This window comes from Vagococcus vulneris (genome assembly GCF_003950515.1).
Taxonomy (GTDB): domain Bacteria; phylum Bacillota; class Bacilli; order Lactobacillales; family Vagococcaceae; genus Vagococcus; species Vagococcus vulneris.
Genome location: NZ_NGJS01000002.1, coordinates 172831 through 230501, shown reverse-complemented (window position 1 = coordinate 230501; position 57671 = coordinate 172831). Strand labels below are relative to the sequence as shown.

General features: G+C 34.0%; 53 protein-coding genes, 2 tRNA genes and 2 pseudogenes. 48 read left to right on the top strand and 9 right to left on the bottom strand.

Translation table 11 applies throughout. From position 1 onward, the window contains the following. Positions 1–432: 432 nt before the first annotated feature. The 7 genes and pseudogenes from CBF37_RS02730 to CBF37_RS02700 all read left to right on the top strand — a co-directional run bounded on the left by CBF37_RS02730 (position 433) and on the right by CBF37_RS02700 (position 11272). Positions 433–3255, top strand: coding sequence for a DNA methyltransferase (locus CBF37_RS02730; protein WP_125983180.1), 2823 nt, complete (start codon positions 433–435; stop codon positions 3253–3255). Between the two features lie 205 nt (positions 3256–3460). Continuing rightward, positions 3461–3583: pseudogene (locus CBF37_RS02725) on the top strand (hypothetical protein); the annotation flags it as partial. Between the two features lie 291 nt (positions 3584–3874). After that, positions 3875–4528, top strand: coding sequence for an EcsC family protein (locus CBF37_RS02720; protein ID WP_125983179.1), 654 nt, complete (start codon positions 3875–3877; stop codon positions 4526–4528). Positions 4529–4977: 449 nt separating this feature from the next. Further along, complete coding sequence (locus tag CBF37_RS02715) at positions 4978–6705, top strand: ABC transporter ATP-binding protein (RefSeq protein ID WP_125983178.1); 1728 nt, start codon at positions 4978–4980, stop codon at positions 6703–6705. 1 nt (position 6706) lies between these two features. After that, the gene (locus tag CBF37_RS02710) at positions 6707–8458 is read left to right on the top strand and encodes an ABC transporter ATP-binding protein (protein ID WP_125983177.1); all 1752 of its coding nucleotides are present in this window, start codon (positions 6707–6709) and stop codon (positions 8456–8458) included. A gap of 137 nt (positions 8459–8595) precedes the next feature. Beyond that, the gene (locus CBF37_RS02705; protein ID WP_125983176.1) at positions 8596–9795 is read left to right on the top strand and encodes a serine hydrolase; all 1200 of its coding nucleotides are present in this window, start codon (positions 8596–8598) and stop codon (positions 9793–9795) included. A gap of 508 nt (positions 9796–10303) precedes the next feature. Continuing rightward, positions 10304–11272 (top strand): FUSC family protein, encoded by a 969-nt coding sequence (locus CBF37_RS02700; protein WP_125983175.1) that lies wholly within the window; start codon positions 10304–10306, stop codon positions 11270–11272. Between the two features lie 308 nt (positions 11273–11580). Here CBF37_RS02700 and CBF37_RS02695 read toward each other — a convergent pair whose 3' ends face one another. From CBF37_RS02695 to CBF37_RS02685, 3 genes are all read right to left on the bottom strand, one after another. Then, entirely contained in the window at positions 11581–12528 is a 948-nt protein-coding gene (locus CBF37_RS02695) for a TDT family transporter (protein ID WP_125983174.1), read from the bottom strand. Further along, positions 12528–13034: a C-GCAxxG-C-C family protein gene (locus CBF37_RS02690; RefSeq protein WP_240626643.1), complete on the bottom strand. Its 507-nt coding sequence runs from the start codon at positions 13032–13034 to the stop codon at positions 12528–12530. Before CBF37_RS02690 ends, CBF37_RS02695 begins: the two co-directional genes overlap by 1 nt. A gap of 100 nt (positions 13035–13134) precedes the next feature. Further along, positions 13135–13377: a hypothetical protein gene (locus CBF37_RS02685; protein ID WP_125983172.1), complete on the bottom strand. Its 243-nt coding sequence runs from the start codon at positions 13375–13377 to the stop codon at positions 13135–13137. Between the two features lie 163 nt (positions 13378–13540). On the opposite strand from CBF37_RS02685, the gene CBF37_RS02680 reads away from it, so the two are divergent. Both CBF37_RS02680 and CBF37_RS02675 read left to right on the top strand, forming a co-directional pair. Next, positions 13541–13867 carry a PadR family transcriptional regulator gene (locus CBF37_RS02680; RefSeq protein ID WP_125983171.1) on the top strand — a complete coding sequence of 109 codons (327 nt, stop codon included), beginning with the start codon at positions 13541–13543 and terminating at the stop codon, positions 13865–13867. 1 nt (position 13868) lies between these two features. Continuing rightward, the gene (locus CBF37_RS02675) at positions 13869–14828 is read left to right on the top strand and encodes a permease prefix domain 1-containing protein (RefSeq protein ID WP_125983170.1); all 960 of its coding nucleotides are present in this window, start codon (positions 13869–13871) and stop codon (positions 14826–14828) included. 15 nt (positions 14829–14843) lie between these two features. Here the strand turns inward: CBF37_RS02675 and CBF37_RS02670 are convergent, their stop codons facing one another. Next, a complete protein-coding gene (locus tag CBF37_RS02670) occupies positions 14844–15374 on the bottom strand; it encodes a Vpu (protein ID WP_125983169.1) in 531 nt (176 codons plus the stop codon). A 581-nt stretch (positions 15375–15955) separates the two neighbouring features. Here CBF37_RS02670 and CBF37_RS02665 point away from each other — a divergent pair. From CBF37_RS02665 to CBF37_RS02645, 5 genes are all read left to right on the top strand, one after another. Next, on the top strand, positions 15956–16993 hold the full coding sequence (locus tag CBF37_RS02665) for a LacI family DNA-binding transcriptional regulator (protein ID WP_125983168.1): 1038 nt from the start codon (positions 15956–15958) through the stop codon (positions 16991–16993). A gap of 112 nt (positions 16994–17105) precedes the next feature. Then, complete coding sequence (locus CBF37_RS02660; RefSeq protein WP_125983167.1) at positions 17106–18359, top strand: ABC transporter substrate-binding protein; 1254 nt, start codon at positions 17106–17108, stop codon at positions 18357–18359. Between the two features lie 11 nt (positions 18360–18370). After that, on the top strand, positions 18371–19243 hold the full coding sequence (locus CBF37_RS02655; protein ID WP_125983166.1) for a carbohydrate ABC transporter permease: 873 nt from the start codon (positions 18371–18373) through the stop codon (positions 19241–19243). Continuing rightward, positions 19240–20091, top strand: coding sequence for a carbohydrate ABC transporter permease (locus CBF37_RS02650; protein ID WP_125983165.1), 852 nt, complete (start codon positions 19240–19242; stop codon positions 20089–20091). Before CBF37_RS02655 ends, CBF37_RS02650 begins: the two co-directional genes overlap by 4 nt. A gap of 21 nt (positions 20092–20112) precedes the next feature. Further along, positions 20113–21738: a glycoside hydrolase family 13 protein gene (locus tag CBF37_RS02645; protein ID WP_125983164.1), complete on the top strand. Its 1626-nt coding sequence runs from the start codon at positions 20113–20115 to the stop codon at positions 21736–21738. A 15-nt stretch (positions 21739–21753) separates the two neighbouring features. Here the strand turns inward: CBF37_RS02645 and argH are convergent, their stop codons facing one another. Both argH and CBF37_RS02635 read right to left on the bottom strand, forming a co-directional pair. Further along, a complete protein-coding gene (gene argH / locus CBF37_RS02640) occupies positions 21754–23127 on the bottom strand; it encodes an argininosuccinate lyase (protein ID WP_125983163.1) in 1374 nt (457 codons plus the stop codon). 15 nt (positions 23128–23142) lie between these two features. Beyond that, on the bottom strand, positions 23143–24348 hold the full coding sequence (locus CBF37_RS02635) for an argininosuccinate synthase (RefSeq protein ID WP_125983162.1): 1206 nt from the start codon (positions 24346–24348) through the stop codon (positions 23143–23145). Positions 24349–24572: 224 nt separating this feature from the next. Between CBF37_RS02635 and CBF37_RS02630 the strand changes: the two genes are divergently transcribed. From CBF37_RS02630 to CBF37_RS02500, 27 genes are all read left to right on the top strand, one after another. After that, a complete protein-coding gene (locus tag CBF37_RS02630) occupies positions 24573–24752 on the top strand; it encodes a 2-hydroxymuconate tautomerase (RefSeq protein WP_125983161.1) in 180 nt (59 codons plus the stop codon). 123 nt (positions 24753–24875) lie between these two features. Next, complete coding sequence (secG, locus tag CBF37_RS02625; protein WP_125983160.1) at positions 24876–25112, top strand: preprotein translocase subunit SecG; 237 nt, start codon at positions 24876–24878, stop codon at positions 25110–25112. A gap of 82 nt (positions 25113–25194) precedes the next feature. Continuing rightward, on the top strand, positions 25195–25932 hold the full coding sequence (locus CBF37_RS02620; RefSeq protein WP_165866610.1) for an alpha/beta hydrolase: 738 nt from the start codon (positions 25195–25197) through the stop codon (positions 25930–25932). A gap of 14 nt (positions 25933–25946) precedes the next feature. Beyond that, positions 25947–28316, top strand: a complete 2370-nt coding sequence (rnr, locus tag CBF37_RS02615) for a ribonuclease R (RefSeq protein WP_125983158.1) — start codon at positions 25947–25949, stop codon at positions 28314–28316. Positions 28317–28325: 9 nt separating this feature from the next. Beyond that, a complete protein-coding gene (gene smpB / locus CBF37_RS02610; protein ID WP_125983157.1) occupies positions 28326–28784 on the top strand; it encodes an SsrA-binding protein SmpB in 459 nt (152 codons plus the stop codon). 328 nt (positions 28785–29112) lie between these two features. After that, positions 29113–29844, top strand: coding sequence for a F0F1 ATP synthase subunit A (atpB, locus tag CBF37_RS02605; protein ID WP_125983156.1), 732 nt, complete (start codon positions 29113–29115; stop codon positions 29842–29844). Between the two features lie 58 nt (positions 29845–29902). After that, the gene (atpE, locus tag CBF37_RS02600) at positions 29903–30115 is read left to right on the top strand and encodes an ATP synthase F0 subunit C (protein WP_125983155.1); all 213 of its coding nucleotides are present in this window, start codon (positions 29903–29905) and stop codon (positions 30113–30115) included. Positions 30116–30206: 91 nt separating this feature from the next. Beyond that, the gene (gene atpF / locus CBF37_RS02595; protein WP_165866609.1) at positions 30207–30728 is read left to right on the top strand and encodes a F0F1 ATP synthase subunit B; all 522 of its coding nucleotides are present in this window, start codon (positions 30207–30209) and stop codon (positions 30726–30728) included. Continuing rightward, entirely contained in the window at positions 30718–31260 is a 543-nt protein-coding gene (gene atpH, locus CBF37_RS02590; protein WP_125983153.1) for an ATP synthase F1 subunit delta, read from the top strand. Before atpF ends, atpH begins: the two co-directional genes overlap by 11 nt. A 30-nt stretch (positions 31261–31290) precedes the next feature. Beyond that, positions 31291–32823 carry a F0F1 ATP synthase subunit alpha gene (gene atpA, locus CBF37_RS02585; RefSeq protein ID WP_125983152.1) on the top strand — a complete coding sequence of 511 codons (1533 nt, stop codon included), beginning with the start codon at positions 31291–31293 and terminating at the stop codon, positions 32821–32823. Between the two features lie 23 nt (positions 32824–32846). Next, a complete protein-coding gene (locus tag CBF37_RS02580) occupies positions 32847–33767 on the top strand; it encodes a F0F1 ATP synthase subunit gamma (RefSeq protein WP_125983151.1) in 921 nt (306 codons plus the stop codon). An 18-nt stretch (positions 33768–33785) separates the two neighbouring features. After that, complete coding sequence (gene atpD, locus CBF37_RS02575) at positions 33786–35189, top strand: F0F1 ATP synthase subunit beta (RefSeq protein WP_125983150.1); 1404 nt, start codon at positions 33786–33788, stop codon at positions 35187–35189. A 15-nt stretch (positions 35190–35204) separates the two neighbouring features. Beyond that, positions 35205–35633 (top strand): F0F1 ATP synthase subunit epsilon, encoded by a 429-nt coding sequence (locus CBF37_RS02570; protein ID WP_125983149.1) that lies wholly within the window; start codon positions 35205–35207, stop codon positions 35631–35633. 70 nt (positions 35634–35703) lie between these two features. Beyond that, positions 35704–35943, top strand: coding sequence for a DUF1146 family protein (locus CBF37_RS02565; RefSeq protein WP_125983253.1), 240 nt, complete (start codon positions 35704–35706; stop codon positions 35941–35943). 93 nt (positions 35944–36036) lie between these two features. Next, positions 36037–37335 (top strand): UDP-N-acetylglucosamine 1-carboxyvinyltransferase, encoded by a 1299-nt coding sequence (gene murA, locus CBF37_RS02560; RefSeq protein ID WP_125983148.1) that lies wholly within the window; start codon positions 36037–36039, stop codon positions 37333–37335. A gap of 33 nt (positions 37336–37368) precedes the next feature. After that, positions 37369–37542, top strand: a complete 174-nt coding sequence (locus CBF37_RS02555) for a DNA-directed RNA polymerase subunit beta (protein ID WP_125983147.1) — start codon at positions 37369–37371, stop codon at positions 37540–37542. A 56-nt stretch (positions 37543–37598) separates the two neighbouring features. Beyond that, the gene (gene yidD, locus CBF37_RS02550) at positions 37599–37874 is read left to right on the top strand and encodes a membrane protein insertion efficiency factor YidD (protein ID WP_125983146.1); all 276 of its coding nucleotides are present in this window, start codon (positions 37599–37601) and stop codon (positions 37872–37874) included. 149 nt (positions 37875–38023) lie between these two features. Then, the gene (locus tag CBF37_RS02545; protein WP_125983145.1) at positions 38024–39211 is read left to right on the top strand and encodes an ABC transporter substrate-binding protein; all 1188 of its coding nucleotides are present in this window, start codon (positions 38024–38026) and stop codon (positions 39209–39211) included. Between the two features lie 66 nt (positions 39212–39277). Next, complete coding sequence (locus tag CBF37_RS02540) at positions 39278–40153, top strand: branched-chain amino acid ABC transporter permease (RefSeq protein WP_125983144.1); 876 nt, start codon at positions 39278–39280, stop codon at positions 40151–40153. Between the two features lie 9 nt (positions 40154–40162). Further along, positions 40163–41131, top strand: a complete 969-nt coding sequence (locus tag CBF37_RS02535; protein WP_125983143.1) for a branched-chain amino acid ABC transporter permease — start codon at positions 40163–40165, stop codon at positions 41129–41131. Then, entirely contained in the window at positions 41109–41885 is a 777-nt protein-coding gene (locus CBF37_RS02530; RefSeq protein WP_125983142.1) for an ABC transporter ATP-binding protein, read from the top strand. The genes CBF37_RS02535 and CBF37_RS02530 overlap by 23 nt, the downstream gene beginning before the upstream one ends. Next, on the top strand, positions 41885–42589 hold the full coding sequence (locus CBF37_RS02525) for an ABC transporter ATP-binding protein (RefSeq protein ID WP_125983141.1): 705 nt from the start codon (positions 41885–41887) through the stop codon (positions 42587–42589). The genes CBF37_RS02530 and CBF37_RS02525 overlap by 1 nt, the downstream gene beginning before the upstream one ends. A 4-nt stretch (positions 42590–42593) precedes the next feature. Then, the gene (locus CBF37_RS02520) at positions 42594–43244 is read left to right on the top strand and encodes a CBS and ACT domain-containing protein (protein ID WP_125983140.1); all 651 of its coding nucleotides are present in this window, start codon (positions 42594–42596) and stop codon (positions 43242–43244) included. A gap of 121 nt (positions 43245–43365) precedes the next feature. Next, positions 43366–43596, top strand: a complete 231-nt coding sequence (locus CBF37_RS02515) for a DUF2969 domain-containing protein (protein WP_165866608.1) — start codon at positions 43366–43368, stop codon at positions 43594–43596. A gap of 90 nt (positions 43597–43686) precedes the next feature. Then, positions 43687–43767, top strand: a tRNA-Tyr gene (locus tag CBF37_RS02510). A gap of 7 nt (positions 43768–43774) precedes the next feature. Next, positions 43775–43846, top strand: a tRNA-Gln gene (locus tag CBF37_RS02505). Positions 43847–43939: 93 nt separating this feature from the next. Further along, entirely contained in the window at positions 43940–44119 is a 180-nt protein-coding gene (locus CBF37_RS02500; protein WP_125983138.1) for a hypothetical protein, read from the top strand. Positions 44120–44151: 32 nt separating this feature from the next. On the opposite strand, the gene CBF37_RS02495 is transcribed toward CBF37_RS02500, so the two are convergent. After that, positions 44152–44757, bottom strand: a complete 606-nt coding sequence (locus tag CBF37_RS02495; RefSeq protein ID WP_125983137.1) for a TetR/AcrR family transcriptional regulator — start codon at positions 44755–44757, stop codon at positions 44152–44154. Between the two features lie 174 nt (positions 44758–44931). On the opposite strand from CBF37_RS02495, the gene CBF37_RS02490 reads away from it, so the two are divergent. Then, positions 44932–49182, top strand: coding sequence for a 2-hydroxyacyl-CoA dehydratase (locus CBF37_RS02490; protein WP_125983136.1), 4251 nt, complete (start codon positions 44932–44934; stop codon positions 49180–49182). 88 nt (positions 49183–49270) lie between these two features. Then, the gene (locus CBF37_RS02485) at positions 49271–49978 is read left to right on the top strand and encodes a GntR family transcriptional regulator (protein ID WP_125983135.1); all 708 of its coding nucleotides are present in this window, start codon (positions 49271–49273) and stop codon (positions 49976–49978) included. A 30-nt stretch (positions 49979–50008) separates the two neighbouring features. On the opposite strand, the gene CBF37_RS02480 is transcribed toward CBF37_RS02485, so the two are convergent. Continuing rightward, positions 50009–50647 (bottom strand): YigZ family protein, encoded by a 639-nt coding sequence (locus tag CBF37_RS02480; protein WP_125983134.1) that lies wholly within the window; start codon positions 50645–50647, stop codon positions 50009–50011. Between the two features lie 39 nt (positions 50648–50686). Here CBF37_RS02480 and CBF37_RS02475 point away from each other — a divergent pair, with 39 nt between their 5' ends. Next, entirely contained in the window at positions 50687–51238 is a 552-nt protein-coding gene (locus CBF37_RS02475) for a hypothetical protein (RefSeq protein ID WP_125983133.1), read from the top strand. A 49-nt stretch (positions 51239–51287) separates the two neighbouring features. On the opposite strand, the gene CBF37_RS02470 is transcribed toward CBF37_RS02475, so the two are convergent. Beyond that, complete coding sequence (locus CBF37_RS02470) at positions 51288–52217, bottom strand: alpha/beta fold hydrolase (protein WP_125983132.1); 930 nt, start codon at positions 52215–52217, stop codon at positions 51288–51290. Between the two features lie 213 nt (positions 52218–52430). On the opposite strand from CBF37_RS02470, the gene CBF37_RS02465 reads away from it, so the two are divergent. From CBF37_RS02465 to secA, 4 genes and pseudogenes are all read left to right on the top strand, one after another. Next, positions 52431–53657, top strand: coding sequence for an ATP-dependent helicase ComFA (locus CBF37_RS02465; RefSeq protein WP_125983131.1), 1227 nt, complete (start codon positions 52431–52433; stop codon positions 53655–53657). Further along, entirely contained in the window at positions 53657–54355 is a 699-nt protein-coding gene (locus tag CBF37_RS02460; RefSeq protein WP_125983130.1) for a ComF family protein, read from the top strand. The genes CBF37_RS02465 and CBF37_RS02460 overlap by 1 nt, the downstream gene beginning before the upstream one ends. Before the next feature lie 148 nt (positions 54356–54503). Then, complete coding sequence (gene hpf, locus CBF37_RS02455) at positions 54504–55055, top strand: ribosome hibernation-promoting factor, HPF/YfiA family (protein WP_125983129.1); 552 nt, start codon at positions 54504–54506, stop codon at positions 55053–55055. Positions 55056–55223: 168 nt separating this feature from the next. Further along, positions 55224–57599 (top strand): annotated as a pseudogene (gene secA, locus CBF37_RS02450) (preprotein translocase subunit SecA); the annotation flags it as partial. Between the last annotated feature and the right edge of the window lie 72 nt (positions 57600–57671).

Here is a 57671-nt window from a genome sequence, read left to right as displayed (position 1 = left end):
ATTTGTATGAGTTTTTGTTTATAGTTATATTTTAGGGTAAAAATAGAAGTAATTTTAAAAAATAAAACTTTTTCTAGGAATATATTCTTCGCATCCAATAAATTTTATTACTATCTTTTACATGTTTGTTTATACGTTTTACAAATTAAAACTTGTGGATGAGTAATCCAGTTTATAAGGGGACTACTCCCACTCTTAGAGAAGTGCCTAAAAAATTGCAGTAATGCTTGTGAATTTCAGTAGAATTCTTTTGAGAAATTCTACTTTTTTGTCTTGTAGTCACTATTTAGCTTATAAAAAGATATTTTAAATAGAGATAGCAATGCTTCGGATTTAGTAAGTTTTATAGCATATTTATCAGTAAAATAGAAAATGAGTCGTTTTAGGTTACAGCCAGTATGATATTATAAGTTAATAAAAGGAGCTGATAAAATGGAAAATCTAGAGATAACTAAATTAGATGAATTAGACGGCTTTTCAACGGTATTTTCCAGTTTTCAGAAAAAACAACTTCAAGATTATTATAAAAAACAGCTTAAATTGAATAAAAATAGTACTGAGTTATTAACAACTGAAATACAAGTTGAGTATGCTGATTTGACGAGAAGTTTACGCAAAGTTAGAAGTGCTATGTTTAAATATATAGAAATTGAATATGGAATATGTAACGATTTAAAACAGGATATTTATAGGGATAGAACAGAACATATTCAACGCTTAGATGAAATAATAGGCATGTCATTTGAAGATTTTTCGCATGATTTTATGGAAGAAATTGAATTAGAGTATATTTGGTATGATAGATGTAGCCAAAAAGATTTAAATAGTCAGCAAAAAAGAGAATACTTAGAAAATAAAAATGAATCTAAAAGGAAAAAAGAAATAAAAAGGTATGAAGCTGAAGGATTTTTAGAGACTGTGAAGTTATTTAATTTTGTTGGTAATAATAATTTTATTTTGCAAACCCTTATTAACTATTATGAACAAATATATAAGTTTATTTTTGAAACACGACCTTACTTATATCGGGACTATGATTATATGAAGTCTATTCCGTTTGATGAAGAAAGCGAAATTTTATGGTTTAATGGAAAAGGCTCATTAGAGGATATGCAACGGTACGAAGCTACCTTACCACTGGAGCTGGATACCTATTTGATGGAACATATACAAGAACAAAGTAGCTCGACAAAAAATATTCCTAATGTTGGGGAGCAAAATTTAATTGTTAATTGTGATTTCGAAACTTTGCACAAGAGTTTGCCAAATAATAGTATAGATATTGTTTTAACAGACCCACCTTATTTTATTAACTATGCGGGAAATAAGTGGGATGAAGGTATGAATGAAACTGATAGGCTACAATTTTTTGTCAATTATTTTAAAACATTAATACCTAAGCTTAAGCCGGAAGCTGTCTTGTTAATTTTTAACGATTTTTCTAACATTACTATAATTCAAGAAGCCTTGCAGATAGCTTATTCTGAAGTTTACTATGAGGATTTGAATAAAGAATTTCTAGAAGATAGCAAAGAGGACTGGTTGAAAACTTTACGAGAGGATAAGGAATTCACTATTTTACCATATCTGGAGTGGGTTAAAACGAACCCTCGACCCAGTGCTCATTATAACAAGCATAGTGAGTACATTGTAACAGCAATTAAAGGGTTTAAAAACTTTTTTAACGTTGATGGGCTGTATGAACACCAAGCAATGAAAAAATTTAAAAATAATAATGATTTTATAAAAAATTTAGATAAAAATAGCTTAGAATATGAAAATTTACTCGAACAATTGGACTTAGCGAATTTAGCGAATATTGAGAACAGTTTGGATGAATCATCTGAAATATATAATAATTTATTCTCTAATAATGCTTATTTTACAAAAGATATAATTCATGATACACCTAAGCCCGCTGTGATGTTAAATACGCTATTAAAGAGATTCTCTACACCGGGGATGACGGTATTAGATAGCTTTTCAGGAAGTGGAGCTATAACTATAGCAGCATATGAACTAGGATTAAATAGCTTCGCATGTGAACGTGATGATTATATGACCTTACTGTCAAAAAATAGATTTGCGGACTTCTCAAAATTTATTGGTAAAAAAACAATTAATTTAATGATAAAGAATCCAAAAGATTATTTGTTAAGTTACTATACTTATGAATTATTAAAAAAAGATATTGTAAATAATTTTTATATTCCGATGAATAGATTAAATAATAAGAAAGAACGTATGAAATTATTAGAAGTTAGATTAATTGAGATTAAAAGGAAAGCTTGGAAAAAGGGATTGGTCGGATTAATTGATAATAAACTAAATTATGAAGACCATTGTTTTCTATTAGGTTTTAATGAGCTCTATAATACATCGGATTTCTATACGTTTTTTGGAGAAAGCGGTAGGAATAAATCGTTGCTTTTTGAGGACAATGATGAAAAAAGACATTCAGTTAATTTGGCATGTAGATATTTTAATAAATTCAAACAAACACTATATGCTGGCGACTTTATTACTTATTTGTATGACTGTTCTTTTGCTTTTAAAAATTGGAAGAACTTAGGTAATGAAGAGAGACACATAAGACTAGAAAAATATGTTAGATATCTTTATCATTTGATTACTGATTTAATTTTATTAGATTCTACCATGCTTAAACAAATTGAAAGTATAAAAGTCATAAATAAAGATGATTCTTCGTATAAATGTGTTTACCATTATTACTTTACGTTGACTTTGGCTACTAGGTATTATTATCGATTAATTTTGGAACTAGAAAAAGATGAAAAAAATGGATTTAGTAGCGATGAAAAGTTTAAAAAGTATAGATTTACTTCAAATGAAATAAACGATTCTAGCCCTTTGATATCTATAAGTAGTATAGCTGAATTTAAAGAATATAATAATTATTTATATAAAGATTATGAGTATCAAAAAAATAGTAGTGATATTAAGATTAAACCTTCTTTGGATGCTATTGAATATTTTTTAGACAATATTAAAACTAAGCATATAAACGAGGAAAGATTAAATTCAATTTATGTTGCTAAGAATATTGGGTTAACCAAAGGTATTCTTAATCGAAAAAAAATAAAAAGCGATGGAAATCTTGAAGGAACAGGAAAAAATTTAATTAGTTTACAACCGTATATGTACATTAAAGACAATGATAGGAAAAAACTAATTAAAGAAATTAAGAAAGAAAAAGTCAAGGTTTATAAGAAGTATGAGGAAATACGTAAATAAAATTTATTCAAATATAAAACTACTGTTTAAAAGTTAGGTATTGCTAAATATAAAAAGCGTTCTAGTTAGTTATACTATACTTTTTAGTTATTGATTTGACTTTTATTTTATTTGAAGCTAAGATGCTGATTAAATAAAAGAAAAGTAAGTGTCTGTAACAAAAAAAGCTGGAAAATAAAAAAATAAACTCTCTTGAGAGTTTATGGGGTCTTGGAGCCGTACTGACCGTATTGCTAAATACAACCAATTATTACGTATCGAAGACCAATTAGGTGATGTAGCTGAATACAAAGGCTTAGCTTCATTCTACAACTTAAAAGATAAATAATCTTCGCTTAGTATAAAGCTTATTCCACGGGAATTAAAAATGTTCGGACGCAAAAGACTCTCTAGATTTTCTAGAGGGTCTTTTTTTGTGATAAGTGATATTAAAAAAATTTAAAGTGTATCATGAAAATATTCCGTTAGAACTAAAACGTTATTTAATCCTATTTACTACTAGTGTATACTGAATGAGAAGTAAAGAAATAAAAGTAAGCAATTTAAGATTGTTCAGTGATAAGAGTTTTAAATTTAATTGAATAGAAATAATAAGTCAACTGACCATGGAGAGTGTAAAATGGAAGAAACTGAAAAAAATAAAGGCATCATGATATTGGATTCACTATATGAGAGATGTTTAAATGGTGTACCAAAAATTTCTAAACCTGTTGAAGAATTAGCTAATGATTATATCAAAAAATATGGATATACAGATAAAGCAATTGATAAGTTAATTCAAACTCAGCTAAGTAAAAATACATTAAACGGCTTTGTTACAAGTTTTGGAGGTTTTATTACTATGCCGGTAACATTACCTGCCAATATTACCTCTGTTTTATACGTACAAATGAGAATGATAGCTGCTATTTCGATTATTAGAGGGTATGATTTAAATGATGATGAGGTTCAGACCTTTGTCTATGGCTGTATGGTGAAAAAAGCGATGACGGATGGGTTGAAACAAGCCGGTGTACAGACTGCCAATAAAGTGACACTGAACGCGATTAATAAGATTCCTGGTAAGGCTTTGACTGCTATTAATCAAAAGATCGGTTATCGATTTATAACTAGAGCTGGAACAAAAGGAACTATAAATTTAACAAAAGTTGTCCCTGTTGTTGGTGCAGGTGTCGGCGGGACCATTGATTTTATCACAACAAAATTTATTGCGAATCGAGCGAAAAAAGTCTTTGCGGGAAATAATGTAATTGATGTATCAGCGTTTGATTAATCTAAATTATTTGTTTAATTCTGGTTTCTGTTAGAGTTAGACAAGCATACGATTATAAAAATGATAAAACATTCTATATTTATTAATTTTTTATTAAAAAAATCTTTACATTTTAATCAAGTTATAGTAAATTATAGAAGTCTAGAGAAAAGCAAAAAATTATGGAAAGGAGCGAGACTCATGATGACAATTCAATTAATTAATGTAAACCAATTTAATCGAATAAAAATGAATCAGCCAACTCCTTATCCGAAGGTTATTATTTTTTAGCGAAATTTCTTTGTGTGTATCTGTTTAGTTTACAGTGAAAGATAGTTCTATATAAAATAAAAAAATTTAAACCGATAAAGTGCTGGGTAGTATGATTCTGCATTTTATGGGTTTTTTTGTGCGCTTTTTTTTGGGAGTAAGACGGAGTTAAATCTGTCAATGAAAGTGGGGAGAGAAATATGTTACACACGTTATGGTTGTATATCAAGAAACATCCTTTTGCATACGGCCTAGCAACAACGTTTGCTATTATTTCATCAGGATTGACGTTGGTTCCTAATGTTATTATCCAGAAGTTTATTGATTCGATTGTTGCCGATAGTTTCACGAAAAACAGTTTATGGCAATATTTAGCTGTATTTTTGATTAGTGTTCTGTTTATATATATAGTTGATGTCATTTGGGTGGTAACACTTTTTAGTCAATCATTTCGTTTTCAATCGGAACTGCGGAGTCAGAGTTATAAAAAATTACTCGGTTTGCGGACACCTTTTTATGAGCGTTTCCGATCAGGTGATTTGATGACGAGGATGACAAGTGATATTGATTATCTAGGGGATGCGATTGGTTATGGATTTATGCTGATTGTATCTAACGTCACCTGGGCTATTAGTATTTTGACAGCAATGATTATCACGACATCATGGAAAGCAGCATTGGTCAGTATTTTGCCGCTGATATTATTTGGAGTTATTGTCTCATTGTTATGGCGAAAAGTTGATATATTATATGAGGATAATCGTGATAATGTTGCAAAGCTGAGTAATGAAGTTTTAGAGATGGTGGACGGAGTACGTGTAATGCGTGCTTATGGCAAAAAGGATTTAGAGCAAGAGAGATTTCAAAAGAGGACATCCGAAGTATTGAAAAAAGCTAACAATTTAGTAGTTTACAATGGTGCAATCGGTCAGGTGGCTAAAGTATTGATTGGTTTAAGTACTGCTATCGGCCTAACTTACAGCGGATATTTGATTAATCAAGGACAAATGACTGTCGGACAATTAATCACCTTTCAAATATATTTAGGGATGTTGAGTGGTGCAGTCTGGGGACTTTCAGATATAGTCTTGGTTTATCAACAAGGCACGGTCTCTTTTAGAAAAATCAACGAGCTGTTAATGGCAGATAGTCAACTAGAAACTGTTGGAGAAAAAACAATCAATGTGATCGACAGTATTGAATTTAAACATTATGAATTCAGCTATCCGTCAAGTGAAACAACGACTTTAAATAAAATTAATTTGACACTAACTCGTGGTCAGACTTTAGGAATAGTCGGAAAAACTGGAAGCGGAAAAACGACGATTGTTCGACAATTATTGCGTCAATATCCTGTTAGTAAGACAGGAGCAATACGTGTCAATGGTCAAGCTATCCAAGATTATAGTATACATCAATTAGAAGGATTAATCGGTTATGTTCCCCAAGAGCATATTTTGTTTTCGAAAACAGTCGGACATAATATTCGTTTTGGAAATCAACAGGCAAACGAATCAGATGTAAGGCAAGCGATTGAGTTGGCCGACTTTACTAAAGATGTGACAAGAATGACAAAAGGTTTAAAAACCTTGATAGGAGAAAAAGGGGTATCGGTGTCCGGTGGACAAAAACAAAGAATCTCAATTGCCCGGGCATTAATCAGAGAGCCGGAGTTATTAATTTTAGATGATAGTTTATCCGCTGTCGATGCCAAAACAGAAAGTACAATTATTTCAAATATTCGAGAAATCAGACAGGATAAAACAAATATCATTGTTTCGCACCGTTTATCAGCAGTGTCCCAAGCTGACCAAGTACTTGTTATTGAAGAAGGACGAATAATTGAATCAGGCACACCGCAAGAATTATTAGATAATAAAGGCTGGTACTATGAACAGTATATGACACAACAAATGGAGGTGGAATAAGATGAAATTATTTAATCGCACACTGAGTTATTATAAATATGAGTGGCAATTTTATACATTTGGCATTTTTCTTTCTCTATTATCGGCAGGTACAGCAATTTATACGCCATTAATAGGGAAAAAGATAATTGATTATATTTCAAAACAGGTCAGTCAGCATCAAACTATTGAGTTCGGTTGGCTGATACAGCAATTTGGTTTTTTTATGTTTGTAACTCTCATCAGTGGTCTATTTGGCTATGCTAGTTATTTATTACTTGCCTATACGTCAAATAGAGTGAGTAAGAGATTACGAGATGAAGCATTCAATCATATGCAAAAATTACCTGTAGCCTATTTTGATGATAAACCGGCCGGAAAGATTTCCGCACGTATTGTAAATGACGTAGAATTACTTAGAACTAATTTTTATATAAATTTTAGTAATGCCGTTATTATTGATATTCTGACAGTAATTTCAATTTATGTGGCGTTGTTTTTTGTAAGTTCAGAAATTGGTATTGCACTCCTGTTGCTGCTTCCATTTTTTGCTGTATGGCAATGGGTTTATGTAAAATTAGCTGCACCGATTAATAAAAAATGGCGAGAAACTGTCAGTGAACTTAATAGTCATACTGCTGAAATAGTTCAAGGTGTGTCAATTGTTCAGTTGTACCATCAGCAGGATAATATGCAGCAGGAGTTTGAAAAGACAAACGAATCATGGTTAGACACCAGAATTAAATCAATTCGTTTGGATGGTATTTTATCTTGGGATTTTTCAACATTTATTAAAAATTTAGTTATGTTTGGCGTATTGTTATATATAGGTACGCAATTTGTCGATGGCATTCTTGGTTTTTCAATTGGTACAATTTATGTCATTATTAATTATATTTCACGGTTGTTTGACCCTATTTTAGAATTAGTCAGACTTATGTCTACACTTCAACAAGCACTATCCGGTGGTCGCCGTGTTTTTGAGTTATTAGATGAACCCACGGAACCAGATACAGCGGAACCACTTCAATTTATTGATGGTCATGTTTGTTTTAATCAAGTCACTTTTGGTTACAATCCTGAAAAACCAGTTTTAAAGGAAATCAATTTTTCAGCCGATAAAGGTGAAACAATTGGGTTAGTTGGACATACCGGTTCTGGAAAAAGTTCGATCATTAATCTGCTTTTTCGTTTTTATGATCCGCAAATCGGAGCTGTCTTGATAGACGGACAACCGTTAGTAGAAAAAAATAGAGAAAGTATTCGTTCGCATATGGGAATAGTTTTACAAGAACCATATCTCTTTAGCGGCACAGTAGCAACTAATATCAGTATGAATGATACTAAGATAACCGATGAAATGGTTATTGAGGCTTTAGAAAAAGTTGGTGGTAAAGAATTAATCAATAAACTTCCATTAGGTATTCATGAACCGGTTGTTGAAAAAGGACAAGCATTTTCTTCAGGTGAACGGCAGTTGATTGCTTTTGCTAGAACGTTAGCTAGTGACCCGAAAATTTTAATATTAGATGAAGCAACCTCTCACATCGACACTGAAACTGAAGAGATTATTCAACATGCAATGGATGTTGTTAAAGAAGGACGTACAACATTTATTGTTGCACACAGATTATCGACTATCCAAAATGCTGATCAAATATTGGTCTTAAATAATGGTGAAATTAAAGAACGCGGGACGCATGAAGAATTACTGAAACACAATAATTATTATGCTGATATGTATCGCTTACAAGCAAAAGGATCAGCAAGTTAAATAAAATAAGCGATTAACAGAGAATTTCAACTATCCTTTTAATTTTAATTTAAAAAACAAGATAGCTTTATAATCAATATGATATACTTGATATTTGAGAGATTAAAATAATAGCAGAAAGATGTGACTGATTTTAAATGTTAAAAAAGGGGATTTTTATCGGGATTATTGTCAGTGTTTTAGGAGTATTTTGCGGGGCAGGTCTTTTCTTCATATTTAGACCAACTGTAACAAAGCAAAAAATAACATCAACTGAACAAAAAATAATTAAAAATAATAGGGTTGATTCTAGTTCAGAAAAAGACATAAAAAAACAACAAGAAGAGATTTTTTCAGTGTTTAATGAACCTCAAGTAGTAAAGGAAGCCGTCTATCCGAAAATGACAGCAGATGGGTCAGAGTTAAGTGAGAATATTTTACCAGTCGGAGCTATTGTCAATGTAAAATCAATCGATGGAAATAGTGAGCAGGTTGAAATAATTAGTGATCCTGCTAAAGGATTTATTGATAAAAAAATTTTAGAACCGCGTCAGAAGCATGTGGCTGCTAGAGAGGCAAAACGTCAACCAAATCTAACTGTCAATGACGTACAAAAAAAATTGGATGATGAGATTGCAGCCTTTCTCGCAAATAAAGGCGGTGATGTCAGCGTCTTTATTGAAACTGTGGATAAGAGTTTTAGTTATAACTACAATGGTGACAAGATTAACCGAACAGCCAGCAGTATCAAGTTACCTTTTATAAGTTATCTAATGACACTAGCTGATCAAGGAAAAATAGATTTAGAAACTGAATTAACATTTTTGGAACATAATCGTATGGACGGTACTGGTATTATTCAGTTTGAGCCGGCAGGGAAGAGCTATACATTAGAACAATTGGCTGAATTAACAATTCGCTATAGTGATAACGTCGCGTACGTGATGTTGTTAAATCATCTAGGTGAATCAAATTTTATTCAGTTTTTATCAGAACTTGATTCGAATTCACCAAATAATCGTGTTTTTTCAACACCTCAAATATTAACGAAGGCTATGGCGTATGTACACAAAAAAAGTGAAAGTCAGCCAGAAACAAAAATGAGGTTATTATATGATTGGCTGCAGCAAAGTATATTTGATGACGGTGTAGCCATTGGATTACCTGGAGTTGATGTGTCACACAAAACTGGATGGATGCCTAAGTACATGGTGAGTAATGATATTGCATTAGTGCATGATAAAGAGCGGCCATATTATATCACTATTATGACGAACGGTTATGATGATACATATAGTGAGCAAGCTATTTCAGATTTAAGTCAGATACTGGATACTCAATTATTGCAGTTAAAATAGATTTAATTAAAACTATTTAAATCAGAATAATACAGAAAAGAGGTCCTGTCTAAAAACAAGGCACTAAGTCAGATGATGTGGATGAATAAAAGTAAGCTAAATTTAAGCAATGAAAGCCGACTGGCTTTTGTTGCTTATTTGTTTTATATGTTCTGAAAACCACCAGCTATACGGGTGGTTTTCAGAATATATAACAATAGATGTAGATGAATTTCTTCATCCACATCAAAAATTATACAGCCGTAGTACTTCAAGAAATTTTAGATGAGTTTTTATTGGATTATCATATAAGAAATTTTGTAAAAATAAATAATTAGAACATATGATTATCATTTTGTTGATTATATAGAATTAGAGTTTAATGAGTTAAATCTTTTTAAAATTAAAAGGTGTTACCAATTCAAATCAATGAATATACTAAAAAGAGTAATGTATTTGTATTTATGATTTGGTATGATGAATTTACAAAGAAAGTTTAATTGGAATTGTATTTATTAGGAGGTTTATAATGAATAAGATTTATCAATCTATCCATTCATACAAATTTTCAGGTGCATTACTTAATTTAATTCAGTGCTATTTATATTTACTGTTTACAAAAAACGTTGCTTATTTCTCGTTATCAATACTCGGTACGCTAGTTTTTTATTATTTTTCGTTAGTAGAAAAATATGTAGGTGTATTACAAGTTATAATAAGTTCATCATTAGCCTTATATAGTTTTTATTTTTTTAGTAAAAATAGTAATAACTTATACTTATCTATTTTCTATTTTTTTATGTTAGTATTTTTTTCAAAAATACTAACAAATAAATTTGTTAGTCAAAATGCAGGTCCTTTTTTTATCATTCTTATTAGTAGCATGGCTGCTACCAGTAAGAGTGGAATATCATTTGAGAGCATGCATGTGATGTCCATTGGAATAGGTATGTTGTTTGCGATTATAAGTAGTTTAATAATTACGTTATATTTTAATAATACTAGAAATGAATTAGTAAAAAAATGTCCTAATATTGATTTTTTTCAAGTTGGTTTATATAGTTTTATTTTAACTATTGCATTTACTGTTAATCTTATCTATCCATTACATCATTATAACTGGTTAATTGTATCCTGCTCAGCGGTAATGAATGGGGGGGATTCCATATTATTTAAACAAAGGATTCAAAATTATTCGATAGGAACAATTTTTGGTTTTTTGCTATCTATGTTTATTATTGACTTCCAACCTGACATAAAGATAGTCATTATAATTATTAGTATTTTATATATTTTAATTAGTATTTTCCTAAAATTTCGTTATTCTTATATGATTACTGTTTGTACAATATTAGCTATATTTTTAGTTTATTTGAGTGATAAAAGTTTAGGTTTAGATTTACCATTAATACGTATTCAATCAATATTAAGTGGGCTCTTCATTGGAACAATTGGACAAATCTTAATACTAAAATTTAAAAATAATGATATGTATTAATACTGATTATAATATCTTCTAAACTAATTTATAGGTTGTAATAAATGCGACCTGAATTAATTGAGTATAGTTTTGATATAAAATGGATAACATGTTTTCGTACAAAATTGATACAATCTTATTTTTATTTATTAATCATTTTATTTTTTGTTTTCTTTTAATGGAGATACAATTTGAGCGTGTTACAATGATTTTGTTTAATCATTTAACTCAACTTTACAATTGGCATAAAGAAAGAATGAAATAAAATACGATTACTGATTTCCAATTGACTATCGGATAAAAGTAATCGTATTTGAAAATATTTTTTATTTTGTTTCTGTATAATGTTTGTTGGACTTAGTGTTATTTTTTTTGATGGTAATTATATAGTTATAAAGAACCCAGAGAACAATACATGCAGCGAATAATATCATAATAAATGAAATAAATGAAAATAGTAATGACAGGGTCGGATGCTGTAATCCTAAAAAGATACCTGTCTTTTTAACAGCTGTTGCTGAAATAACCATTGGGAAGGTAAGGCCTGATTTAGCAGGAGAAAAAGGTAATTTTATTAAATACCACATTTTCGATAAAACAACTAGATAAAGTATCACAACGATAAGCAACTGACAAATAACAGCAATTAAAGAATAGGGTTTAAAATTAGCATAATAACCAACAAAGTTTAGTGATGCCGGTGCAGCCATAATAGCGAATGTGCACTGCAGATCTTTAGGTATCGGATAAGAACGTAAACGTTGAAAAATTAAAATTATTAGAATAATAAAAGAGATGATACCAAAAACTGTAATTATTTTGCCGATACGATCAAAACCAAATTGTGGTGCTGTGATACCAGAAGCAACAATACCAACGTATACAATAAACCATGACGGCAAAATCTTAGATAAATTACTCTTTTTACCATATCGGTAAGAAAAATAAATGATAAAAACAGCATGACATATAACGGCAAACAGCCAGATAAAACGAGCTAAAAGGTAATTTATATTTATGATATAAACAGATAAAAAGGATAACCCCATAAACAGCGTGGGGAAAGTTGCGGCAATCGGTAATTTCTGCATCTGCTGTTTAAAATTATTTATGTTAAATAAAATTTTAAGCAGTGTACCGCATAAAATTAATGATCCTAATATTAAAAATAAATAATGAATTATTTTCAGCGGCTGTGTTAATGTCGCTAGTCCAATACAACTTAGACCAACCGCAGAAATTGGTAGTGGAGTTTTCGCCAGGATAGTTTTCATTAGCCAACTTCCTGCGTTGTAGATACACTGATTCTTGGTGCTGTTTTTGGATCAATTTTACCTCGATTAATTAATTCATTCACAACCCAGACGGCAACTTTTCCTGTGATGGTAATACAGTGTTGACGTCTTCCTTCTGATTTAAAGTCGTCTCCTTTCCATTGTCGGGTGATTACTTTACAACAGCAAGCACGATACTCATCTTTAATGTAATCATGCAATCCCTTTGAAATTTCAAACATTTCAGGGTCCATTGGTTCACCCTTTTTTCTTCCATAAACCATGCCAAGTGCAATTTGACCTCCAGACACTGCGCCGCATAGACATTGCGCTTTACCCATACCTATGGGAAATCCAGACGCTAAACGAACAACATCATCGTCATAGGGCTTGCCTAGAACATCATTCATCGTTTCTACGACAGCTTCTGAACAATAATAAGTCCCTGAACGAAAATATTCCTCTGCAACCGCTCTCACTAGTTCCAAGTATTCTTCTTTTTCCACGATAAATATCCTCCAATCAATTTTAAGTTCAGTATATCACAATTGGTTGGAAGATAGATAAAAAATAATTAAAATAAAAATGTTAATTTTTTAATGAAAGTTATTTGTTAAAAAAACCTTTGATCGTTTCAAATAAACCTGATCCATTCTCATTAGAAGATAATAACTCTTTTGCTTGATCTAGTAAGTCGTTTACACCTTCATTATTTGTTAATAAATCATTAGCTTTTTCAAAATAACTGCCTAACGCTTCTTTATTAGAGGAAACAAACTCAGTTGCTGCATCGATGTTGCCCTTATCGATAAGTTCTTGGACTTTTGCTAAAAGTTCTTCTTGGTTCAAATAAATACCTCCTTCATAATTGTATCTATTATATAGAATTATGATAGCAATTCCTATAAATTTACCTCTACTTAATAATTACTTGATTAGTCGTAGTAAAAATGATAAACTTATTTTACTCCAACAGGCGTAGTACGTTTGTCGTAGTAAAGGAGAGATGAAAATGATTAGTAGCGATGTCATCAGAGGATATAATGATCCGATTATTCTAGCTGTTTTATCGAAGGGAGATTCATATGGATATGAAATTTCAAAAAAAATTCGAGAGTTATCAAATGAAAAATACATTATTAAAGAGACTACGTTGTATACAGCTTTTACTAGATTACAAAAAAACGGTTTAATTATTTCTTATCCAGGCAATGAAACATTCGGTAAGAAAAGGACATATTACAAAATTACTGATTCGGGATTAAATTTTTTAAATGAAAAACGGAGTGAATGGCAAATAACAAAAGAAGTAGTCAATTTATTTTTAGGAGGTTGTTAATATGGATACGATTAAAAGTTATGTAAATACAATGTTTTTGAATTTACCTGTTACGGATGAATTAATTCAGATAAAAGCAGATATGCTCGAAAATATGGAGGACAAGTATTTGGAGTTAAAAGAAAAAGGCTTATCTGATAATGCAGCTATTGGTCAAGTTATTTCTGAATTTGGTAATATTGATGAAATTATTGAAGAACTAGATATTTATTCCAGTGAACAAAAAAGTGATAAAAGTCATACATATACGGAAGAAGTAGCAGAATTGCCAGTTGTAACTATTAATGATGTCGAAAGTATTGTTAAAGAAAAACGTAGAATAGGTTTTTATGTAGGATTAGGTGTTGTTCTCTGCGCATTAGGTGTCGGTGGTCTGCTGACAGCTGTATCGATAAATACTTTAGTGATTGGTATAGTCTGGTTTACACTGTTTGTTGCAATTGGGGTTATACTGTTTATCAGTGCAGGATTTAAAAACAGTCCGTTTGAATATTTGAATAAGAAATTTGTTATAAGTAAAGACACAAAGAAACACGTGGAAGAACGAAAGGCAGATTTTCAAAGATCCTTCATGATCAGTATTTGCTTGGGTGTTTTTTTATGTATTATTTCCGTTATACCATTAATAGTTACAGTTTTTATTCAGGATCGTGACACACCTGCTCTCTTGGTAATGACAGCATTATTGTTAATAGTTGCTTCATTTGGAGTACTGTTATTTACGTATTCAGGCGTCATAGAAGGTACGTATACACAATTGCTATCGTCAAACTTAGCTTATCAACCTAATGAAGATGAATTGAAAAAAATGAATCGAAGTTATAAAATTGATGCTATCTTTTGGCCACTGTTGACGGTATTATTTTTTATTTGGGGATTTTTCTTACCAGGCGGTTTTGGCGTATCTTGGCTCGTTTTTGTTATTGGTGGAATTATCAGTCAAATTTGGGATGTATACTAAATAAAAAAGGACACGTCATTGAGACGGTCCTTTTTTTGTGTTTAATATTTGATAGAAAATAGTGATTAATTTATCAAGTTTATTGATGATATCTACCCGTTCTTCTGAATTTTGAGTTAGCGGTTGGTATAACAACTGGTGAGAGTATTTTCCTTCATTAATACCCGATGTGTAAAAAACTAAATCTAAATGATCAGCCTGTTTAACAGAGTCTAAAGCATCAAATAAGATTTCCGTTTGTTGACTTTGATAATTATTTAAATTTATGGGTTTATTGTTAAGCTGTACGTCAAAATTTAAAAGTTCATTAAATTCAAATAACTCGAATTGACCTTTAAAATGAAAGAGTTGATTAATCGTATCTAATTCAAGTCCATCCACTTCATTGATAGGTGAGAAAAGTTCACGACGCTCTTTATTTCGCTGTTTTAATTGATTAATATTATCATTAATTTTCTTATTCTCGGTAAATATGGTATATATTTTCCAAATAATATAAATAATAATGAGTAAAACAACAAATGTAATCATAATCTGTGGTGTCATAAATATACCTCCTATTTAGTTCCTTTGTTATTGTATCACTAAAACATACAATAACCCAAAATATAGAAATTAATATTTTAAAAAGAAGATAAGATAATAGTAATATAAGTATAAATACTAATTTTATACATACGTTTCAATCAAAAACTATCTTATTCTTTTTTTAATAAATACTACATAACGATACGTAAAAAAAGTTGAAATCATGCGTTAATAAACATTATATTTAATAGGCATATCATTTTAAGTAAAGGAGAAAATAAATGAAATTTATAAACCAAGTAAATAAAATTGTTTCCCTTGAGGATATAATTAAACATAAAAAAGAATGTATCAAAGTCTTAAAAGTGGATGCTTCAGCATCAGGTGATAAAAAGTATTGTTGAATGAAGAATTTAGTATAGTGTCGAAAAAGTTACACTAGTTGATACAGTCACTATAGGTAAATGAAAATACAGAAACTGTTGAGGTAGCATCAGAAAGAAATGATGGTCAAATTAGTCGATAACATTCTTTATTGTGGCAAGTTATGAAAACTGTTACAATAATGCTGTTATTATAATATTTGGAGGTGATAAAAAATGGTGACGATCAAAGATATAGCAAAACATACAAACGTCAGTCCTACGACAGTCTCTAATGTAATTCATGGCCGCTTAGAAAAAGTTTCACCTGAAACGAGAATAAAAGTTGAACGGGCATTACATGAATTAAATTATACATCGAACATGGCAGGTCGTTTGTTAGCTAATCATGGTTCTAAAATTATTGGTGTTATCATACAGGATTCAGATGCTTTGAATGAACGCTATTATGAGAATCCGTATCATGGTGAATTAATTCAGGCATTAGAGGGCCACATCCGTGAAGCAGGTTATTTTATGATGTTTCATCGAGTTCCTAATGTTGAAGAAGGTGTTAAACTAGTTAATATGTGGAATATCGAAGGAGTCATTATATCGGGTGCAACAAATAGTGATGTTGCAGATTGGCAATGCAGTATCGATGCACCAATGGTATTTTTAGATACGTATGAAAATGATCAAACTTGTGCCAAATTAAATGTTGGTGTGAATGATTATCAAGGTTCATTCGATATGGTTTCATACTTGGCTGAAAATCAACATCATACAATTATTTTTGTGGCAAAGGGAACGACACCTGATGAATGGCGAGGCGTTGATGCTATGCGAGCTAAGGGAGCTGCAGATGCCGCAGAAAAATTTGGTCTTGACTTTATTCCGATTGCTGTACCTTCAACATATCGAAATTATCAACAGACAGTTGACCAGTTAATTGCTAAAATCAAAGGGCAGGATGTGACTTTCTTTTTTGCTTCTGATTTGCTGGCAGTTCAAGCACTATCAGAATTTTTTAAACATGCTGTGCAAGTTCCTAGAGATGTTTCTGTTGTCAGTTTTGACGGCACACCTTATGCATCATATGCCACTCCAGCACTAACAACGGTCTATCAAGATGTAAACTTGAAGGCAATACATGCAATAAATTTATTAATTAAAACAATTAGGCAAGAGCCCTGTGAAGAACAGCATATTCAAATTAATCCTGTAATAATTAAAGGACAATCGATTAAAATAGATAACGGTTTCAAAAAATGATTGACGAATATAATCATTGATGATATATTTTAAGCAAAGGTGTGACGTAACACCTTTGCTTTTAAATTGTACGTGTTACGTCACACTATACTTGGTAAGGGGGATAAAAGGAATGAAGTACAGAAAAGTTCTGGTTATTATGATGGTTGTATTGGGATTGGGCGTAATGGCTGGTTGTAAAAACAATGATAATAGTCAGAAAAAAACAATAGAGGTGTTTAGTAATAAACCCGAGAATCAGGTTGTTTTCAAGGAATTTGTTAAAGAATTTGAAAATGAAAACCCTGACATTAAAGTTGTTTTCAGTTCTCCACCTGATGCAGGTACTGTTTTAAGAACACGTTTAGTTAAAAATAGCATTCCTAACGTCATCGCGTACGGTGGAGATAATACATACACTGAATTAGCAAATGTAGGTATGCTGGAAGATTTATCTAAAACTGGTTTGGCAGATAATACGGTCCCTGCATATAAAAAAATGATACAGGCTTTACAAAAGGATCAGGATAAATTATATGGAATACCATATGCGACAAATGCATCAGGTGTCATTTATAATGTTGATTTATTTAAGGAGCATGGTCAAAAGGTACCTAAGACTTGGGATGAATTCATCAATGTCAGTAATTATTTTAAAGATCAAGGCATTACACCGGTTGAAGGGACTTTTAAGGATCCATGGACTTTAATTTCTATTTTTAATCCATTATCAGGTATCCTTAATGAAAAAGACTTCATGCAAAAAAGAAGACAAAACCAAGTTAATTTTGAAACAGGTTGGCAGCAGCCAATGAAGCAATTGACAGATATAATGAATTTAACTCAAAAAGATGCGATGGGAACGAGCTATGCTGATGGTACTCAGAATTTCGCTAAAGGTAAAGCCGCAATGATTATCAACGGAACTTGGGCGATACCTGAAGTAATGAAAGCCAATAAAAATGTTCACGTTAATATTTTTCCGTTACCTGCCAGTAATGATGTGTCAAAGAATTTTGTTACGAGTGGTGTCGATGTAATGTTTATGATTGGTAAAGGAACCAAAAATCAGTCAGAATCTCAAAAATTTATTAAATTTATGATGAATAAAAAAAGAGCAGAACGTTATATTAATGATCAATTTGCCTTTTCTGCTATTCAAGGAGTTAAACAGTCAGAACCTAGCTTAAGTGGGGTTAGTCCGATGATTGAAGCTGGACAGGTTAATGATTTTATCGACCATTTTATACCTAATGGTTATGACTTGGCATCGTTACTTTCAGAGTATGCTTTAGATCAAACAGCACATCCGAAAGATATGCAAAGCAATATTAATCATTCACTGAAAAACATGGATAAAGCATACGATACGGCGAATTTTGAATAGGAGGAATTAAAATGAGAAAGTCTAAAAAAATACATCCAGCATTTTACGCAATGGTTGTCCCAATTGCTATATTATTTTTTGTTTTCCACACCATACCATTTTTAGAAGGAATCTTTTATAGTTTTACTAATTGGCGTGGATATGGAGATTGGGAATTTGTTGGTTTAAAAAATTATATGCATATGTTTGTTGATAAAGACATTGCTCAAAGCTATTTGTTTACTTTTAAATTTGCAATTGTCTCAACCGTGCTTGTGAATATTATCGGGCTGCTAATTGCATTAGGCTTAAATGCTAAAATAAAGTTTCAGCGCTTTTTAAAGGCCGTTTATTTTTTACCTTATATGTTGGGAACATTAATTATCGGTTATATTTTTAATTTTATTTTTGCAAATCTGCTACCACAATTCGGGATTGCTGCTGGGATTGAAGCGTTGAGTGTGAACATCTTAGGAACTGAGCACGCATGGATTGGTATTGTAGTGGTGACAGTTTGGCAATCACTCGCTTTTACCACATTAATTTACTTGTCTGGTCTGCAAACAGTTGATCAAAGTATTTATGAAGCAGCTGAAATAGATGGTGCTAGTGGCTGGCGTTTATTTAAAGACGTAACATTTCCTTTATTGGCTCCGTTCTTCACTATTAATATGGTTTTATCAGCTAAAGGATTTTTAATGGCATTTGATCAAATTATGGCAATGACAAACGGCGGTCCAGGAATGTCGACAACGTCAATTTCTTTATTAATTTATAAAAAAGGGTTCACTGGTGGGCAATTTGCTTATCAATCAGCCAATTCAGTCGTTTTATTCTTAGTCGTTGTTATTATTTCTATTGTCCAACTTAGAATTCTTGAGAAAAGAGAGGCGAATATGCAATGAGCCGTGTAAAGGGAATGTTTATAAAAAATAATGGTCAAGTGAATTGGCCTTTAACAATTTTAATGTTTTTATTAGCAATAATAACTATTTTTGGTCCATTGTATATGACGTTGATGATTGCTGTTAAAGATTCTAGCCAAATGGATAATATTTTGCAATGGCCGGCAGCATTTCATTGGGAGAATTTTAAACACGCCTGGGAATTAACAGATTATCCTCAAAAATTTAAAAATACATTTATTATCACAGCAATTAATTTAGTATTTACTGTTTTTACAAATAGTTTAGCTGCTTATGCAATCACACGAAAAAGGTCAGCTTCTAAATTCTTTAATGCATTGTATTATTATTTTATTAGTGCGATGTTTATTCCTTTTAATGTCATTATGTTGCCACTAGTAAAACAAGCGTCTTTATTTAACTTAGATAATTTAAGCGGAATTATTTTTATCTATATCATTTTCGGATTACCGATGAATACGTTTCTGTATACTGGCTTTATTAAAAAGATTCCGATTGCATTAGATGAAGCAGCAGAAATAGATGGGGCTACTCCGTTACAAACTTTCTGGTATGTTGTCTTTCCGATGCTGAAACCAGTTCATGCGACGGTTGCAATCTTAAGTTTTATGTGGACATGGAATGATTTCTTAATGCCGTTAATTTTATTAAGTAAGCCTGAACAGCAAACTTTGCAATTATCGCAATATATTTTTCAAGGTCAATTTTCAACACAGTATAATTTAGCTTTTGCATCATATTTATTAGTAATATTACCTGTTCTGTTAATTTATATTTTCTTCCAAAAATGGATCATCGCAGGTGTTACAGATGGAGCAGTTAAATAAAAACATTAGGAGTGTACAGCAATGACAGTTAAAGAAACTAAATGGTGGCAATCAGCCGTACTTTATCAAATATACCCACGTAGTTTTCAAGATACAGATGGTGATGGAATCGGAGATTTGAATGGAATTATTGAACGATTAGACTATCTGCAAAAATTGGGAATTACTGCAATTTGGCTTAGTCCTGTGTATAAATCACCTAATGATGATAACGGATACGATATCAGTGATTATGAAGACATTATGGATGAGTTTGGAACTATGGACGATATGGATAAATTAATTGAAGAGGCTCGGTCGAGAGATATCAGAATTATTATGGATTTAGTCGTTAATCATACCTCCGATGAGCATCCATGGTTTATTGAAGCAAAAAAAGGTAAGGATAATAAATATCGTGATTACTATATTTGGCGTGAGCCTGTTGATGGTGATGTACCTAATGATTTAGACTCAACATTTAGTGGGAGTGCTTGGGAATACGACGAAATGAGCGGTCAATATTATTTACATTTATTTAGTAAGAAGCAGCCAGATTTAAATTGGGAAAACGAACAGGTTAGACAATCTGTAAATGATATGATGAACTTCTGGTTAGACAAAGGCGTTGGCGGATTCCGGATGGACGTCATTGATTTAATCGGAAAACAGCCTGATGAAAAAATTACTGGGAATGGTCCTAAACTGCATGAGTATCTGCATGATATGAATCGGGCAAGCTTTGGTAATTATGATGTAATGACGGTTGGTGAAACATGGGGTGCGACACCTGAAATTGCCAAACTATATTCAAACCCAACAAGGGAAGAATTATCAATGGTGTTTCAATTTGAACATATCAGTCTTGATCAACAAAAAGATAAAGATAAATGGGATCTTAAACCATTAGAAATACGTGAGTTAAAAACAGTATTATCTAAATGGCAAACTTCTTTAGGTCATGAAGGATGGAATAGCTTATTTTGGAATAATCATGATTTGCCTAGAATCGTTTCACGATGGGGTAATGATCAAGAATACCGTGATCGTTCTGCAAAAGCATTTGCAATTTTACTTCATCTCATGAAGGGTACGCCCTATATATATCAGGGTGAGGAAATCGGTATGACAAATTGTCCGGTGTCATCGATTGATGAGGTTGAGGATATTGAAAGTGTCAATATGTATCATGATCGATTGAGTAAAGGTTTTACTCAAGAAGAAATTATTGAATCTATCAATGTTAAAGGTCGTGACAATGCAAGAACTCCAATGCAGTGGGATGATACAGTTAATGCAGGTTTTACAACTGGTACACCATGGCTACATGTAAATCCGAATTATAAAGAGATTAATGTAAAAGCAGCATTGTCTGATCAACAGTCAATCTTTTATACATATCAAAGATTGATTTCTTTACGCAAACAGCATCCGCTAATTGTTTGGGGAGAGTATGAGCTGCTGGAAGATACGGCTGACAAAGTCTTTGCATATAAGCGTTCTTATCAAGGACAGACTATTTTAGTAGTGGTTAATCTATCGGATGAACCGCAATTATTTAATTGTGATACTCAAATAAAAGCAACATGGATATCAAATACAACGGAAAAAATATCGTTAAAAGATATGGTTCTCCAGCCTTGGGAAGCATTTGCAGTGGAAATCTAAAAAACATCTCCTAGATTAATCTAGGAGATGTTTATTTTTTTTAATCATTTTTTTTATTTCTGTTCGACTAGTACCACCGTATGAGGTTCTCCTGTTCATCGCAACGCGTGAATCCAATGCCGTATAGATATCATCTGTAATAGTTGGATTAATTTTTTGATAGTCGCTCAAAGGAATGTCTTGTAAGTAGATACCTTGCTGAATACAAGAAAGAACTAATTCACCGACAATTTCATGTGCTTGTCTAAAAGGTACACCATTTGACGCTAAGTAATCTGCCAATTCAGTAGCATTGGAAAAATCTTTATTTGTACTTTCTTCCATAATATTTTTATTAACTGTCATTGTATCAATCATCCCAGCAAGGGAACGAAGTGATAGTGTTAAGGTTGTAACTGTATCAAACATACCTTCTTTATCTTCTTGCAGGTCTTTGTTATATGCCAGAGGCAATCCTTTTAAAGTAGTCAGTAGCCCTAATAAATGACCATAAACTCGACCAGTTTTTCCACGGATTAATTCAGCGTAATCAGAATTTTTCTTCTGCGGCATAATTGAGCTACCAGTGGCATACGCATCCGCTAATTCAATAAATTGAAATTCAAATGATGTCCATAGAATTAATTCTTCACAAAAACGTGAGAGATGCATCATCAAAATAGATGCATTACTTAAAAATTCTAAAATAAAATCACGGTCACTTACGCCGTCAAGACTGTTATCATATACGGCTGAGAAGCCTAATTCTTCAGCTGTTTGGAATCGATCAATCGGGAAAGTTGTTCCTGCTAAGGCCGCACATCCTAGTGGTGAGATATCGATTCGTTTCAAACTGTCTTCCAGTCTAGCTTTATCACGTTGCAACATTTGAAAATAAGCTAAAAGATGATGTGCAAATGAAATAGGTTGGGCATGCTGCAAGTGTGTATATCCTGGTATTAGTGTATCAATGTTTTGTTCAGCTTGAGAGAGAATACTTCTTTGTACAACAGTAACCAGTTCTATCAAAAGGGATACTTGTTTTTTTAGGTAAAGGTGCATATCAGTTGCGACTTGATCGTTTCGGCTGCGAGCAGTATGCAATTTTCCGGCGACACTGCCGATTCTTTCGTGCAGTGCTTGCTCAATGTTGAGATGTATGTCTTCATTGGCTAAAGAAAAATTAAACTGATTTTCTTCAATATCGGCAAGAATGGATAATAGTCCAGCCTTGATTTGATCTTTTTCTGCTGGACTAATGATACTAGCTGCCGCAAGCATATTGACGTGGGCAATACTTCCCTGAATATCTTCAGCAGCTAATTGGTAATCAAATGATATTGAAGAGCCGAATTTATTTAACCAGTCTGCACTTTGTTCTTGGAATCGTCCGCCCCATAATTTTTTCATATTTTGACCTGCCTTTTATAATGTGTCATCAAATTGATGATTAGCTTCTGAATAAACTTTTGATGGTAATCCCCAAAGTTGAATAAAACCAACTGCAGCCTCTTGATTAAATTCGTCGGCTGAAGTATAAGTTGCTAACTGTTCACTGTAAAGACTGTTCGCAGATTTTCTTCCTTCAACTATGACATGTCCCTTAAATAATTTTACCCGAACCAAGCCGTTAACACATGTTTGAGTTGATCGGATAAACGCTTTTAACGCATCTGTCAAAGGATTAAACCAAAGGCCGTCGTAAATCATCTGTGCTAATTGCTGTTCAATCAAAGGTTTAAAATGAGCTGTTTCTTTAATCAATGTTAAATCTTCTAGTTCTTTGTGTGCTGTTAATATTACTTCAGCACCCGGACATTCATAAACCTCACGTGATTTAATTCCGATGAGACGATTTTCAATATGATCAATTCGTCCAATACCATGTTTGCCTGCCATTTTGTTTAACTTTAAAATTAAGTCTGCTAGTGGCAGCTGTTCATCGTCCAGTTTAATAGGTATGCCTTGCTTAAAGGTTAACTCAATAATTTCTGGTGTATCGGGAGTATCTTGAAGAGCAGCTGTCAAATCGTAGGCATCTTCTGGTGGTGTAATCCAAGGATCTTCTAAGACACCGCACTCGTTTGCGCGTCCCCATAGGTTTTGATCAATAGAATAGGGACTGTCGAGGTTGATTGGTACAGGGATATTTTTTTCTTTTGCGTAAGCTATTTCTTCTTCACGAGACCATTTCCATTCTCTTACAGGAGCAATAACTTGAATAGTCGGATCAAGTGTTGCTATAGCAACTTCAAAACGTACTTGATCGTTTCCTTTACCTGTGCAGCCGTGTGCAATAGCATCAGCTTGAGTATCATGTGCTAATTCAACAAGTTTTTTTGCAATGAGCGGTCGAGATAGAGCGGAGACCAAAGGATATTTTCCTTCATACATTGTATTTGCCTGAATGGCAACAGCAACATAGTCTTGCGCGAATTCTTCTTTAACGTCTATTGTAAATGAATCACTCGCACCTACTTCTAATGCTTTTTGTCGAATACTGTCTAGGTCTTTACCTTCACCAACGTCTAAACAACAAGCAATAACATCGTAGCCTAAATTTAATAACCATTGAATAGAAACGGAAGTATCTAAACCTCCAGAATATGCAAGAATAACCTTTTTATCCATAATTATATTCCTCCTGTACAAATCTCTTGATTTTATGTTATTACTATATCAATATTTATTCATTTTATCAAGTTTTTAACGAATATTTATTTATAAAAAACAGTATAATTAATTTTTTATTCAAAAAAATGAATATTAAGTGATGTAAACAGTTTCAATGAACTGGTTGCGAAGTTATGATAATATGCTAAAATAAAATTATCTTATATAAGGGAGTTGTTGTTATGCCAATCGTTCATATTGAATTACTGGAAGGTCGTACGCAAGATCAAAAAGATGCAATGGTAAAAGACGTTACAGAGGCTATTGTAAAAAATACTGGTGCACAAACTGAAAATGTTCATATCATTGTATCTGATATGAAAAAAGGAAATTATGCAGTAGGCGGTATTACTAAAAAATAATCAAAAACAGCGACTCTCCAATAATTATCTAAATATCTGACCTTTTATCTAGAAATTTACTATTGAATATGCTAGAATTATAAAGATGTCAAGAGAACTAGAAGAGATATGGAGGGTACATCTGTGTATAAACTCTTATTAGCTATCATGTTAATTTTATCAGTTTTAATTATTATTGCTGTAATGATGCAACCTAGTAAACAAAATAATGCAGCCAGCGCTTTTTCAGGTGGTGCCGGAGAGCTTTTTGGCAAAACAAAAGCTAGAGGTTTTGAAGCATTTATGAAGCGTGCGACAACCGTTATGGGAGTGACTTGGATGGTTATTGCAGTTGCTTTAGCATATTTATCATCAAAATAATTAAAAATGAGTCTCCTGTTTCTGACAGGAGCTTTTTTTATTGTTACAATTAAGCTAAAATTTAGAGATGTAGGTGATTGGTTTGGAAAATAAACAAATTTATTTTACAGGTGGTACACAAGCTGTGTTATTGCTACATGCTTATACTGGCAGTCCTAATGATGTGAGAATGCTTGCTAGACGAATGGAACGAGAAGGCTACACAGTATTAGCGCCACTTTTTTCAGGACACGGGACGCAAGATCCTATGTATATTTTACATCAGCATCCGAATATTTGGTGGCAAGATGCTATCGAAGCTAAAGATTTTTTGAAATCAGAAGGTTATGAAAAAATAATCGTATTTGGTTTAAGTTTAGGAGGAATTTATGCAATTCGATTAATTGAGGAATTTACAGAAGATGTGTTAGGTGGAGGATCTTTTAGTTCTCCATTGATTGCTGAGCGCAATCATGACATATTTCCCAATTTCTTGAAGTATTGCGAGTTAGTTTATCAAAAAAATGGTTTATCAGCAGTTGAAATTGCTGAAAAGTTAAAAGCAATAGATAGTCCGCTGCGTAACCAGTTACACGAAATCGCTATAATGACACAGCGTGTAACTGATCAATTATCTACTATTAAATATCCAATATTTTTAGCACAATCTGGCCAAGATGAAATGGTTGATGCTAAGTCTGTTTATGACGCAGCATCATACTTAACGAATATCAACCATGAAGTACACTGGTATGCTGACAGTACGCATGTCTTGACAGTTAGCCGTAACCGTAAAGAATTTGAAAATGATGTCATTCATTTTATAGAAAAAATAGTTTAAAGAGGAGGGGCAAGATGACTAAAAAAGTAAAAGATTTAGTTTTGACTTATTTACGGAATAGTAAGAAACAAACCTTTTCGATAGAACAATTGGCAGAAAGTTTGAATTTTCAAAAAAGTTTTGACTTTAAAATGCTGGTACAAACAATTGCACAAATGGAGCGTGAAGGAACTATTGTGTTCAGTAAAAAGGGTAAAGTCAAATTATCTAAAAAAAATAATATACTGACAGGAACGTTTAGAGCAAATGAGCGTGGCTTCGGATTTGTTTCAATTGACGATGAAGAAGATGATGTCTTTATTCCAAAAGGAATGACAAACTTTGCGCTTGAAGGTGATACTGTCAATATTGATATATTGAAATCTGGAAATCCAATCGAAGGTCAAGCAGCAGAAGGAAAAGTAATAAACATACAAAAACGAGGTTACACACAATTAGTTGGGATATTCACAAAATATTCAGAGAAAGAACGTAATGAATCTGGTTTGTATGGAGTTGTGATTCCAAAGGATAAAAAAATTTCGATGTATAAAGTATTTATTGCGGCGGAGGGTATCGAACCAGAAGATGGAAGTGTCGTGCTTGTTGAAATCACTCATTATCCCGAGGTAGATTATACAGCCAGTTTTGAAGGTTTAGTGAAAAACGTTATTGGTCATAAAAATGATCCTGGTATGGACATTTTATCAATCGTCTTACAATTAGGAATACCAATCGATTTTGAGTCAGAGACGTTAGCTGAAGCTGAACAATTGGCAGACAGTGTGTCTCCGGAAGAAATTGAGGGACGACGAGATTTAAGAGATAAAGATATTGTGACGATCGATGGAGCTGAGGCTAAAGATTTAGATGATGCCGTTCGAGTTGAAAAACAAGAAAATGGTAATTATCTTCTAGGAGTTTATATTGCGGACGTTTCTCACTATGTGACAGAGACGAGTGCACTAGACCTGGAGGCAGAGGATCGAGCAACATCCGTTTATTTAACAGATCGAGTTATTCCAATGCTGCCTAGAAAACTGTCAAACGGTATTTGTTCATTGAATCCAAAGGTTGACCGATTAGTGATGTCATGTGAAATGGAAATTACTCCTGATGGTGAAGTCATCCATTACGATATTTTTGAAGGCGTCATTCATTCAAAAGCAAGAATGACTTATCAGGCAGTGAATGAAATTCTAGAGAAGTCAAACCCCGAGACGTTACAAGAATATGCGGATTTCGTTAGTTTATTTGAAACAATGGCAGAATTACACCATATTCTAGAAGAAAAACGAATGAGTAGGGGAGCCATTTCTTTTGATAGTCGTGAAGCTCAAATAGTCGTTGATACTGAAGGGCATCCACAAGATATTATTTTAAGGACTCGAGGAACTGCGGAGCGATTAATTGAGTCATTTATGTTGGCTGCAAATGAAACAGTTGCGAGACATTACTATCGACAAGATTTACCATTTATTTATCGAATTCATGAACAACCTAAAGAAGAAAAAGTACAGAGATTTTTTGAATTTATTACAAATTTCGGTATTATCGTAAAAGGTGAGAAAGATAGCGTTGAACCAAAAGAATTGCAGAGTGTACTCGATAAGGCGGCTGGACTACCAGAAGAACCGGTTATAAATATGATGTTATTGCGTAGTATGCAGCAGGCAAAATATTCAGAGAATCCTGTGGGACATTATGGATTAGCAGCTGACGATTATACACACTTTACCTCACCTATTCGACGATATCCAGATTTATTGGTACATCGCTTGATTAAAACTTACAATAAACAGCCTGTATCTCAAAAAACAAAAAATAAATGGGAAGGTCTAATACCAGATATCGCTGACCATAGTTCAAAGATGGAGCGTCGGGCTGTTGAGGCCGAACGTGAAACCGATAAAATGAAAAAAGCTGAGTTCATGCAAGGTAAAATTGGTGAAGAATATGATGGTGTTATCACTTCGATTACTAAGTTTGGTATGTTTATTGAGTTAGATAATACAGTGGAAGGCTTGATTCATGTCAATCAGTTGAAAGATGATTACTATCATTTTATTGAAAGTCATTTAGCCCTGGTTGGGGAACGAACAGGAACTGTATACAAAATTGGTCAGAGTGTCACTGTCAAAGTTGCAAAGGCTGATGCTGAGACACGTGAAATTGATTTTGAATTACTCTGTGCTGAAACGATAAAGGATGCGCAGCTTTTGCTTAGAAAACCGAAAAAAGATAGTCGCAATCATAAAAATAGTCGTTCAAAAGAAATTTCTAGCAGACATCAAAATAGTAGTAATAGAAAAAATAAAAAGAATAAATCAAAAGGAAAAAATGGAAAACAGCCTTTTTATAAAAAAGTTGCCAAAAAATCTAAAGGAAAAAAGAAGAAAAAATGAGGTGAGTAGATGCCAAAAGGTGATGGAAATTTAATAGCTCAGAATCGTAAAGCGCGACATGATTACACGGTTATTGAAACAGTTGAAGCCGGAATTGTATTGCAAGGAACGGAAATTAAGGCGATACGGCAACGTCGTGTTAACTTAAAGGATGGCTTTGCCCGAGTGATGAATGGAGAATTATTTTTAATGAATGTTCATATCAGTCCATATGAACATGGAAATATCTTTAATCATGACCCGCTGCGAACAAGGAAACTTTTAGTTCATAAGAAACAAATCCGTAAATTAGTTGATGAAACAAAAAATAAAGGAATAACGTTGATTCCTTTAAAATTATACATTAAAGATGGTTTTGCAAAAGTATTAATAGGTGTTGCAAAGGGTAAAAAACAATATGATAAGCGAGAAGACATTAAGCGTCGTGATATGAATCGGGAAATAGACCGTTCATTAAAAATAAGATAATTAAAAATTAGTGAAAACTCATGCCATTTTAATAATAAAATAGCGTGAGTTTTTTATATAGTTAGTCTGTTCACAATGGTAGCGCATTGATTTTCATATCATAAAAAATCCTTGCTGTGAAAGGGATTGATTCCTTTTTTTTATGAGAAAATCACGAATTTACTTTGTGTTATTGCGAATTTGGTGGTATCATAATTCTAGTTGGTTTTCATAATATAGAGAGCTGACGTCTAGTTGGTGATGGGCATTTTTTATGAGACATCATCTTTAACATGAGTAGTAAAACTCCTTGTAAGGAGTGATTTCTAAAGGAAAAGGGGTGAAGTCTGTGGCAGAGAAATCCTGGATAGTGGAAATTGGAGGAATTTATTTTGATTTAACGGTATGCTTGATGATTGTACTGACATGCTTGATTGTTTTTGGGATTGTCTATTTTTGCAGTCGAAATCTACAAATGAAACCCAAAGGAAAGCAAAATGTATTGGAGTTTTTAATTGACTTTGTGCGAAATATTGTTTCTGACAATGTACCAAGCAAGGAAGTTAACACTTATCATTTGTTAGGTTTCACATTCTTTATGTTTGTATTAGTATCAAACATTTTAGGATTAATAACAAAAGTTGTTCTTTTCCGAGGTTCGGAAGAAATTTCAGTGTGGAAGAGTCCAACAGCTGATCCATTGGTTACTTTAACTTTAGCATTTATGGTAATTATTTTAAGTAACTATTTCGGTGTGGAAAAACAAGGTGTAAAAAACTATTTTATTAATAGTTTTGCTAAACCGACAGCTATTTTATTACCAATCAAATTGGTTGAAGAATTTACTAACGTATTGACGTTGGGTCTTCGTCTTTATGGTAATATTTTTGCTGGTGAGGTGTTATTATCTTTGATTGCTAATTTAGGAGCAAGTAGTCCTGCCAAGTTTGTTTTGGCCTTGCCGCTTGAAGTTATCTGGCAAGGGTTCTCACTATTTATCGGCGGGGTTCAAGCATTCATCTTTGTAACTTTGATGATGGTTTATGTGTCTCATAAAGTCGAAGTAGAAGAAGAAATGTAAATATCGAAAGTATCACAGTATTAAAATTATTAAACACAATATTAGGAGGAGATCAGCAATGCAATATATCGCAGCAGCTATCGCAGTATTAGGAGCAGCTATTGGAGCAGCTTATGGTAATGGACAAGTAATATCTAAAACAATCGAGTCAATGACTCGTCAACCTGAAATGTCTGGACAATTAAGAGGGACTATGTTTGTCGGCGTTGCGTTAATTGAAGCCGTTCCTATTTTAGGTGTGGTTATCGCGTTAATCTTGGTCTTCAAGTAGTATCTACAACAATGATATAGAGACATCACAGTTATGATAAGCCTATTTATAATAGGTTTTTTGATGTCATGGAAGGATGTGTAGTAGTAAAATGAACAACTCGTTAGTCGTAGCTAGCTCAGGGCAAACTACGCTTAGTACAATCCTTTTTGTCATAGTTTCATTTATCATTTTATTATTGGCTTTAAAGAAGTTCGCATGGGGACCAGTTGTCAACATGATGCAAGAGCGTCAAGACAAGATTGCAAACGACATTGATAATGCCGAAAAATCTAGAAATGAAGCTAGTTCTTTATTGCAACAACGGGAAGACGAATTAAGGAAAGCACGTACTGAAGCACAAAAAATTATTGCTCAAGCTAAGGAAACTGCCGACAATAGCGCACATGCTATCTTAATCGAAGCAGACAAACATTCTAAACAAATGAAAAAACAAGCTGAAGACGACATTAATAATGAACGTAATCGCATGTTAGAAGACGCAAAAAATGAAATTGCAGATTTATCTATTGAAATTGCTTCAAAAATCTTGAAAAAAGAATTGTCGCCTGCAACTCATCAAGAGTTAATTCAATCAAGTATTGAAAAACTTGGAGTTGCCGATGATGAATAGACAATATGCAGTAGCTAGAACTTACGGTAAAGCATTATTCACAGAGGCTATTGAATTAAAAGAACTTGCTGAAGTTTATCAAGAAGTCCTTCAATTACGTGAAGTTTATCATCGTGTTCCGGATTTAGGCGAGATTCTAAGCGATGATCGTTTATCTGGCTATGAAAAAGTCAATATTGTCAAAGATTTGGAAAATAGTTTTGGGAATACAGTTTCTAAATTTATTCATGCCGTTTATGATTATGGACGAATGGCTGATATGCCTGAAATTATTGATGAGTTTGAAAAACTTTATTATGAACATTTTGGGATCATGGTCGTTGATGTAACTACAGCTGTGGCATTAACGATGGATCAACGTCATGAACTAGAAGATAGGCTAGCGAAGCGTCTAAACGCAAATAAAGTTGTTTTGCGTCCAAGGTTAGACCCAAAAATTATGGGTGGAATTATTATAGAAGCTGAGCATCGCATAATTGATCAAAGTGTGAGATCTCAATTAGAGAGAGTTCATGCTGACTTATTAAGCTGATGCTTGTTGACAAGGTGAGAGGTGAAATACATGAGTATTAGAGCGGAAGAAATCAGTTCGCATATAAAACAGCAACTTGCTAAATACGAAGAGTCTCTAACTGTCGATGAAGTTGGTACAGTATCATATGTTGGGGACGGTATTGCACGTGCTTACGGTTTAGAAAATGCTATGTCTGGTGAATTATTGGAATTTGACAATGGTGTCATGGGTATGGCGCAGAATTTAGAGTCTGAAAGTGTTGGTATCATAATATTAGGTGATTTTGGTCATATACGTGAAGGCGATAAAGTTAAACGTACTGGTAAAATCATGGAGGTTCCTGTTGGGGACGCTTTAATTGGGCGTGTCGTTAATCCTTTAGGTCAGCCTATTGATGGGCTAGGACCGATTGATACAAGAAAAACACGGCCAATTGAAGCTGCAGCTCCGGGTGTTATGGCACGTAAATCTGTTGATGAGCCATTGCAAACTGGTATTAAAGCTATTGATGCGTTAGTTCCAATTGGACGTGGACAACGTGAGTTAATCATTGGTGACCGTAAAACAGGTAAAACGTCAATAGCTATTGACACAATAATTAATCAACACGATCAGGATATGATTTGTATTTATGTAGCAATCGGGCAAAAAGAATCGACCGTCCGAAGTCAAGTAGAGATATTAAAAAAATATGGTGCAATGGATTATACCATTGTCGTATCTGCTAGTGCATCACAACCTGCGCCATTGCTTTATTTAGCACCATATGCCGGTGCAGCGATGGGTGAAGAGTTTATGTACAATGGTAAACACGTATTAGTTGTTTATGATGATTTATCAAAACAAGCAGCAGCGTATCGTGAAATTTCACTACTATTGAGACGTCCACCAGGTCGTGAAGCATTTCCAGGGGATGTATTCTATTTACACTCACGTTTATTAGAACGTGCAGCTAAATTAAATGATTCTTTAGGCGGTGGCTCTATGACAGCATTGCCGTTTGTTGAAACTCAAGCGGGAGATATTTCTGCTTATATTCCAACAAATGTGATTTCTATCACTGATGGACAAATATTCTTAGAAAGTGATTTGTTTTATTCAGGAGTTCGTCCGGCTATTGATGCAGGTCTTTCTGTGTCACGTGTGGGTGGTTCTGCACAAATCAAGGCAATGAAAAAAGTTGCTGGTACATTACGTATTGATTTAGCTAGTTACCGTGAATTAGAAGCATTTACACAATTTGGCTCAGATTTAGATGCAGCAACACAAGCGAAATTAAATCGTGGTAAACGAACTGTAGAAGTTTTAAAACAAAATGTTCATGAACCAATTTCAGTAGAGAAACAAGTATTGATTCTTTATGCATTAACAAATGGTTTCTTAGATACTATACCTGTTAATGATATTGCCAGATTTGAAAAAGAAGTTTGCGAATATGTTGAAAATAACTACCCAGCAATTTTTGATACAATTAAAAATTCTAAGAATTTACCAGATCCTGATGATATCAATAAAGCAATTGATGAATTTAAAGGAATCTTTTCATCAAGTAAATTCTCAGTAGCTGATGAATTGAAATAATCTTAGGAAAGTGGTGATTGAAAATGGGCGGTTCACTTATCGATATTAAGAAGAGAATAGCTTCGACAAAAAAGACGAGTCAAATTACCAGTGCCATGCAGATGGTTGCTGCTTCAAAATTGACGAAATCCGAACAATCATCCCGACGTTTTCAAGAGTATGCCTCAAAGGTGAGATCCATAACAACTCACTTAGCATCTTCTCAATTGAAAGACATTGAAAGTGCTGATTCATCAGATTTTGATAATAATAAGATGAAGATGTACAATAAATTGTTAATTGAGAGACCAGTTAAAAAGACTGGCTATATCGTTATCACATCTGATAAAGGACTAGCAGGCGGTTATAATAGTTCAATTATTAAAAAAACACTTGAAATATTAAACCAAGACCACAAGAGTGCTGAAGAATTTGTCCTAATGGCAATCGGTTCTAACGGCTCAGATTTCTTTAAACACCGTGATATGCCTGTTGCTTATGAACTTAGAGGACTAAGCGATTACCCAAATTATGATGAAGTACGAAAAATTGTGAATTCAGCGATTCAAATGTATAATAATGAAGTTTTTGATGAGTTGTACGTATGTTATAACCATCACGTTAACACATTATCATCAGCGTTTCGTGCTGAAAAAATGTTGCCGATTACCGACTTAGATGCAAATGAAGCCACTGAATATGAACAAGAGTATATTTTAGAACCTAGTGAAGAAGCTATTCTAAACACACTGTTACCGTTATATGCTGAAAGCTTAATATATGGAGCAGTTCTAGATTCTAAAACAGCTGAACATGCAGCTCGTATGACAGCGATGAAGAGTGCCACTGAAAACGCAAGTAGTATTATTGATGATTTGACCATCAAATTCAACCGTGCACGCCAAGCCGCAATCACTGAAGAAATTACAGAAATTGTCGGCGGGGCAGCCGCACTAGAAGAATAACGGGGAGGAAGACGATTAATGAAAGTAGGAAAAATAGTCCAAGTAATTGGTCCCGTTGTTGACGTAGCATTTCCGTTAGATCAATCGTTGCCTGATATAAATGATGCTTTGGTTGTTTATAAATCAGAAAGCAAACAAAAAGTTGTTCTTGAAGTTACGTTAGAACTAGGTGATGGAGTTGTTCGTACCATTGCCATGGAATCAACAGATGGACTGCAACGCGGTATGGAAGTTTTAGCGACTGGTTCTGCAATCAGCGTTCCGGTAGGTGATATTACTTTGGGACGCGTATTCAACGTGTTAGGAGAGCCTATCGATTTAGATGGTCCTCTTAGTGAAGATGTTGAGCGTCACGGCATCCATACAAAAGCTCCAGTATATGAAAATTTGAGTACAAACACTGAAGTTCTTGAAACAGGGATTAAAGTTATTGATTTATTAGCACCTTACTTGAAAGGTGGTAAAGTTGGTTTGTTCGGTGGTGCCGGTGTTGGTAAAACCGTACTGATTCAAGAATTAATTCATAATATTGCACAAGAACATGGTGGTATTTCTGTTTTTGCCGGTGTTGGTGAAAGAACACGTGAAGGTAATGACTTGTATTTTGAAATGAAAGATTCAGGTGTTATTACGAAAACAGCCATGGTATTTGGCCAAATGAATGAACCACCTGGTGCCAGAATGCGTGTTGCGTTAACTGGATTGACAATGGCTGAGTATTTCCGTGACCAAGAAAAGCAAGATGTTTTATTATTTATTGATAACATCTTCCGTTTTACACAAGCTGGTTCAGAAGTTTCTGCCTTGTTAGGACGTATGCCTTCTGCTGTTGGTTACCAACCAACGTTAGCAACAGAGATGGGACAATTACAAGAACGTATTACATCTACTAAAGATGGTTCGATTACATCGATTCAAGCCATCTATGTACCTGCCGATGACTATACGGATCCAGCTCCTGCAACTGCGTTTGCACATTTGGATTCTACTACTAACTTGGAACGTCATTTAGCTGAGCAAGGTATATATCCAGCAGTTGACCCGTTGGCTTCTTCTTCTAGTGCCTTGGAACCAGGAATTGTCGGTGAAGAACACTATAAAGTAGCAACAGAAGTTCAACACTTGTTACAACGCTATAAGGAATTGCAAGATATTATTGCCATTTTAGGAATGGACGAATTATCTGACGATGAAAAGATTATTGTTGGTCGTGCTCGTCGAGCTCAATTCTTCTTGTCACAAAACTTTAACGTTGCTGAACAATTCACTGGACAACCAGGAAGTTATGTTCCTTTAAGAGAAACAGTTAAAGGCTTTAGAGAAATTTTAGATGGTAAACATGATGATTTGCCTGAAGATGCTTTTAGAAACGTTGGACGAATCGAAGAAGTTATCGAGAAAGCTAATAAAACTGGATATTAATAAGGAGAGATGATAATGAGTTCTTTCGTAGTTAATATCGTTACGCCGAGTGGAATTATTTATGACCATGAAGCGAAATTTCTTGTTGCAAATACAACAAACGGTTCATTGGGGGTTTTACCAAACCATGCTCCGCTAATTGCGCCATTACAAATTGATGCAGTTAGAATCGATTTAAATAATAATGATCATGACCAGTCAGAATGGATTGCTGTAAATGGTGGTATTATTGAAATACGAGATAATGTTGTTACGATTTTAGCAAACAGCGCAGAAACTGAAGGCAATATTGATATAGCTCGTGCTGAAATGGCTAAACAACGTGCAAAAGAAAAAATTGCAATGGCAAAAGAACATAAAGACGAATCCATTGACATGGATCGTGCAGAAGTTGCTTTGCACCGCGCAATCAATCGATTAAATGTTGCAAATAAACATAAATAGTTAAAAAGGTAAAGGATAGCAGAAAATCCTTTACCTTTTTTATTGAAGAAGAGAGAGTGAGAAGATGGGCATACAAGTATATGGTGTTGATACGTTAGTAAGATTTTTTAGTCACCTGGCTTTTATTTATTTGGCATTTTGGAGTTTACAATCACTCCGACTGGACCTTCTATTTAAGAAGGGACAACAATTTGAAAGGCAGATAAAAATATTCTATGTGTTTTTATCAATTGTGTTAGGGTATGGCTCAAGTTCATTCTTTTTGGAGGTCATGTACTTAGTGAGAAATCTATTTTCGAGCTTTTCTTAAATGAGAAATTTCTTCATCAGATATCATTTATTATAAAGTCATGGTATAATATTATCGATTTACTTTATTCCTTATATTCTTGGAGGGAGACAAATGGATTATATCGTTGTTCGTGAGACAAAATCATTAAACGGACAAGTGAAAATTGAAGGAGCTAAAAATGCAGTATTGCCTATATTGGCAGGAGCACTATTAGCTGAAACTGGTGATGTAAAAATTAAAAATGCACCAATACTATCTGATGTATTTACTATGAACAATGTAATAAAATACTTAAACACGGATATCAATTTTGATGAGTCGACAAATACTATTGTAATTAACGCAACAAAACAGTTAAACATCGAAGCACCATTTGAGTATGTATCTCAAATGAGAGCATCGATTGTCGTTATGGGGCCTTTGCTAGCTCGTAATGGCCATGCTAAAGTAGCAATGCCTGGGGGCTGTGCAATTGGAAAGCGTCCAATTGATTTACATCTGAAAGGTTTCCAAGCTTTGGGTGCTGAGATTACGCAAGAGAGTGGTTATATCGAAGCACGTGCGGATAAACTAAAGGGAGCGCGTATTTATTTAGATTTTCCAAGTGTCGGTGCAACCCAAAATATTATGATGGCTGCTGTGAAGGCTGAAGGTGAAACAGTCATTGAAAATGTGGCACGTGAACCTGAAATCGTTGACTTAGCTATCTTTCTAAATAAGATGGGAGCTAAAATTACTGGTGCAGGAACTGAAACTATCAGAATCGAAGGCGTGGAAGCACTCCACGGTGCTGAACATTCAGTTGTACAAGATCGTATCGAAGCCGGTACATTCATGGTGGCAGCAGCCTTGACAAAAGGTAATGTTCTGATTAAGGATGGTATTGTGGAACATAATAAGCCGTTGATTTCTAAATTAGTTGAAATGGGTGTTCAAGTTACTGAAGAAAACGAGGGTATTCGCGTAATTGGTCCGGATAAGTTAAAGGCAACAGATATTAAAACATTGCCGCATCCTGGATTTCCAACTGATATGCAAGCGCAGATGAGCGTTTTGATGACTTTATCTGAAGGTGCTAGCATCTTAACAGAAACCGTTTTTGAAAATCGTTTCCAACATTTAGAAGAAATGAAACGGATGGGTGCAGAGTTCATGGTTTCTGGTAATGTTGCTCGTATAGAGGGTGTCGAAAGCTTTCAAGGTGCCGAAGTATCAGCAACAGATTTAAGGGCAGCTGCTGCACTTATATTAGCGGGACTTCGCGCTGCAGGTATGACGAAAGTCACACATCTAGAATATCTAGACCGTGGTTATTATGATTTTCATAATAAGCTAGCAAAATTAGGTGCTAACATCGAACGTATCTCTGATACAACTGATGAACCTGTGGCAGTATTAGCGGGTAATTAGTAGCATTATTTGGGAGGTGGTCCGTATACTCTTATGGCTAAAAAAAGAATTATTATTCATGTGTCATTAGTGCTTTTAGCTATCTTGGCATTAATTATCTTATTTTTAATTGGTGTCTTTGCAGGTTTTGTGGTTTTAGGCAAGGGGTCATCTGCGGATGCTTTTAACACAACAAATTGGCAGCAAGTATTAAATATTTTAAAATAGTTTGAAAGCTATTAATCTAATCAGGTTAATGGCTTTTTTGAGAAGGTGTTAATGTAGTGAAACGAATTATAATTTGGCCTGTCCGTTTTTATCAAAAGTTTATTTCTCCCTTATTACCAAAAAGTTGTCGATACTACCCTACTTGTTCACAATACATGATTGATGCTGTTAGTTATCATGGTGTAATAAAGGGTACGGCAATGGGTACGGCGCGAATTTTACGTTGTCATCCATTTGTAAAAGGTGGTATTGATTATGTACCAAAAAAATTTACTCTTAAAAAAAATTTAGACGATACTTATCCTGGACCATATAAACGTTTAAAAAAGTAACACCCGCTAAATAATTTAAATGAATTATTTTAGCGGGTGTTTATTTTTTTTGTGTATTGCAAAAATTTTCTGACAATTCATTGACATTAGTGTTTGATTAGATTATATTAATAAACAACTAATCAATCTAAAAAGTGGAGGAAAATAATATGAAAAAATTAACAGGTCTACTATTTGCGAGTATGCTGCTATTGACTGCATGTGGTGGTGCTCCTGGTGGTGGCGGATCAGTAGGTGGAAATTCAGCTGTAATAGGGAATAAAGTGGATGGTGATAAAATAAAAATTGGATTAAATCTTGAATTATCAGGTCCTGTAGCTGGTTATGGTAATCAGGAAAAAGAAGGCGCAGAGTTAGCTGTTAAAGAAATTAATGCGGATGGCGGGATTAAGGGAAAACAGATTGAACTAGTATCAAAAGATAATAAATCTGATACAGCTGAAGCTGCCACGGTTACTGCTAATTTAACGACTAAAGATAAAGTTGTTGCAATTGTTGGTCCGGCTACATCAGGAGATACAAAAGCTATAATTCCTAACACGACTAAGGCAAAAGTCCCTACTATTACACCATCAGCAACTGACGATTCAATTACTGTTATTAATGATAAAGTTCAAGAATACGTTTTCAGAACTGGTTTCCAAGATTCGTTTCAAGGTGTTATTTTAGCAAACTATGCACAAAATAATTTGAAAGCAAAAAATGCTATTATTATTGGTGATGTTTCTAGTGATTATGCTAAAGGATTAACTAAATCTTTTAAAGAGACTTATAAAGGTGAGATTGTAGCTGATGAAAAATTTAATCAAAAAGATAAAGACTTTAAGGCAGTCTTAACTAAAATTAAAGACCAAGATTTTGATGTTCTCTATATTCCTGGTTATTATGAAGAGGCTGGTTTGATTATCAAACAAGCACGTGAAATGGGGATTAAACAACCGATTCTTGGAGCAGATGGGTTCTCAGATGAAAAATTGATTGATGTTGCGGATGCGAAGAATATGAATGATATTTATTACACAGCTCATTTTTCCGAATTGGCTCCTAGTTCTGATCGCGTAAAAGCCTTCATCGAAAATTATACAAAGGACTATAAAAAAGCTCCAAGTTCATTTAGTGCTTTGGCATACGACTCAGTATATATGATCAAAGATTCTCTTGAAAAAGCAAAAGATTTGGATAGTCAGTCTTTAACTGATGAGCTTACTAAGTTAAAAGATTTTGATGGTGTGACAGGTAAAATGTCAATGGATAAAAATCATAATCCTGAGAAAGCGGTAGTAGTTGTTAAGGTTGAAAATGGTAAGCAAGTTTCAGCAGATGTAGTTCAACCATAATTCAAAAATGAAATAAGTTTAGATAGTCTTATCTAAACTTATTTCTAGTTAGAGAGGATGTATGATATGGATATTTTTCAACAAATAGTTAATGGCTTATCATTAGGCAGTATCTATGCGCTTTTAGCTTTAGGTTATACCATGGTTTATGGAATTATTAAATTAATAAATTTTGCACACGGTGAAATTTATATGATAGGTGCTTTCACGGGGTATTACACAATAACTAAGCTGGGATTGGGCTTAATTCCAACACTTTTAATCACGATGGCGGTGTGTGCAGCCTTAGGCGTGATTATTGAATTTTTAGCTTATCGTCCGCTTAGAAATTCAACTCGAATTGCGGCGTTAATTACTGCGATTGGGGTATCATTTTTATTACAATCTGTAATGATTTATTTTTTTAGTGCAGACACTAAGCCGTTTCCGCAAATCGTTGAGAATACAAATTATAATTTAGGAATTTTTACAATTAATAAAATTCAAATAATTATTCTGGTGACAACAGTATTATTGATGATTCTTCTTCAATTAATTGTTAAAAAAACAAAAATGGGTAAAGCTATGCGAGCAGTAAGTGTTGATGCAGACGCTGCTCAGTTGATGGGGATTAACGTCAATCATACGATTTCATTTACCTTTGCAATTGGTTCGGCATTGGCAGGTGCTGCTGGTGTTTTAATTGGTTTATACTATAACAGTATTGATCCGATGATGGGAGTTGCGCCAGGTCTAAAGGCGTTTATTGCAGCTGTTTTCGGAGGTATTGGGATTATACCGGGTGCAGCGTTAGGCGGTTTAGCGATTGGTCTGATTGAAACATTTGTCAGTGCTATCGGGTTAACAGCTTATCGAGACGCCGTCGTGTATGTCATTCTAATTATTGTATTATTGGTTAGACCAGCTGGCTTGTTAGGAAAAAATGTCAAAGAAAAAGTGTAGGTGATAGATATGAGAAAAAATTTAAAAGCTAATATGTCATGGGCTGGTTTGATGGTTCTAGGATTTGTTCTGCTGAATGTTTTATATGCTGGCGGATTAATGCCGCCTGTTATAGAAACAACGCTCGTTTTGATTGGTATAAATATAATTTTAGCAGTAGGTTTAAATTTAGTTATTGGTTTTGCAGGTCAGTTTTCGTTGGGTCATGCGGGATTCATGGCAATCGGAGCTTATGCAACGGCCATTCTTTCTTTGAAGACACCGACTATTGGCGGTTTTTATACGGGTCTGCTGATTGGTGTAATTATTTCTGGATTAGTTGCTCTAATTGTTGGTATTCCGACATTAAGGTTGTCTGGCGACTATCTAGCAATTGCAACTTTGGGTGTTGCTGAAATTATTCGAATTTTGATTATCAATTTAGACGGTGTGACGAATGGAGCGGCAGGTCTTTTTGGAATTACCCCATTCGTTACGTGGTCGATGGTATATATCTTTGTTTGTGTGACGACATTAATTACGACGAACTTCATTTATAGTGCCTCAGGTCGTGCAATGTTATCAGTTCGTGAAAATGAGATTGCGGCTGAAGCAATGGGCGTTAACACAACAAAGTATAAAGTGACGGCATTTGTTATTGGAGCAATGACTGCTGCACTGGCAGGTGGACTTTATGCCAGCTATTTCCAAACGGTTATGCCGGCTAATTTTACTTTTATGAAATCAATCGATATCTTAATTATTGTCGTATTTGGCGGTGTCGGAAGTATTACGGGTACGTTTGTAGCAGCTATTGTTTTAGGATTTTTAAATATGTTTTTACAAGATGCCGGTACAATTCGAATGATCATATATGCTTTGGCTTTGATTATAATCATGATTTTTAAACCAAGCGGACTTTTAGGTAAATACGAATTGTCTTTCAAAAAGATTTTTAGAAAAGGAGGTCATCAAAATGTCCCTACTGACAGTAAATAATCTAACTAAAAATTTTGGTGGCTTAACGGCAGTATCAAATGTCAATTTAAAACTAGATACGAATGAATTAGTCGGTTTGATTGGGCCAAATGGTGCTGGTAAAACGACGTTGTTCAATCTATTGACTGGAGTTTATGTTCCGTCAGAAGGGGATGTATTATTTAACAATGACATTCAAGAAATTCGTCTTAACGGTAAAAAACCTTTTAAGATTGCAAATTTAGGCTTAAGCCGTACGTTTCAAAATATCCGTTTGTTTAAAGACTTGACGGTATTAGATAATGTCTTAATCGCATTAAATACAAAACAACATGAAGGGACACTAACAGGTATCCTGCGCTTACCTAAGTTCTTTAAAGATGAAGATTTGATGGAGCAAAAGGCTCTTAAACTATTAGCTATTTTTGATTTGGCAGAAAAAGCTAATTCATTAGCAAAAAATTTGTCTTATGGTGAACAAAGACGTTTGGAAATTGTTCGGGCCCTAGGAACTGATCCAAAATTACTTTTTTTAGATGAACCTGCGGCGGGAATGAATCCTCAAGAAACAGCAGAATTAACTGAATTAATAAAAAAAATTCAAAAAGAGTTTAATCTGACTATTTTGTTAATCGAACATGATATGTCTTTAGTTATGGATGTTTGTGAAAGAATATATGTGTTGGAGTATGGTCAGATTATTGCAGAGGGTCTACCACAAGAGATTAAGGAAAATCCTCGTGTTATCAAGGCTTATTTAGGAGGTGACCTATAATGCTGAAAATAAAAAATATGTCAGTCCACTATGGCATGATTCAAGCAGTTAAAGATGTCTCGTTTGAAGTGAATCAAGGAGAAATCGTTAGTTTGATTGGTGCGAACGGTGCTGGTAAGACAACTATATTGCGGACTATTTCCGGATTGGTTAGACCAAGTCAAGGATCAATTGAATTTGAAAATAATGATATTCAGAAAGAGGCATCTCCTAAAATAGTTGCCAGCGGTCTAGTTCAAGTTCCTGAGGGAAGACACGTCTTTCCAGGTATGACAGTTATGGAAAATTTAGAATTAGGAGCTTTCTTATTTAAAGATGCTAAAGAAAGTCAAAAAATTTTAAATTTAGTTTTTGAAAGATTCCCAATTTTAGCTGAAAGAATAAATCAAGATGCTGCAACTTTATCAGGTGGTGAACAGCAGATGCTGGCGATGGGTCGCGCGCTAATGTCACGCCCTAAACTGCTACTCTTAGATGAACCGTCGATGGGACTAGCGCCAATTTTTATCAAAGAGATTTTTTCAATAATTCAAGAGATTAATAAGCAAGGCACGACAGTATTATTAATTGAGCAGAATGCTAAAATGGCTTTGAGCATTGCAGATCGAGGATATGTACTTGAAACTGGTAAAGTAGTTTTAGAGGGAACAGGTGATGAGCTACTGCATAGTTCAGAGGTTCGTAAGGCTTATTTAGGAGGGTAAATTTATGTTTATAAAAGATTTTATGACAACACCGATTATTTCTATAGAACCAGAGGCAAAAATTTTTGATGCTATTGATTTAATGAAAGAGCAAAAAATTCATCGATTACCAGTTATCGTTAATGGACAATTAGTTGGTTTGCTGACTGAAGGAACGATTCAAGAAGCACTGCCTTCAAAAGTAACAAGTTTAAGTGTTTATGAGTTGAACTACTTATTAAATAAAACAATTGTGTCTGATGTAATGATTACTGATGTTAAAATAGTAGAAGAAAATGCTCTATTAGAAGATGGTATTTATCTGATGCGCAAAAATAATATTGGTGTACTTCCTGTTACAGCTGAGACGGGAGAAGTTATCGGAATCATTACTAATAATGATATTTTTGATGCCTTTCTTAATGTGACCGGTTATAATGAAACAGGAATGAGAATTACTGTGAAAGTTGACCAAGATCAAGCTGGCATTTTAGCTAAATTGACACAAACTTTTTCTGATAACAAGATAAGCATTATTCAAGTTATTGTTTATCGAAAAGAAGTATCACCGATTATTGTTTTTCAAACAACATCAACTGACCAAACAAAGATTAAAGAATTGATAGAAGCACAAGGGTATCATGTTTTGTCGATTGTTAAAACAAATCCGAAGTAATAATGTTAACCTAATCAAGGAAGAGGTGCTGAAAGGCATCTTTTTTATTTGTTCAGGTGCTTAACAAATAATCTGAATTATGCTATTCTCAATGAGAATGATAAAGAAGGGATGTATAGATGTGAAAAAAAATAAAGATATTGAAGTCGAATTAAATGAGATTACTAAACAAAAAGACGGTGAAGTAATAACTTGCTATCAATTAGTTGCAGGCAAAAAAGTTATCGGAACCATTGAACCTGTTGGCGAAAGTAAGTATCAAGCAATTGGTGAGTCATCTTATAAGGTGACAACAAAATCAGTGGATGATGCATGCGAGGAATTAATAAAATATTGGAATTTACATAATTAAAATTAATCTAAAAAAAAAGTTGCAATTTTCTGAAATTTTAGGTATTATATTGAGGTCGGGTTGAGAATTAAATAATCTAACCTTGATTCTGGAGGGATAGCGAAGTGGCTAAACGCGGCGGACTGTAAATCCGCTCCTTTGGGTTCGGCAGTTCGAATCTGCCTCCCTCCATATCTATTGGGCTATAGCCAAGCGGTAAGGCAACGGACTTTGACTCCGTCACTCGTTGGTTCGAATCCAGCTAGCCCAGTTACGCATTGACTACATCAATTTGGTGTAGTTTTTTAGTTTTTTTATGGTATTATAATAATAGGATAATTATTTTATTGGGAGGAATCTGGATATGATGCAAGATACAACAATAAAATTGAGAGACCAATTGATGCATTATACAAGTGTCATTAAAGGTGCTACGAATTTAGATAATTTAAAATCTAATGGTGTCGTAATGAAGCCGAACAAACATCCATTTTTAAGAGATTTAAAAAGCAACACGCGTAAATGGCATTCTAAGTTATATTAAAAAGACCTTCACAAAAGAAGGTCTTTTTTATTTTAATCAATGACATCAATACCTAAAACAGTTAGGTGCCCATTACCTACAAGTTTTATCACTAAGCGTGCCATCTGACTTGGCTGAAATTCCGAATCAGTAGTAACCCACCAATGAACCGTACCGATAAAAATAGAAGTCATGTATTCAATAATAAAGCTGATAGGAACATCAATATCATTTTCAGTTATTCGTAATTTAGAAAATGTTTCCTCATATTGTTTTGCAAGAATATCAATAATTTTTTTTCGAAATAATTCGCTTGAACTGCCCTCTGTCAGAATAATAAAAAATTCCTGTTTTTCCTTGATTAATGTAAAAATAGTGGTCAGTGTTTGTTCAATGTCTTTAATATGGATTAGTTGAGAATTGCTGATCTTTTTTGAATCAAGAATGACACTCAAATTAGAGACAGCAAATTCCATAATGAAATCATACAAATCGGGTTTATCTTTAAAGTGTGCATAAAAAGTAGCGCGGTTAATCATTGCTGAGTTTGCAATATCTTGAATGGTAACGGCTTCGTAGCCTTTCTCACTAACAAGTGAGAGAAAGGAGTCGATAATCATCTTTTTTGTCCGAATGACGCGTAAATCTGGTTTTTTCATAAAAAAATCCCTCCTAAAACCAACAAATGTACAATGATTGTTGCTTAAATCACAAATGTGGGTGTATTGATGATTGAAAATATTTTCTGTAAGCATAAAATAAGTATATATATAGTATATCAAACACTTTGTAAGTTATTCAACAAGGTGTTGATAATTTGGGAGACGAAGAGAATGATTATTCGATTAGGTATAGATGTCGGTTCAACAACTATCAAATGTATTGTATTAGATCATGAAGGGAAAATACTTTATTCAACTTATGAGCGTCATTTTTCTGATATAAAAGGCGCATTTTTAAAGGTTCTGAGACAAATAAGAATTGAGTTACCAAATATAAATACTATGGTATGTATGATCACGGGTTCAGGCGGAATGGGTTTATCGGACTCTTTAGGTATTCCGTTTGTCCAAGAAGTAATTGCCGGTACTAGAGCAATTGAGGAGATAATTCCTGAGACAGACGTTGCTATCGAACTGGGCGGTGAAGATGCAAAGATAACTTTTTTTGAGGGGTCATTAGAACAGCGCATGAACGGTAGTTGTGCGGGTGGAACCGGAGCGTTTATTGATCAAATGGCAAGTTTGCTTCAAACTGATGCAGCAGGGTTAAACGAACTGGCTAAAAATCATCAAACAATTTATCCGATTGCTTCTAGATGTGGTGTTTTTGCTAAAACAGATATTCAACCTTTGATTAACGAAGGAGCGCGTAGAGAAGATATTGCAGCTAGTGTTTTTCAGGCTGTTGTTAACCAAACAATTGCTGGTTTAGCTTCTGGCAGAAAAATTAAAGGTAATGTTGCTTTTCTTGGAGGCCCACTTTTTTTTATGAGCGAATTACGGAGTCGGTTTATTGATACTTTGGAATTATCCGTTAATCAAGTGATTTTTCCAGAAAATCCTCAATTGTTTGTAGCGTTAGGAGCTGCATTATCTATAAAGGAAAATGAGTTGATATCGTTAGATGATTTGATGGATAAGTTAGTTGTGGAGACTAACGAGCAAACAACAATAGGTAATACATTACCTCCGTTATTTAATAATCAGCAAGAGCTGATTGAATTTAGAGATAGACATCAGCGTGCAAAAGTAACCGAACGGAATTTTTTGGATTATTGTGGACCGGTCTTTATTGGCATAGATGCAGGTTCAACGACTACAAAAATTTGTGTTATTGGAGATAACTCACAACTTTTGTATCAATTCTATGGAAATAATGAAGGTCAACCATTAGAGAAAACAATAACTATTATGCAAGATATTTATCGTCAATTACCAGTTAATGCCTATGTAGCAAAAACAACTGTAACCGGTTATGGCGAGCATCTTATAAAGCATGCTTTAAATATTGATTTAGGTGAAGTAGAAACAATGGCTCATTATAAAGCTGCTCGATTTTTTGCACCTGATGTTGATTTCATTTTAGATATTGGCGGTCAAGACATGAAAGCAATGACGATCAAAAATAAGTCATTATCATCAATTCAGCTTAATGAAGCTTGTTCATCAGGATGTGGTTCCTTTTTGGAAACTTTTGCGAAAAGTTTAAATTTTTCAATCAATGATTTTGCTGAAGCGGCAGTCGCATCAAAAACACCGGTTGACTTAGGTTCGCGATGTACTGTTTTTATGAACTCTAAAGTAAGGCAAGTGCAAAAAGAAGGAGCATTACCTGGAGATATTTCTGCTGGTTTAGCATATTCAGTGATTAAAAATGCACTGTTTAAAGTGATTAAAATGCGTGACTCAGAAGAATTAGGACAAACTATTGTTTGTCAGGGAGGCACCTTTTACAATGAAGCCGTTTTGCGGGCCTTTGAATTGATTAGCGGTCGAGAGGTGATAAGACCAAATATTGCTGGATTAATGGGGGCATATGGCGCTGCTCTTATTGCCCAAGAAAACTATCAATTATCTGATGAAGAAAGTTCTGTATTAACGTCTGAAGAAATGGACGCTTTATCTGCCCGTAAAGAATTTACACATTGTGGACTTTGTGAGAATAATTGTGCATTAACGGTTACATGGTTTTCTGATGGCCGTAAATATATTACAGGAAATCGATGTGAACGAGGAGCTGAACAGAAGATAAATAGAGATGCACGTCGGGAAAATTTAGTTGATTATAAATATCGAAAATTGTTTAAATACCGGTCGCTTAAGAAGGAAAAGGCTGAGAATGGTTCAATCGGAATACCTAGAGTTCTTAATATGTATGAGAATTATCCAATGTGGCATACAATATTTACTAATTTAGGATTCCGAGTCGTACTATCGCCAAATTCAACTAAAGCAATATATGAAGAAGGCATAGAAACAATTCCTAGCGACACTGTTTGTTATCCTGCTAAATTAGTTCATGGGCATATTTCAGAATTAATTAAAGAACACGTTGATATTATTTTTTATCCAGGTGTCGTCTACGAGCGTGTTGAAGATAGCCATGCAGATAATCATTTTAATTGTCCGATAGTTCAAAGTTATTCGGATGTTATCAAAAACAATATGGATGACGTTCGTCAAGGACTTGTTGATTATCGCAACCCATATCTGAATTTAGCAGATTCTGAATCAGTAGTTGAGCAGCTGGTACAGTGTTTTTCTGATTTTAATTTTACCATTGAACAGATCAGAACAGCTGTAGAACAGGGCTATGCGGAAATGAATTCCTTTAAAGAAGGGTTACAAAAACGAGGAGAAAAATTGCTTGAGAAAATACAAAAGACAAATCAAAAAGCAATTGTACTTTCCGGCAGACCGTATCATATCGATCCTGAAATTAATCATGGTATCGCTAATATTATTACGCAAGAAGGATTCCATGTATTGACAGAAGATAGTATCTGCCATCTTGGAAACATTGAAAATTTACGTGTTGTGAATCAATGGGTTTACCATTCAAGATTGTATGCGGCAGCTAGGCTTGTTGCAAAGATTCCCAATTTAGAGTTAGTCCAATTAAATTCATTTGGATGTGGATTAGATGCGGTTACAACAGACCAAGTGGAAGAAATTATGGAGCAGTATGGACGGATTTATACGGTATTAAAAATTGATGAAGGGTCAAATTTAGGGGCTGTTCGGATTAGATTGCGTTCATTAAAATCAGCAATTTCTGAAAGAGAAAAAAATAATGTTAGTCCTGCAAAAATGTGCGAATCAGTAAAAGTGCCGACCTTTACTAAAGAGATGCGAAAAAATCATACACTGCTTTTACCAATGTTGAGCCCTATTCATCAAGAGGGGCTTGTCGACACAGCATTAAAAGCTAGCGGATATAATGTCGTCTGTTTGCCTAGTCAAGATAAAACAGCCATTGACGTTGGCTTAAGATATGTAAACAATGACGCGTGTTATCCGGCAATTATTTCAATCGGCCAGCTTGTTGAGGCATTACAATCAGGTAAATATGATATTAATAATACTAGCGTCATGTTAACACAAACAGGCGGTGGATGCCGTGCGACGAATTATATACCTTTACTGCGCAAGGCACTCTCAGATGCTGGATTCGATCAAGTTCCTGTAGTGTCAATCTCTCTGGGAAATCAAGGTGTTGAGACTAATCCAGGCTTTAAATTAAGCATTCCTCTAATGAAGCGTGCTGCAATAGCATTTTTATATGGAGATCTGTTTGAAAAATTGGTCTACCGGACTCGCCCGTACGAACTTAAAAAAGGGTCAGTCAACGATTTGCATAATCGATGGATTACAAAAGTTCAGCGCAGTGTCCAGATTGGTTCGTTTTATTTATTTAAAAAACATATGAAACAGATAATTTCAGAATTTGATTGTATTCCTTTAATAGATCAAGTAAAACCAAAAGTTGGTGTCGTTGGTGAAATTTTAGTGAAGTATTCGCCGACTGCAAATAATGATATTGTTAGTATTTTAGAAGAAGAAGGTGCTGAAGCTGTGGTGCCTGGTATTATTGGATTTATGAATTACTCTTTATATAATGCTATATGGAAATATGATAATTTAGGTTTTAGTAAAAAGTCAAAATGGTTGTCAGAATTTGCTATTAAACTAATTGAGTTTTGTGAAAAGCCAATGAATAACGCTTTAAAAAAATCAAATCGATTTAGTCATATTTCTTCTATTCATGATTTGGCAAATGATGCTGGAAAAATATTATCTATTGGTAATCAGACTGGTGAAGGTTGGTTTTTGACGGGCGAAATGATTGATTTATTAAAACACGATGTACCAAATATTATTTGTTTGCAACCATTCGGCTGCTTACCGAATCATGTAGTAGGAAAAGGTGTCATGAAAGAACTGAGACATCAGTATCCCCATGCTAATATTGCAGCAATTGACTATGACCCAGGAGTGTCGGTTGTTAATCAATTAAATCGGATCCGTCTTTTATTAGCGACTGCTGAAAAAAACTTAGACCAAACCGTTCAATCTTTTTGATGAATCGAGCCAAATATAGAATCTTGTTGTAACCTTTGTCTATACCAGTTATAATGTAAGGGAAAAATGCGAGAGGGTGTGTTTGCAAATGGTGTCAAAATTACCTGTGTATTTAAAAATCCATGATCAAATAAAAACGGAGATTGAAGAGGGAAAATGGTGTATTGGTGATCGTCTGCCTTCTGAAAGAGAACTATCCGAAACATTTAATGTAAGTCGAATGACACTGCGACAAGCTATACAAACATTAGCTGATGAAGGAATTCTTGAACGCAAAGTAGGTTCTGGAACTTACGTTGCTCGAAAAAAGGTTAAAGAGACAATGACCGGTACAACAAGTTTTTCTGATATTATTCGAGCACAAGGTGGAAACCCTTCGAGTAAAACACTCTCATATTTTGTTACGAAACCCAGTTCAAGCGAGATGGAACAATTAGATTTAAAAAAAGATGCAAGTATCATTAAAATGGAACGTATCCGCTATGCTGATGATATACCGATTTGTTTCGAGGTAGCTAGTATTCCTTATGATCTAATTTCAGCATATGATAAACAAGAAGTCACAAAATCTTTGTATCATGTTTTAACTGAAAAGGAAAATAAAAAAATCGGCAAATCAGCACAAACAATTTCTGCGTTAGTAGCTTCTGAACGCATTGCGGAATATTTAGATATAAAAAAAGGTGATGCTGTCTTACGCTTGCGGCAAGTTTCCTATTTAGAGAATGGGCAACCGTTTGAGTATGTGCGTAGCCAGTATGTAGGAGAACGCTTTGAATTTTATTTAGAGAAATAAAAAAACAGGCACCTTGATGGTGTGCCTGTTTTAATTATTGCAGGGCAACTCTGTGTAGCTCATAGAACCTGATGAGATAAGACACTGATTACTCAAAAGGTTGATAATTTCCTGTTTAAAACTCTCAATATCTTGCTCGTCTACTTTACAGATGATTGTTACTTTATCTGTAAAGTGAGTGTCAGCAATTGTTATGCTCTCTTGCTGCAGAAAGTGCTCTAGTTTGCCGTGAATCGGATAATCGACAGTTATCAATATTTCCTGCTGAAGTTTTCCTTCTACAAGACCGACGTGCGTAATGGCATCTGCAACAGATTGACCGTAGGCACGAATTAAGCCGCCTGCACCTAATTTTGTACCACCAAAATATCGAGTAACAACGGCTAAAACATTGTGAAGTTGCTTAACTTTTAAAACTTCCAACATTGGAACTCCTGCAGTCCCGCTAGGTTCGCCATCATCACTTGAACGCTGGATTTCTTGATTGTTGCCAAGAACAAATGCAGAGCAGTTGTGGGCAGCTTTCCAGTGTATCTTTTTTAATTTATTGATAACCTCTTTAGCTTCAGCTTCAGATTCAATACGTTTTAACGTGCAAATAAATCGAGATTTTTTAATCTCAATTTCGTACTCACCATCTTGTTTTATGGTATAGTAGTTTAATAACATGTGTATCCCTCCGTGGATTTTTTTGGTAAGGAGAAAAAAATGAAATTTCATTTAAGAACAATAATTGTTACTATTTTTTTAATTACAATGATTAGTGGCTGTGCTAAAAAAGAATCACCCACAGCTAAGGCAACTGATCCTAAAGACGCATTAATGTATACATTTGATATGGATAATCATGAGTATCGTTTTCGCCTGTTAAATGGCTGGATAAAGTTTCCTGACAAGGACTCCAAAATAGCATTCTTAGTAGCAAATAAGGATAAAAAGAGTTTTATGACAGCTGGTTTTGAACCTGTAGATAAACGCATGCTATCGCAATATTTAGAAGAGTTTGAAACTAAGTTAAATGATAACGATGCAAAAATTACTGTAGAGCCTAAAAAGACTAAACTTAACGGTTTAGATGCCGTTCATTTGGGTTTTGAATTGAAGGATGCTAAGCAGCGTACATTGACGTATCGTACATATTTGATTGAAACAAAAGATTACTTCATTAATTTGGGTGCTTGGACCAGCGAATCAAAGCCATCATCAGAAATTATCAAAGAACTTGATACAATTTTAGGAACATTTGAACAATTAAAGTAATAAGCAAGTCATCCGCTTTAAGCATTAAACAAAGCGGAGACTTGCTTTTTTAGTTAATGTGCTGTTTCATCCATTGGTAAATATCTGATTCAACTACACTTTTTTCGGTCTCGTTTAAAATTTCGTGTCGTAAATTTGCGTATAAGCGAAGTGTAACATCACCAAAGTAATTGTTACTCAATTCAGATGCTGATTTTCTGGGACCTTTACCGTAATTACCGACAGGATCTTGTTCTCCGCTGATAATCAGAAATGGTAAATCACGGCGAATAGGATCAAACCAATTTTTACATGTGGCTTGATACATTAGGTCAATGAGCGTATAAAAACCGTTGTTTGTAAAAATAAACCCAGTTTTTTCATTCTGATCATAGTTAGTTACATTTGATTCATTTTTTGACAACCATGCATTTTTCGATTGTGGCTTTTTAATTTTTTTATTGAAGGTACCGAAAAAGAGTTTATCAATTGCTGGATTGACAGTTTTAGGAGATAGTGTATTTAACCCTTTTAATAATTTTTGTAGCATTTTTAAATCATTGCGATACGAACTAGAACCCATCAAAATAGCTCCATCAATCTGGTCACTATATTTTTTCAAATAATTGCGTAGGACAAATGATCCCATACTATGACCTAGAATAAATGTTGGAATATCAGGCCATCGGTTTTGGGCATAATTTGTAATTTGATAGGTGTCATTTACGACTGTTTCCGCACTGTCCTCTTCAGAAAAAAATCCGTACAGTGGCTGGTCAAGGTCTACAGAATCTCCATGACCTAAATGATCATGACCAACGACTAAAAATCCTTTGCCAGTCATGTATTCTGCAAATTCATGGTATCGTTCAACATATTCAGCCATGCCGTGTACAATTTGAATGATAGCTGAAGGTTCTTTATTTTCATCTGCTTGCCATATAATACCGTTTAAATCTGTTTTTTTGTCAGTTGACTCTATTACAAAATTTCGTTTCATTATTTAGCTGCCTCCTATTGTCTATCTTAAACTTAATATATAGTATAATCTATTTCGGAAAAATCAACTAGTTATTCACGAATATTCTTTTAAAGAGGTGTCAAGATGGAAGAATTTAAAACACTTTTAGCGGGCCGACGTCTATTGAAACAGGAAATACCGTAAAAATTCTGGCCATTATTAAATTCTAAAGATATTCTTAAAAAAAGAGGTATGACTAAATCAAAGAAAATGGTGCGATGCAATCGCTGTGGTACGTCCCATGTCAAAGAAAAAGTTAAGATTATCAATAAAAAACTATCTTTTTATTATTGTCCAAGATGTATTTCTTTAAATCGAGTAACAAGTTATAATCAACTCTATTTTATGACACAAAAGTCAACCTTAAAACAACACAACCAAAACCATAAAATGGAATGGAGCGGAAAATTAACATCATCACAAGCGAAGATTTCTGGTAATCTACTCACTGCGTATAACCAAAGGCAAAAGAAGCATCTAATTAGTGCAGTAACAGGTGCAGGTAAGACTGAAATATTGTTTGCTTTGATTGAAAGAGTTTTGTCAGAAGGTAAAACAATTGGTGTGGCGTCACCTAGAGTAGATGTTTGTCTTGAATTATATCCTCGTTTTAAGTCTGCTTTTCCAAAAACGGACATTGTCCTGCTTTACGGTCAACAGCCGATATATAATAAATCTTCATTTTTTGTATGCACAACACATCAATTACTGCGTTTCTATAAAATGTTTGATGTGTTGATTGTTGACGAGGTCGATTCGTTTCCTTATGCGGATAGTGAATTCTTAAAGTATGGGACGAAAAAGTCATTAAAACGTCGCGGACTGTTAATCTACCTGACGGCAACACCTACTAAAAGGTTAATGGCAGAGTTCTCCTCTGATAAGCAAGTAAGTTTTTTGTCTAAAAGATTTCATGGTTTTCCTTTACCAGTGCCACAGATAATCTGGTGTAGAGCGATTATGAAAAAGATAGGCTGTGGTAAATTACCTAGTAAACTTTGTAAATTACTTAATAATCAAGATAAACATTTATTAATATTTCTACCAAGTATTAAAAAAATGAAACAGTTTTATAAGTTAATCGCAGTCCAATTTCCTGATAAAAGGATTGCTATGGTTCATGCAGCATCTAACAAGCGTGAAGCAATTGTTCTCTCAATGAGGAATAACCAAATTGATTGGCTATTAACTACAACCATCTTAGAGAGAGGCGTGACTTTTCCAGGTATTGATGTTTTAGTAGTACAAGCCAATCACTCTGTTTTCACAATGTCAACGCTAGTTCAAATATCTGGTCGAGTGGGGCGTTCTCCAGATTATCCGACTGGTAATATTTATTTTGTGCATGATGGAATTAGTCTAGACATGAAACGCGCAAAAAAATTTATTGAATCAATGAATGGAGATGAATCCATATAATGAATCAATGTGTACTTTGTGGTATGCCGATTGTTTACAATCTATCATTAGAACAGCTCTTTAAATTTTGTTCAGGCCCTGATGGAATGATATGTGCAGACTGTCTAACTAAATTCAGTTTAATTGCAGATGATACGAGATGCAGGTGCCAATGCTGCTGCGCAATAACAAAAAAGAACGTTTGTGATGATTGCGTGTTGTGGCTTAAAGATAAAAAGCATCATTTTTTTGGTCATCAAGCACTTTTTGATTATGACGAGATGATGCACGATTATTTTCAGTTTTTTAAATTTAAAGGTGATTATCAATTATCTAGTGCCTTTTCCCAATTGATAGTTGCTGCGATAAAATCATTCGGGCGGCAAGTAATAGTTGTTCCGATTCCTATATCTGACGAGCGTTTAGCAGAACGAGGGTTTAACCAAACGGAATCCATGCTTGATGCTGGTCGAATCATGTATGAACGAATTTTAATAAAAAAAGATCACCACGCGGCACAAAGTGAAAAATGTCGGAAGAAACGTCTGCAATTGAGACAACCATTTGCAATTGAACGACGGTACAAAAAGAAATTATCCGGAAAGACACTACTACTATTTGATGATATTTATACAACCGGTAAGACAGTTCAATTGGCTAGAAATTTATTATATGATAATAAAGCTGATAGAGTGTTTTCGCTTTCATTAGCTAGATAGATGAAAAATATCTAGATATGAAATGGTAAGATATTTGTCATTTGTACGTTTTTTAGTTATAATATAAGTATAAAGAGGCAGTTGGTTGAGTGGTCCTTCTGCTGTACTCTTTGTAAGTAAATTGTAACGACGAAAGGGGCAATTTAGTATGTTTAGATATAATGTTCGCGGTGAAAATATTGAGGTAACTCAAGCAATCAGAGATTACGTGGAAAAAAAAATAAGTAAAATTGAAAAATATTTTACAGATGTTCCTGATTCAACAGTACACGTTAATTTAAAGGTATACTCTGATAAAACTGCTAAGGTTGAGGTTACTATTCCTTTACCATATCTTGTATTACGTGCTGAAGAGACATCACCTGATTTATATGCAAGTGTTGATTTAGTTGTTGATAAATTAGAACGTCAAATTAGAAAATACAAGACTAAAATTAATAGGAAATCTCGACAATCATCTGAAGCTATTGCACCTGCTACGATCTTTGAGGTTGAAACAGAAACAGCAACTATTGAACCGGATTTAGAAATTGTACGTACAAAACGTTTGTCATTAAAACCAATGGACAGTGAAGAAGCTGTTTTACAAATGAATATGCTTGGTCATAACTTCTTTATTTTTGAAGATGCTGAGACAAATGGTATCAGCATTGTTTATAAACGTAAAGACGGAAAATACGGTTTGATTGAAACAAATTAAGATGATCCCTACGAAACCTCATGATAAAATCATGAGGTTTTTTCATTTGAAAATAAGTTTTTTTAATATGAGGTTTAATTTTTTATTGAGTAATGCTAAAATGTATAGGATAACCTCAACCGATACAAAAAATACAAGATTACTTATGAGAGGGTAGGATTTAATTCAATGGCTAATTTTTTAAAAACTTTAATTGAAAATGATAAAAAAGAATTACGAAGACTCGGACACATTGCTGATAAAATTGATAGTTTAGCAGAAGAAATGTCAGTATTAACAGATGATCAAATCAAAGAAAAGACAGAAGAGTTTCGCAATAGATATCGTCAAGGAGAGACACTTGATGATTTACTAGTTGAGGCTTTTGCAGTAGTACGTGAAGGTGCAAAACGTGTGCTAGGTCTATTTCCATATAGGGTCCAATTAATGGGTGGCATTGTGCTGCATGATGGAAATATTCCAGAAATGAAAACAGGTGAAGGTAAGACTTTAACGGCAACAATGCCGGTTTACTTAAATGCTATTTCTGGCGAAGGAGTCCACGTTGTTACAGTAAATGAATATTTATCAACTCGTGATGCAAATGAAATGGGCGAGTTATACAGTTTTCTCGGTCTTACTGTTGGATTAAACTTAAATTCAAAAACAGCTGAGGAAAAACGTGAAGCTTATGCGTGTGATATTACTTATTCTACCAATAATGAATTGGGATTTGATTATTTACGTGATAACATGGTTGTTTATCGCAATCAGATGGTTCAGCGTCCTTTAAATTTTGCTGTTGTTGATGAGGTTGATTCAATCTTAATTGATGAGGCCAGAACGCCTTTGATTATTTCTGGTCAAGCTGAAAAGTCAACAGCTATGTATAATCGAGCGGATAATTTTTGTAAAATTTTAACAGCTGAAGAAGATTATAAAATTGATGTACAATCAAAAACTATCAGTTTGACAGAATCTGGTATTAATAAAGCTGAAAAACATTTCAACCTTGACAATTTATATGATATTTCAAATACATCATTAACTCATTATATTGATCAGTCATTAAGGGCGAATTTTATCATGATTAAAGACATTGACTATGTTGTTCAAGATGGCAAAGTATTAATCGTTGATCAATTTACTGGTCGTATTATGGATGGTCGGCGTTATTCTGATGGATTACACCAAGCAATTGAAGCCAAGGAATCTGTTGAAATCGAAGATGAAACAAAAACATTGGCTAATATTACGTTCCAAAACTATTTCCGTATGTATAAAAAATTATCGGGTATGACAGGTACAGCTAAAACTGAAGAAGAAGAATTTAGAGAAATATATAATATGCAAGTTATTCAAATCCCAACAAACCGTCCGATTGCACGTCTGGATAATCCTGATTTATTGTATCCAACTTTAAAAAGTAAGTTCCATGCAGTTGTGAAAGATATTAAATCTCGTCATGAGATTGGTCAACCAATATTGGTCGGTACAGTTGCAGTCGAAACGTCAGAGTTATTAGCTGACTTGTTGGATCAAGCGGGTATACCTCACGAGGTTTTAAATGCTAAGAATCATTTTAAAGAAGCTGAAATTATCATGAATGCGGGTCAAAAAGGTGCAGTTACAATTGCAACCAACATGGCCGGTCGTGGGACAGATATTCGTTTAGGTCACGGAGTAAAAGATGTTGGCGGCTTATGTGTGATTGGTACAGAACGTCACGAATCTCGTCGTATAGATAACCAATTGCGAGGACGTGCTGGTCGTCAAGGAGATCCTGGCGAAACTCAGTTCTACTTATCTCTGGAAGATGATTTGATGAAACGATTCGGTTCTGAACGAATTAAGGTTTTCTTAGATCGCATGAAATTAGAAGACGAAGATGCAGTGATTCAGAGTCGTATGCTGACTAAACAAGTTGAAGGTGCGCAAAAACGTGTTGAAGGTAATAACTACGATACACGTAAGAACGTCTTGCAATATGATGATGTTATGCGTGAGCAGCGTGAAGTTATTTATCGTCAGCGATATCAAATCATTACAGCAGAAGATGATTTAAAACCGGTATTGCTTGGTATGGTAGAAAGAACAATCAATCAATATGTAGAGGATCATACTCAAGGTGAAAAACCAGAGTGGAACTTACAAGGATTAGTTGATTTTGTTGGCAATGTAATTACACATCCAGATGATATTTCAATAGGTGAATTAGAAAATAAGACACCTGAAGAAATGAAAATCATGATTTATGATAAAGCGAAAAAAGTATATCAAGACAAAGCTGAAATACTGGATAGTCCAGAACAGATCTTAGAGTTCCAAAAAGTAGTTATTTTGCGAGTAGTTGATATGAAGTGGATGGATCATATTGATGCAATGGATCAGTTGCGTGAGTCAATTGGTTTAAGAGCTTATGGACAAAATAATCCGCTTGTTGAATATCAAACAGAAGGCTATCAGATGTTTATCGACATGATAGGAGCTATTGAATTTGAAACGACTCGTTTATTTATGAAAGCCGAAATGAGACAAAATGTTCAGCGTGAACAAGTCACTCCGACTTCTACAATGCGAGAACAAGGTCCAGAAGCAGCATCTGAAGCAGTGCCACAAAAGCCTATCAAAGTTGGA

Bases quoted from the DNA above. Each gene is read 5' to 3' on its own strand.
- CBF37_RS02460 (WP_125983130.1), top strand. From the start codon at position 53,657: ATGAATCAATGTGTACTTTGTGGTATGCCGATTGTTTACAATCTATCA.
- murA (WP_125983148.1), top strand. From the start codon at position 36,037: ATGGATTATATCGTTGTTCGTGAGACAAAATCATTAAACGGACAAGTG.
- argH (WP_125983163.1), bottom strand. From the start codon at position 23,127: ATGAAAAAATTATGGGGCGGACGATTCCAAGAACAAAGTGCAGACTGG.
- CBF37_RS02525 (WP_125983141.1), top strand. From the start codon at position 41,885: ATGCTGAAAATAAAAAATATGTCAGTCCACTATGGCATGATTCAAGCA.
- CBF37_RS02695 (WP_125983174.1), bottom strand. From the start codon at position 12,528: ATGAAAACTATCCTGGCGAAAACTCCACTACCAATTTCTGCGGTTGGT.
- CBF37_RS02680 (WP_125983171.1), top strand. From the start codon at position 13,541: ATGATTAGTAGCGATGTCATCAGAGGATATAATGATCCGATTATTCTA.
- atpH (WP_125983153.1), top strand. From the start codon at position 30,718: ATGATGAATAGACAATATGCAGTAGCTAGAACTTACGGTAAAGCATTA.
- CBF37_RS02650 (WP_125983165.1), top strand. From the start codon at position 19,240: ATGAGCCGTGTAAAGGGAATGTTTATAAAAAATAATGGTCAAGTGAAT.
- CBF37_RS02710 (WP_125983177.1), top strand. From the start codon at position 6,707: ATGAAATTATTTAATCGCACACTGAGTTATTATAAATATGAGTGGCAA.
- CBF37_RS02645 (WP_125983164.1), top strand. From the start codon at position 20,113: ATGACAGTTAAAGAAACTAAATGGTGGCAATCAGCCGTACTTTATCAA.
- hpf (WP_125983129.1), top strand. From the start codon at position 54,504: ATGTTTAGATATAATGTTCGCGGTGAAAATATTGAGGTAACTCAAGCA.
- CBF37_RS02665 (WP_125983168.1), top strand. From the start codon at position 15,956: ATGGTGACGATCAAAGATATAGCAAAACATACAAACGTCAGTCCTACG.
- CBF37_RS02555 (WP_125983147.1), top strand. From the start codon at position 37,369: ATGGCTAAAAAAAGAATTATTATTCATGTGTCATTAGTGCTTTTAGCT.
- CBF37_RS02720 (WP_125983179.1), top strand. From the start codon at position 3,875: ATGGAAGAAACTGAAAAAAATAAAGGCATCATGATATTGGATTCACTA.
- CBF37_RS02670 (WP_125983169.1), bottom strand. From the start codon at position 15,374: ATGACACCACAGATTATGATTACATTTGTTGTTTTACTCATTATTATT.
- CBF37_RS02660 (WP_125983167.1), top strand. From the start codon at position 17,106: ATGAAGTACAGAAAAGTTCTGGTTATTATGATGGTTGTATTGGGATTG.
- CBF37_RS02475 (WP_125983133.1), top strand. From the start codon at position 50,687: ATGAAATTTCATTTAAGAACAATAATTGTTACTATTTTTTTAATTACA.
- rnr (WP_125983158.1), top strand. From the start codon at position 25,947: ATGACTAAAAAAGTAAAAGATTTAGTTTTGACTTATTTACGGAATAGT.
- CBF37_RS02715 (WP_125983178.1), top strand. From the start codon at position 4,978: ATGTTACACACGTTATGGTTGTATATCAAGAAACATCCTTTTGCATAC.
- CBF37_RS02495 (WP_125983137.1), bottom strand. From the start codon at position 44,757: ATGAAAAAACCAGATTTACGCGTCATTCGGACAAAAAAGATGATTATC.
- CBF37_RS02530 (WP_125983142.1), top strand. From the start codon at position 41,109: ATGTCCCTACTGACAGTAAATAATCTAACTAAAAATTTTGGTGGCTTA.
- smpB (WP_125983157.1), top strand. From the start codon at position 28,326: ATGCCAAAAGGTGATGGAAATTTAATAGCTCAGAATCGTAAAGCGCGA.
- CBF37_RS02730 (WP_125983180.1), top strand. From the start codon at position 433: ATGGAAAATCTAGAGATAACTAAATTAGATGAATTAGACGGCTTTTCA.
- CBF37_RS02675 (WP_125983170.1), top strand. From the start codon at position 13,869: ATGGATACGATTAAAAGTTATGTAAATACAATGTTTTTGAATTTACCT.
- CBF37_RS02470 (WP_125983132.1), bottom strand. From the start codon at position 52,217: ATGAAACGAAATTTTGTAATAGAGTCAACTGACAAAAAAACAGATTTA.
- CBF37_RS02545 (WP_125983145.1), top strand. From the start codon at position 38,024: ATGAAAAAATTAACAGGTCTACTATTTGCGAGTATGCTGCTATTGACT.
- atpF (WP_165866609.1), top strand. From the start codon at position 30,207: ATGAACAACTCGTTAGTCGTAGCTAGCTCAGGGCAAACTACGCTTAGT.
- CBF37_RS02520 (WP_125983140.1), top strand. From the start codon at position 42,594: ATGTTTATAAAAGATTTTATGACAACACCGATTATTTCTATAGAACCA.
- CBF37_RS02490 (WP_125983136.1), top strand. From the start codon at position 44,932: ATGATTATTCGATTAGGTATAGATGTCGGTTCAACAACTATCAAATGT.
- CBF37_RS02655 (WP_125983166.1), top strand. From the start codon at position 18,371: ATGAGAAAGTCTAAAAAAATACATCCAGCATTTTACGCAATGGTTGTC.
- CBF37_RS02465 (WP_125983131.1), top strand. From the start codon at position 52,431: ATGACTAAATCAAAGAAAATGGTGCGATGCAATCGCTGTGGTACGTCC.
- CBF37_RS02570 (WP_125983149.1), top strand. From the start codon at position 35,205: ATGAGTTCTTTCGTAGTTAATATCGTTACGCCGAGTGGAATTATTTAT.
- CBF37_RS02535 (WP_125983143.1), top strand. From the start codon at position 40,163: ATGAGAAAAAATTTAAAAGCTAATATGTCATGGGCTGGTTTGATGGTT.
- atpD (WP_125983150.1), top strand. From the start codon at position 33,786: ATGAAAGTAGGAAAAATAGTCCAAGTAATTGGTCCCGTTGTTGACGTA.
- CBF37_RS02500 (WP_125983138.1), top strand. From the start codon at position 43,940: ATGATGCAAGATACAACAATAAAATTGAGAGACCAATTGATGCATTAT.
- CBF37_RS02700 (WP_125983175.1), top strand. From the start codon at position 10,304: ATGAATAAGATTTATCAATCTATCCATTCATACAAATTTTCAGGTGCA.
- atpE (WP_125983155.1), top strand. From the start codon at position 29,903: ATGCAATATATCGCAGCAGCTATCGCAGTATTAGGAGCAGCTATTGGA.
- CBF37_RS02705 (WP_125983176.1), top strand. From the start codon at position 8,596: ATGTTAAAAAAGGGGATTTTTATCGGGATTATTGTCAGTGTTTTAGGA.
- CBF37_RS02580 (WP_125983151.1), top strand. From the start codon at position 32,847: ATGGGCGGTTCACTTATCGATATTAAGAAGAGAATAGCTTCGACAAAA.
- CBF37_RS02540 (WP_125983144.1), top strand. From the start codon at position 39,278: ATGGATATTTTTCAACAAATAGTTAATGGCTTATCATTAGGCAGTATC.
- CBF37_RS02480 (WP_125983134.1), bottom strand. From the start codon at position 50,647: ATGTTATTAAACTACTATACCATAAAACAAGATGGTGAGTACGAAATT.
- CBF37_RS02485 (WP_125983135.1), top strand. From the start codon at position 49,271: ATGGTGTCAAAATTACCTGTGTATTTAAAAATCCATGATCAAATAAAA.
- atpA (WP_125983152.1), top strand. From the start codon at position 31,291: ATGAGTATTAGAGCGGAAGAAATCAGTTCGCATATAAAACAGCAACTT.
- CBF37_RS02630 (WP_125983161.1), top strand. From the start codon at position 24,573: ATGCCAATCGTTCATATTGAATTACTGGAAGGTCGTACGCAAGATCAA.
- CBF37_RS02635 (WP_125983162.1), bottom strand. From the start codon at position 24,348: ATGGATAAAAAGGTTATTCTTGCATATTCTGGAGGTTTAGATACTTCC.